54 protein-coding genes and 1 pseudogene (1 of these 55 only partly in view) are annotated in these 56592 nt (G+C 55.8%); 35 read left to right on the forward strand and 20 right to left on the reverse strand.

From position 1 onward, the window contains the following. Positions 1-101: 101 nt before the first annotated feature. Both AC3WJN_RS16165 and AC3WJN_RS16170 read right to left on the reverse strand, forming a co-directional pair. Positions 102-1553 (reverse strand): recombinase family protein, encoded by a 1452-nt coding sequence (locus AC3WJN_RS16165; protein ID WP_005828118.1) that lies wholly within the window; start codon positions 1551-1553, stop codon positions 102-104. Between the two features lie 138 nt (positions 1554-1691). Further along, complete coding sequence (locus AC3WJN_RS16170; protein ID WP_005828119.1) at positions 1692-2012, reverse strand: winged helix-turn-helix transcriptional regulator; 321 nt, start codon at positions 2010-2012, stop codon at positions 1692-1694. Positions 2013-2271: 259 nt separating this feature from the next. On the opposite strand from AC3WJN_RS16170, the gene AC3WJN_RS16175 reads away from it, so the two are divergent. Next, complete coding sequence (locus AC3WJN_RS16175) at positions 2272-3390, forward strand: YheC/YheD family endospore coat-associated protein (protein WP_007783182.1); 1119 nt, start codon at positions 2272-2274, stop codon at positions 3388-3390. 40 nt (positions 3391-3430) lie between these two features. Here the strand turns inward: AC3WJN_RS16175 and AC3WJN_RS16180 are convergent. Then, positions 3431-3892, reverse strand: a pseudogene (locus AC3WJN_RS16180) (S1C family serine protease); the annotation flags it as partial. Between the two features lie 288 nt (positions 3893-4180). Between AC3WJN_RS16180 and AC3WJN_RS16185 the strand changes: the two are divergent. Next, positions 4181-4723: a PadR family transcriptional regulator gene (locus tag AC3WJN_RS16185; RefSeq protein WP_005828125.1), complete on the forward strand. Its 543-nt coding sequence runs from the start codon at positions 4181-4183 to the stop codon at positions 4721-4723. Positions 4724-4911: 188 nt separating this feature from the next. On the opposite strand, the gene AC3WJN_RS16190 is transcribed toward AC3WJN_RS16185, so the two are convergent. Both AC3WJN_RS16190 and AC3WJN_RS16195 read right to left on the reverse strand, forming a co-directional pair. After that, positions 4912-6024 (reverse strand): aminopeptidase, encoded by a 1113-nt coding sequence (locus AC3WJN_RS16190; RefSeq protein WP_007783187.1) that lies wholly within the window; start codon positions 6022-6024, stop codon positions 4912-4914. 157 nt (positions 6025-6181) lie between these two features. Continuing rightward, positions 6182-6274, reverse strand: a complete 93-nt coding sequence (locus AC3WJN_RS16195) for a YjcZ family sporulation protein (RefSeq protein ID WP_007783189.1) — start codon at positions 6272-6274, stop codon at positions 6182-6184. A gap of 212 nt (positions 6275-6486) precedes the next feature. On the opposite strand from AC3WJN_RS16195, the gene AC3WJN_RS16200 reads away from it, so the two are divergent. The 3 genes from AC3WJN_RS16200 to ytxJ all read left to right on the forward strand — a co-directional run bounded on the left by AC3WJN_RS16200 (position 6487) and on the right by ytxJ (position 7841). Further along, positions 6487-6720, forward strand: a complete 234-nt coding sequence (locus AC3WJN_RS16200) for a hypothetical protein (RefSeq protein WP_007783191.1) — start codon at positions 6487-6489, stop codon at positions 6718-6720. A 251-nt stretch (positions 6721-6971) separates the two neighbouring features. Further along, positions 6972-7370 (forward strand): hypothetical protein, encoded by a 399-nt coding sequence (locus AC3WJN_RS16205; protein ID WP_005828130.1) that lies wholly within the window; start codon positions 6972-6974, stop codon positions 7368-7370. 144 nt (positions 7371-7514) lie between these two features. Continuing rightward, positions 7515-7841, forward strand: coding sequence for a bacillithiol system redox-active protein YtxJ (gene ytxJ / locus AC3WJN_RS16210; RefSeq protein ID WP_492329305.1), 327 nt, complete (start codon positions 7515-7517; stop codon positions 7839-7841). Positions 7842-7944: 103 nt separating this feature from the next. On the opposite strand, the gene AC3WJN_RS16215 is transcribed toward ytxJ, so the two are convergent. Further along, a complete protein-coding gene (locus AC3WJN_RS16215) occupies positions 7945-10122 on the reverse strand; it encodes a cell division protein FtsA (protein WP_051353942.1) in 2178 nt (725 codons plus the stop codon). 286 nt (positions 10123-10408) lie between these two features. Here AC3WJN_RS16215 and AC3WJN_RS16220 point away from each other — a divergent pair, with 286 nt between their 5' ends. The 4 genes from AC3WJN_RS16220 to AC3WJN_RS16235 all read left to right on the forward strand — a co-directional run bounded on the left by AC3WJN_RS16220 (position 10409) and on the right by AC3WJN_RS16235 (position 14041). Beyond that, positions 10409-11506 carry a bifunctional 3-deoxy-7-phosphoheptulonate synthase/chorismate mutase gene (locus tag AC3WJN_RS16220; RefSeq protein ID WP_005828135.1) on the forward strand — a complete coding sequence of 366 codons (1098 nt, stop codon included), beginning with the start codon at positions 10409-10411 and terminating at the stop codon, positions 11504-11506. A gap of 129 nt (positions 11507-11635) precedes the next feature. Continuing rightward, complete coding sequence (locus AC3WJN_RS16225) at positions 11636-11944, forward strand: metal-sensitive transcriptional regulator (RefSeq protein WP_005828137.1); 309 nt, start codon at positions 11636-11638, stop codon at positions 11942-11944. 115 nt (positions 11945-12059) lie between these two features. Further along, positions 12060-13070 carry a catabolite control protein A gene (ccpA, locus tag AC3WJN_RS16230; protein WP_007783203.1) on the forward strand — a complete coding sequence of 337 codons (1011 nt, stop codon included), beginning with the start codon at positions 12060-12062 and terminating at the stop codon, positions 13068-13070. Between the two features lie 35 nt (positions 13071-13105). Continuing rightward, on the forward strand, positions 13106-14041 hold the full coding sequence (locus tag AC3WJN_RS16235) for a 5'-methylthioadenosine/adenosylhomocysteine nucleosidase (protein WP_005828140.1): 936 nt from the start codon (positions 13106-13108) through the stop codon (positions 14039-14041). A 117-nt stretch (positions 14042-14158) separates the two neighbouring features. On the opposite strand, the gene AC3WJN_RS16240 is transcribed toward AC3WJN_RS16235, so the two are convergent. From AC3WJN_RS16240 to AC3WJN_RS16260, 5 genes are all read right to left on the reverse strand, one after another. Beyond that, entirely contained in the window at positions 14159-15316 is a 1158-nt protein-coding gene (locus tag AC3WJN_RS16240) for an acetoin utilization protein AcuC (protein WP_005828143.1), read from the reverse strand. Then, positions 15313-15957 carry a CBS and ACT domain-containing protein gene (locus AC3WJN_RS16245; RefSeq protein WP_221843546.1) on the reverse strand — a complete coding sequence of 215 codons (645 nt, stop codon included), beginning with the start codon at positions 15955-15957 and terminating at the stop codon, positions 15313-15315. The genes AC3WJN_RS16240 and AC3WJN_RS16245 overlap by 4 nt, the downstream gene beginning before the upstream one ends. Before the next feature lie 41 nt (positions 15958-15998). Beyond that, positions 15999-16631 (reverse strand): hypothetical protein, encoded by a 633-nt coding sequence (locus AC3WJN_RS16250; RefSeq protein ID WP_005828146.1) that lies wholly within the window; start codon positions 16629-16631, stop codon positions 15999-16001. Between the two features lie 78 nt (positions 16632-16709). Next, positions 16710-19850 carry a penicillin-binding protein 1A gene (locus tag AC3WJN_RS16255; protein WP_007783209.1) on the reverse strand — a complete coding sequence of 1047 codons (3141 nt, stop codon included), beginning with the start codon at positions 19848-19850 and terminating at the stop codon, positions 16710-16712. 130 nt (positions 19851-19980) lie between these two features. Next, positions 19981-20562 (reverse strand): LysE family transporter, encoded by a 582-nt coding sequence (locus tag AC3WJN_RS16260; RefSeq protein ID WP_007783211.1) that lies wholly within the window; start codon positions 20560-20562, stop codon positions 19981-19983. A 111-nt stretch (positions 20563-20673) separates the two neighbouring features. Between AC3WJN_RS16260 and AC3WJN_RS16265 the strand changes: the two genes are divergently transcribed. Continuing rightward, positions 20674-21234 (forward strand): helix-turn-helix domain-containing protein, encoded by a 561-nt coding sequence (locus tag AC3WJN_RS16265; RefSeq protein ID WP_005828152.1) that lies wholly within the window; start codon positions 20674-20676, stop codon positions 21232-21234. Positions 21235-21371: 137 nt separating this feature from the next. On the opposite strand, the gene rpsD is transcribed toward AC3WJN_RS16265, so the two are convergent. Continuing rightward, entirely contained in the window at positions 21372-21971 is a 600-nt protein-coding gene (gene rpsD / locus AC3WJN_RS16270; protein WP_005828154.1) for a 30S ribosomal protein S4, read from the reverse strand. Between the two features lie 291 nt (positions 21972-22262). Further along, positions 22263-24551: an S-layer homology domain-containing protein gene (locus tag AC3WJN_RS16275; protein WP_007783213.1), complete on the reverse strand. Its 2289-nt coding sequence runs from the start codon at positions 24549-24551 to the stop codon at positions 22263-22265. Positions 24552-24888: 337 nt separating this feature from the next. Between AC3WJN_RS16275 and AC3WJN_RS16280 the strand changes: the two genes are divergently transcribed. The 7 genes from AC3WJN_RS16280 (at position 24889) to AC3WJN_RS16310 (ending at position 33791) form a co-directional block, all read left to right on the forward strand. After that, entirely contained in the window at positions 24889-25470 is a 582-nt protein-coding gene (locus AC3WJN_RS16280; protein WP_005828158.1) for a histidine phosphatase family protein, read from the forward strand. A 38-nt stretch (positions 25471-25508) separates the two neighbouring features. Further along, positions 25509-27749 (forward strand): sensor domain-containing diguanylate cyclase, encoded by a 2241-nt coding sequence (locus AC3WJN_RS16285; RefSeq protein WP_035317231.1) that lies wholly within the window; start codon positions 25509-25511, stop codon positions 27747-27749. Between the two features lie 119 nt (positions 27750-27868). Then, positions 27869-28864: an MBL fold metallo-hydrolase gene (locus AC3WJN_RS16290; protein WP_007783218.1), complete on the forward strand. Its 996-nt coding sequence runs from the start codon at positions 27869-27871 to the stop codon at positions 28862-28864. 124 nt (positions 28865-28988) lie between these two features. Further along, positions 28989-29894, forward strand: a complete 906-nt coding sequence (locus AC3WJN_RS16295; RefSeq protein ID WP_007783220.1) for a hypothetical protein — start codon at positions 28989-28991, stop codon at positions 29892-29894. A gap of 508 nt (positions 29895-30402) precedes the next feature. Continuing rightward, on the forward strand, positions 30403-31005 hold the full coding sequence (gene refZ, locus AC3WJN_RS16300; RefSeq protein ID WP_007783223.1) for a forespore capture DNA-binding protein RefZ: 603 nt from the start codon (positions 30403-30405) through the stop codon (positions 31003-31005). A gap of 98 nt (positions 31006-31103) precedes the next feature. Then, positions 31104-33584 (forward strand): septation ring formation regulator EzrA, encoded by a 2481-nt coding sequence (locus AC3WJN_RS16305; RefSeq protein WP_007783225.1) that lies wholly within the window; start codon positions 31104-31106, stop codon positions 33582-33584. Between the two features lie 6 nt (positions 33585-33590). Then, positions 33591-33791 carry a hypothetical protein gene (locus AC3WJN_RS16310; RefSeq protein ID WP_005828171.1) on the forward strand — a complete coding sequence of 67 codons (201 nt, stop codon included), beginning with the start codon at positions 33591-33593 and terminating at the stop codon, positions 33789-33791. 242 nt (positions 33792-34033) lie between these two features. Here the strand turns inward: AC3WJN_RS16310 and AC3WJN_RS16315 are convergent, their stop codons facing one another. Together AC3WJN_RS16315 and AC3WJN_RS16320 are read right to left on the reverse strand one after the other, a co-directional pair. Next, positions 34034-35335, reverse strand: coding sequence for a BaiN/RdsA family NAD(P)/FAD-dependent oxidoreductase (locus tag AC3WJN_RS16315; protein ID WP_007783229.1), 1302 nt, complete (start codon positions 35333-35335; stop codon positions 34034-34036). A gap of 306 nt (positions 35336-35641) precedes the next feature. Continuing rightward, entirely contained in the window at positions 35642-36463 is an 822-nt protein-coding gene (locus AC3WJN_RS16320) for a GNAT family N-acetyltransferase (protein WP_005828175.1), read from the reverse strand. Between the two features lie 154 nt (positions 36464-36617). Here AC3WJN_RS16320 and AC3WJN_RS16325 point away from each other — a divergent pair, with 154 nt between their 5' ends. Further along, on the forward strand, positions 36618-37697 hold the full coding sequence (locus AC3WJN_RS16325; RefSeq protein ID WP_005828177.1) for a M42 family metallopeptidase: 1080 nt from the start codon (positions 36618-36620) through the stop codon (positions 37695-37697). Between the two features lie 18 nt (positions 37698-37715). Then, complete coding sequence (locus AC3WJN_RS16330; protein ID WP_005828179.1) at positions 37716-38225, forward strand: hypothetical protein; 510 nt, start codon at positions 37716-37718, stop codon at positions 38223-38225. Positions 38226-38331: 106 nt separating this feature from the next. Here the strand turns inward: AC3WJN_RS16330 and AC3WJN_RS16335 are convergent, their stop codons facing one another. Together AC3WJN_RS16335 and AC3WJN_RS16340 are read right to left on the reverse strand one after the other, a co-directional pair. Beyond that, the gene (locus AC3WJN_RS16335) at positions 38332-38469 is read right to left on the reverse strand and encodes a hypothetical protein (RefSeq protein ID WP_005828182.1); all 138 of its coding nucleotides are present in this window, start codon (positions 38467-38469) and stop codon (positions 38332-38334) included. Next, positions 38470-39717 carry an MFS transporter gene (locus tag AC3WJN_RS16340; RefSeq protein ID WP_005828184.1) on the reverse strand — a complete coding sequence of 416 codons (1248 nt, stop codon included), beginning with the start codon at positions 39715-39717 and terminating at the stop codon, positions 38470-38472. Positions 39718-39775: 58 nt separating this feature from the next. Between AC3WJN_RS16340 and AC3WJN_RS16345 the strand changes: the two genes are divergently transcribed. The 5 genes from AC3WJN_RS16345 to AC3WJN_RS16365 all read left to right on the forward strand — a co-directional run bounded on the left by AC3WJN_RS16345 (position 39776) and on the right by AC3WJN_RS16365 (position 42109). Beyond that, positions 39776-40033: a hypothetical protein gene (locus AC3WJN_RS16345; RefSeq protein ID WP_005828186.1), complete on the forward strand. Its 258-nt coding sequence runs from the start codon at positions 39776-39778 to the stop codon at positions 40031-40033. Position 40034: 1 nt separating this feature from the next. Beyond that, positions 40035-40259 carry a hypothetical protein gene (locus AC3WJN_RS16350; RefSeq protein WP_005828188.1) on the forward strand — a complete coding sequence of 75 codons (225 nt, stop codon included), beginning with the start codon at positions 40035-40037 and terminating at the stop codon, positions 40257-40259. A 161-nt stretch (positions 40260-40420) separates the two neighbouring features. After that, positions 40421-40732 carry a YtrH family sporulation protein gene (locus AC3WJN_RS16355; protein WP_007783237.1) on the forward strand — a complete coding sequence of 104 codons (312 nt, stop codon included), beginning with the start codon at positions 40421-40423 and terminating at the stop codon, positions 40730-40732. Beyond that, positions 40729-41274 carry a sporulation membrane protein YtrI gene (locus tag AC3WJN_RS16360; protein ID WP_005828194.1) on the forward strand — a complete coding sequence of 182 codons (546 nt, stop codon included), beginning with the start codon at positions 40729-40731 and terminating at the stop codon, positions 41272-41274. The genes AC3WJN_RS16355 and AC3WJN_RS16360 overlap by 4 nt, the downstream gene beginning before the upstream one ends. Positions 41275-41332: 58 nt before the next feature. Continuing rightward, complete coding sequence (locus AC3WJN_RS16365) at positions 41333-42109, forward strand: sporulation protein (RefSeq protein WP_005828196.1); 777 nt, start codon at positions 41333-41335, stop codon at positions 42107-42109. A gap of 78 nt (positions 42110-42187) precedes the next feature. Here AC3WJN_RS16365 and AC3WJN_RS16370 read toward each other — a convergent pair whose 3' ends face one another. Beyond that, entirely contained in the window at positions 42188-42289 is a 102-nt protein-coding gene (locus tag AC3WJN_RS16370) for a YjcZ family sporulation protein (protein ID WP_035317240.1), read from the reverse strand. Between the two features lie 191 nt (positions 42290-42480). On the opposite strand from AC3WJN_RS16370, the gene codY reads away from it, so the two are divergent. The 10 genes from codY to AC3WJN_RS16420 all read left to right on the forward strand — a co-directional run bounded on the left by codY (position 42481) and on the right by AC3WJN_RS16420 (position 53947). Next, positions 42481-43257 (forward strand): GTP-sensing pleiotropic transcriptional regulator CodY, encoded by a 777-nt coding sequence (gene codY, locus AC3WJN_RS16375; protein WP_005828198.1) that lies wholly within the window; start codon positions 42481-42483, stop codon positions 43255-43257. A 277-nt stretch (positions 43258-43534) separates the two neighbouring features. Further along, a complete protein-coding gene (locus AC3WJN_RS16380; RefSeq protein ID WP_007783243.1) occupies positions 43535-45028 on the forward strand; it encodes a M81 family metallopeptidase in 1494 nt (497 codons plus the stop codon). Between the two features lie 6 nt (positions 45029-45034). Further along, positions 45035-45907 (forward strand): MurR/RpiR family transcriptional regulator, encoded by an 873-nt coding sequence (locus AC3WJN_RS16385; RefSeq protein WP_007783244.1) that lies wholly within the window; start codon positions 45035-45037, stop codon positions 45905-45907. Positions 45908-45934: 27 nt separating this feature from the next. Then, positions 45935-47545, forward strand: coding sequence for an ABC transporter substrate-binding protein (locus tag AC3WJN_RS16390; protein ID WP_007783246.1), 1611 nt, complete (start codon positions 45935-45937; stop codon positions 47543-47545). Positions 47546-47566: 21 nt separating this feature from the next. Further along, complete coding sequence (locus tag AC3WJN_RS16395) at positions 47567-48487, forward strand: ABC transporter permease (protein WP_007783249.1); 921 nt, start codon at positions 47567-47569, stop codon at positions 48485-48487. Positions 48488-48506: 19 nt separating this feature from the next. After that, positions 48507-49361 carry an ABC transporter permease gene (locus tag AC3WJN_RS16400; RefSeq protein WP_005833611.1) on the forward strand — a complete coding sequence of 285 codons (855 nt, stop codon included), beginning with the start codon at positions 48507-48509 and terminating at the stop codon, positions 49359-49361. Positions 49362-49374: 13 nt separating this feature from the next. After that, positions 49375-50358 (forward strand): ABC transporter ATP-binding protein, encoded by a 984-nt coding sequence (locus tag AC3WJN_RS16405; protein WP_007783251.1) that lies wholly within the window; start codon positions 49375-49377, stop codon positions 50356-50358. Further along, a complete protein-coding gene (locus AC3WJN_RS16410) occupies positions 50355-51362 on the forward strand; it encodes an ABC transporter ATP-binding protein (protein WP_005833607.1) in 1008 nt (335 codons plus the stop codon). Before AC3WJN_RS16405 ends, AC3WJN_RS16410 begins: the two co-directional genes overlap by 4 nt. Then, positions 51343-52455 (forward strand): o-succinylbenzoate synthase, encoded by a 1113-nt coding sequence (gene menC / locus AC3WJN_RS16415; RefSeq protein WP_005833605.1) that lies wholly within the window; start codon positions 51343-51345, stop codon positions 52453-52455. The genes AC3WJN_RS16410 and menC overlap by 20 nt, the downstream gene beginning before the upstream one ends. Positions 52456-52507: 52 nt before the next feature. Beyond that, complete coding sequence (locus AC3WJN_RS16420) at positions 52508-53947, forward strand: serine hydrolase (protein ID WP_007783256.1); 1440 nt, start codon at positions 52508-52510, stop codon at positions 53945-53947. 80 nt (positions 53948-54027) lie between these two features. Here the strand turns inward: AC3WJN_RS16420 and AC3WJN_RS16425 are convergent, their stop codons facing one another. Together AC3WJN_RS16425 and AC3WJN_RS16430 are read right to left on the reverse strand one after the other, a co-directional pair. Continuing rightward, a complete protein-coding gene (locus tag AC3WJN_RS16425) occupies positions 54028-55368 on the reverse strand; it encodes an MFS transporter (RefSeq protein ID WP_007783257.1) in 1341 nt (446 codons plus the stop codon). After that, entirely contained in the window at positions 55340-56080 is a 741-nt protein-coding gene (locus AC3WJN_RS16430; RefSeq protein ID WP_007783260.1) for an ArsR/SmtB family transcription factor, read from the reverse strand. Before AC3WJN_RS16430 ends, AC3WJN_RS16425 begins: the two co-directional genes overlap by 29 nt. Positions 56081-56285: 205 nt before the next feature. On the opposite strand from AC3WJN_RS16430, the gene AC3WJN_RS16435 reads away from it, so the two are divergent. Next, on the forward strand, positions 56286-56592 hold the 5' portion of the coding sequence (locus AC3WJN_RS16435; RefSeq protein WP_007783262.1) for an MFS transporter. It continues 242 nt past the right edge of the window; 307 of the gene's 549 nt are visible here — the first part of the coding sequence; it begins with the start codon at positions 56286-56288; its stop codon lies beyond the right edge, outside the window.

Genomic DNA, 56592 nt, shown 5'->3' on the forward strand with positions numbered 1-56592 from the left:
GCTCCGGAGAAGGTGCGCCGCGCCGGAGTCTGAGCGATAGCCTGGTTTTTGTCGCTATGGCAGCAAGCGGGGAACCGCCTGTGTGCAAAGAGGCAGACTATTTAATGAAAGACAAGGTGCTGAAGGCAGATGGCGCGCTCTTGGCGCTGCCCCGCCGCGGTGGAAGATACGGTTGCCTCCACGCGCCGGATGAGAATGGAGACGAGCAGGCGGCGTTCTTCCTCGCTGGCATGGGACCAGATGAGGGGCCACTCGGTCAGCAGGCTGGGGTCGGGGAGAGGAGCAGCAGGGAGGAAGGCAGCTCGCGGAGGATTCGATTCGTCCGCTTCCGATTGCAATGCCGCCATTTTTTCGCGAAACGCTTCGAGGGAGAGCAGCCCTTCCTCGTAGGCTGCCTCCCAGCGCCGCCGTTTGCGCTCCCGCTTCCGCTCCAGCTCCTCTGCGCTCGCGCCAGCGACTGGGCGAAGCGATTCCCGTGCTTCCGCATAAGCGGCGAGCGCTTCTTTTGCATAGCGCATCAGCTCGGTGAGAATCGCCTGCTCCAGCCGATCTTCGCGGATGGCAGGGGCGTCGCAGCGACCAGCCTGCTTGTTTTTACATAAATAGTAGCGATGCACATACAGCCTCCCGCCGCTTTTGCTCTTCGCCGTTTTTCCGCGCATCGGCGCGTTGCAGCGCGAGCAGTAGAGCAAGCCGGAAAAAGAAAACGACGAGCCGAGGACGCGCGGATGGAGCGAACCGCGTGCCGCCATTTTTTTTTGCACGCGGGCAAAGCACGCTTTGTCGATGATCGCAGGATGCGTCGCTTCCTCGATAATCCACTCCTCGGGCGCGTTTTGGCGCTGGAGCGAATCGGTGTAGTTCCAGCGCAAAGCCCCGTGGTACACCGGGTTTTTCAACAGGCGCAGGACGGCGCTTGCACTCCAGCGTGCGCCATTTTTTCCGCGCAGACCTTCGCGGTTCGCCCACTCGGCGATCTGGCGGGGAGACTCGCCTTTTTCGTAGCGGGCAAACATCTCGCGCACGCCAGCGGCCTCCGCGGGCTGGACAGTCAATTCCCCGGCCAGAAGCTCGTAACCAAAAGGCGGCGGGCCGCCTGGCCGTTTGCGTTCCCGCGCCATTTGCTCCATGCCGAGCTTGACCCGCTCCGCCAAATTTTCCCGCTCCCACTGCGCGAGCGCCGCCACCAGCGTAATAAACAGCCGGCCGATCGCCGTCGTCGTATCGTACACCTCCGTGCAGCTTTTGAAGCGCACGTCGTACTTTTCAAACTCCTGCAGCAGCCGATACAAATCCAGCACGGAGCGGGTGAGGCGATCGAGCCGATAGACGAGCACGACGTCGATGTTCCCTTCCCGGATATCGCGCAGGAGCCGCTTGAGCGCGGGGCGGTTTGTGTCCTTGGCGCTGATCCCTTCGTCGGCGTAGATCGCCGCAACCTCCCACCCTTGAGAGTGAACGTAAGCCAACAGCTTTTCCCGCTGGGCCGGGATCGAAAAGCCTTCCCGCGCCTGGTCTTCGGTGCTGACGCGCATGTAGACAGCCGTTCGCATCGGATTCCCTCCCGTCGACTGAGATTGCTAGAGTCTACAGCAAAATGCCGGTTTGTATGCCTGGCCCGCAAAAGAAAACTCGGCGTTTCCAAGCACAAAAAAACCCCGCTCATCCTTTTTTGGACAAGTGGGGCGACGCTACATCCATTTTTGTCCCCATTCGTGAATGGATTCAATGACCGGACGCAGATCCCTTCCTTTTTCTGTCAATTCATACTCGATGCGAACAGGGATTTCCGGATATACCTTGCGCTCCAAAATTCCCAGCTCCTCCAGCTCTTTCAGCCGTTCCGAGAGCATTTTGTCGCTCATGTGCGGAACCATCTCGCGAATATCCTTGAAGCGAACAGCGCCGCGCAGCAACACGTGAATGATTAGACCTGTCCAGCGTTTGCCCAGGACATTAATGGCGCATTCGTACTTGGGACACATGTGTTCGCCAGCAAACTCTTGACTCATGTCGGCGTCACCTCTATATTGCATGGTTGTGTTATCGCTTATTGTACCAGATAAGCTTGAAAAAAGTAAGTAACGAAGTGTTTGGGGACCGCCCCTCTATGTTGTTGCCTATTGGGCCCGTATGTATGCGGACGAATTTGGCCGACCGCCTGCGGATGGGCCTGGAGGCGATCAAGCCCGATTCGCCAACGAAGCGTTTCGCATGCAGGCAAACGCACATAAACTGTGGCGAACGATTCGAGAAGAAGAGGGTGTTAAGATGCTTCCCAAACGGGTGATCGGGATTTTGACCTGGCGCCAGGGACAGCGCTTTGGCGAGCCGGACTATTTGCGCAAGCTCGTGCTGGCCGGGCAGAAGCTGGGGGCAGAAATCTACCTGTTTTCGCATCAGGACGTACACGGAAAAGAAAAAAAGATCAGAGGCTTTGTGCCGAAAGCAGGGGGCGGCTGGACCAGCCGATGGTTTCCCTGGCCGGAGGTGGTTATTGACCGTTATCGGCGGCGCGTGCCAGAGTACATCCGCATGCGCAACAGCGACCTGTTTTTCTTTGCGAACAGCCCGTTTTCCAAAAAGTGGCGTGTGACGCAACTGCTGGCCAAAGACGAACGGGTCAAACGCTGGATTCCCGAGACGCATTTGTACGAAAAAAAGAAAATGACAAGCATGCTGGCGCGTTACCCGCTGGTGTATGTCAAGCCGGGGAACGGTTCCGGCGGCAAAAGCATTTTGCGGGTAGCGGCTGTCGGCAAGGAATATGCCCTTTCCGGGCGCGACAAGCAGTATCAGGTGCATACGGCCAGGCTGGACAGCAAGGCGGCCGTGGAGAACTGGGTCGGCCGCTGGGTTGCGGAGCAGCGAATTGCCGATGGCAACTTTTTGGTGCAGCAAGGGCTTGATCTCGGGCTGATCCCCAATCATGTGGCGGATGTGCGGGTGTTAATCCAAAAAGACGCGGAAGGCGAATGGAGTGTGACAGGCAGCGGGGTTCGCATCGGGGAGCCAGGCAGCTCCACTTCCAATCTGCACGGCGGAGGACGGGCAGTTCCATTTGTGCCGCTGATCGAAAGCTGTTTCGGGAGAAGGCAGGCGCCGCACACCATCCGGGAATGCCACTTGCTTGCCCATGAGGTGGCGAGCACCTTGGAGGACTATTTCGGCCGGATGATGGAGTTTGGTCTGGACATCGGAGTGGATGTGAACGGGCAGGTGTGGCTGATCGAGGTCAATCCGAAGCCGGGACGCGAAGTTTTTCGCCAGATCGGGGAGCTGGACACGTATGCCAAAGCCATCGAGCGTCCGGTGCAGTTCGCGCTCTACCTTGCCCGCAGCAGGCAAAACCGGATGGCTCCGGAGAAGGTGCGCCGCGCCGGAGTCTGAGCGATAGCCTGGTTTTTGTCGCTATGGCAGCAAGCGGGGAACCGACACTGATGACCCATTCACCAACCTTGGTATGAGAAGAGTTGCCGAGCGGCAAAGGGTAAAGCTTGCAGTCCGCGTCAATTTTAATGACAGCATAATCTCTGACTCGATCAGCGATGATGCGCTTGGCTTCGAATACCTTGCCGTTGAACAGCTTGACAAAAATATTTTTCGATTTGCCGATGACATGCTGGCTGGTCAAGATATAACCTCTAGGATGGAAGATAAATCCGGAGCCGAAGCTGCGCTCGGTAGGCGTCGTCGATTTATATTCGTGGTCGATGAGGCTGCGGATCAGGGTATCGACGTCTTTAGCAAGGGGGGCGTCTTCTGTCACGATGGAGACGACTCCCTCCTGAACTCGCTCTACAATCGGAACAAAAAAATTGAACGGGTGCAGACTGCTGCTGCTCACAGGGTACTTTACTCGCGTATATTGGGACCATCTTTTACTTTTCACAAATATCTCCCCCTACAGCAGTAGTTAGGTATATATCATCTTATGGAGGGGCGAAAGGGAAGGGACGCCCAATTTGGTTCGGCCAGTGTGTTATATCATTATTTTTGATTGATATAATAAAGAAATAGCATTGGTATAATTATTAGAATCGAATTATAATACATGTAGTTAGAGAATATTTTGAACATAAAGGCTAAGCAGATGAATACCTGTACTTGTCTGAAAAGAGGGAATAATCTGCCTTGTCTGTAGAGAGAGAAAAAGAAAGATAATGGAGGATGCGAAGAGATGGATGTAAAAACGATCATACTTGGCTTTTTGAGCTACGGAGAGATGAGTGGGTACGATATCAAGCAGGCGTTTTCCAATAGCATTGGATTTTTCTACGACGCCAGCTTTGGAGCGATATACCCTGCGCTGCGCAAGCTGGAGGAAGAAGGACTGGTCACCAAGCAAGAAGTGATCCAGTCTGGAAAGCCCAATAAAATTTTGTACCAGATCACGGCACAAGGAAAAGAAGTGTTCCGTCAGGAAATCCAGACGCCGATTTTGCCTCCGGTGCTGCGCTCCGACATGCTGGTGAAAATTTTCTTCGGCAAGAGCCGCACGCCAGAGGAGCAAAGAGACATGCTGGAAAGCTGTCTGAATCTGCAACGGCAAATGCTTCAGCAAAGCCGGGCGTCTTTTAAAAAGCTGGAACTGCAATTTGACGAATATCAGCGCTTTTGCTGGGAATACACGATTCACCACCTGGAGTCGACGATTGCCTTTTTGGAGCAAAAGATGCCGACTCTCGTGAAGCAGCCAGCCTTGTCCGCTGCCTCCGGCTAAGCATAAGGCCGGCAGATGAGCTTTTCCAACCGATAACCGCATAAGCAAAAGAGGCTTCGCCAGAAACAGTCGGCGAAGCCTTTGTTTTTTGCGCTGCAGCAAGCTGGACACGCTTGGTCCTTCGCCTTTTGTGCAAGCAAAAGGCTTCGCCGGCCGAAAAAAGCATGGCGAAGCCAGGTCCAGACAGCTTACTTCAAGTTTTCCGGGTTGAGGCATTCGAGCTCAGGCACGACGAAGCGGCCGTCTTTGCGGATCAGGCGGTCGTCAAACCAGATTTCGCCGCCGCCCCACTCTGGGCGCTGGATCATCACCAGATCCCAGTGGATCGAGGACTTGTTGCCGTTGAAAGCGTCGTCGTAAGCTTGCCCTGGTGTAAAGTGGAAGCTGCCGTCGATTTTTTCATCGAACAAGATGTCTTTCATCGGGTTTTGGATGTAAGGGTTGACCCCGATCGCAAATTCGCCGACGTAGCGCGCGCCTTCATCGGTGTCGAACACTTCGTTGATTTTTTTCGTGTCGTTCGCGGTCGCTTCAATGATTTTTCCGTCCTTGAACGTCAGCTTGATGTTGTCGTATGTAAAGCCTTGGTACGGGGATGGCGTGTTGTAGGCGATCGTGCCGTTGACGGAGTCGCGCACAGGTGCCGTAAAGACTTCCCCGTCCGGAATGTTGGCTTCGCCCGCGCATTTGATCGCAGGGATGCCTTTGATCGAGAAGGTCAGGTCTGTGCCTGGTCCTACGATGCGCACCTTGTCGGTTTTTTCCATCAGCTCGACGAGGTTGTCCATCGCTTTGTCCATTTTGCCGTAGTCGAGCGTGCACACCTTGAAGTAAAAATCTTCGAAGGCAGCAGTGCTCATGTTGGCAAGCTGGGCCATGGAAGCGTTCGGGTAGCGGAGCACGACCCATCTCGTTTCCGGCACGCGCACGTCGAGCACAGGGCGCATCAGCAGCTTGGAGTACAGTTGCATTTTGTCGCCAGGCACGTCAGCCAGCTCGCTAATGTTGTCGCCGCCGCGAATGCCGATGTAGCAATCCATCTGCTTCATGAAGGAGACGTCTGCCTCGCGCATGACGCCAAGCTGGGTTTCGTTTACGCCGAGCAGCAGCTCGCGCTGGATGCTCTGGTCGATCAGTTGAACGTAAGGATTGCCTCCAGCTTCGTACACTTTGGCAATGACTGCTTTCGTCAAGTCCGTCACATTGCCGACGGCGTAGATTAAAACGTTTTCACCCTTTTGCACGCGGGTGGAGTAGTTGACCAGTACGTCTGCCAATTTTTCAATACGCGGATCTTTCATAGGAAGGGGATCCCTCGCTTTCCATATCATATCAGTATGTATTGTACACAAATCGCATAGAAAAAAGCTACCCATGCAAGGGTAGCGTGCGGAGGAAACGCGTTTACAGGATTCGGTTCTTCATGTATATGCAGCGTCCTGCGCCAATATGGCTATGTCAATCGCAGCCGCAGCCGATGATGACCAGCAGGATAAAAAGAATCAACACTAAGGTGAAATCATCGAGGTCTCCATTGAAAATGCTGCTCATAGGATGAACATCCTCCTTGTTGTGTGTTAAGCCTCTTGTGCTTACATCCATAACATATGGGTTTTTGCACAGTCCCGATACGGGCATTCGCCCATTTTTGGGAAGATTCTTTCAGTTTGGCCCACATCACTTTGCATGTTTATTATTCTGAAAAGCAGGAAAAGCTAGAGGATACGAAAAGACTTTGCAAAAAACGAAAGGATGTTATGGCGATGCAAAGATCATTATCGAGTCTTGCGCACGATCTTGTCCCAATTACCATCAATGTAGGCGAGGATTTCAAATCCATTGTGTGGAAAGCCCAGTACGATATGGATTTCAATACGGAATGCTTGTTTTGCTTTTCAGAGCGCATTACAGGATACCGGGTGGAAGACGAGGCAGGGCATTCCGGCAAGGTAGCTGTCTGCCCGCACTGTGAAAAGGTCAACGCGATTTACGCATAAGCACGGCAAAAGCCGGCAGCCAAAAACGATGCTCTCAAGCTGGAGGGCATCGTTTTTTCGTTTTTTCACGTGCGGGCGCTGGGCTTATATGCGGAGAAAAACGTTTGTTCCAGTGCCAAAAGGACCAGTCTGTGCCGTACTATATCTGCCACTGTATCCACCATGTACCACCTGGCGTTTAGCAGGATTGAAGAAGGCGGTCACGAATAGTATGAGAGGTATACATATGTAGATAGTTAGGGGTGAACTTTGTGCAAAAGAAATGCAGCCGCTGCGGGAATGACATGGAGATCGTCCTGCGCAATGTCGTGTATAAAAAACGGGTGAAAATCATGAATGTGCCCGTACACGTTTGCGTTGACGATTGCTGCGCTCATTCCCAGGTGGTAGATGTGATTAAGGATGATTTGAAATCACTCATGGAGGAACTGGGCCAACATCCGCAGCGCCAGGCGATCGAGTTTGAAGAGTTGTCAGAGTTATCCAACTTATTGGTACTTATTGCTAATGAGAAGGCAGACTCTTCGGTGCGAGAAGTGCTGGGCGAGAGGGTCAACGAGCTTCTGGATCTGTTTTTGTTGGCGCAGTCCCTAGGCGATCAAAAATGGATGCTGGAATTGCGTGAGCGATTGACAAAAATCATGGTATAAGAAAAAAGGAGGCGCTGTTGCAGGCGGCTCCTTTTTGGTATGTCCGCGCGGCCGCTTTTTGCTCCCTGCACCGCAAACGTAGACTTCGCTATCCAGATTTCGCTATACTGAAAACCAATAGCGACTCAAAAGGAGAGATACATGGTGGCACAAAAACAGCTTCATTCGCTCGAGGAACTGGACCAGTTCGTGGCCCAAAAAGGCAAAAAGCTTTTGTTCAAGCATAGCACCATCTGCCCGATCAGCACGTCTGCTTACGAGGAGTTCCAGGCGTACTTGCTGGAGCATCCGCTGGAAGCGGCTGTCATCCTGGTGCGGGAAGATCGCCCGGTGTCCAACGCGGTCGCCGAGCGTTTTGCGATCAAGCACGAATCCCCGCAAATTTTCCTGCTGGAAGACGGCGAAGTGAAATGGCACACGTCGCACTGGAAAATTACCAAGGATGCGATCAGCCAGGCGGTAGGGGCTTAAAAGACATCATCACGCAAAAAAGAGCTGTCGGTTCAATTCCGCAGCTCTTTTTTTGTGCAGATAAATCTTCCTCACGGCTTGGTGAGTCAAGCTTTTCAGATGGCTACTCCCAATACAGCTCCAGCTTGTCTCCGCTTTTCAGCTCGGTCTGGAAGCTGGCTTGCTCGCCGTTCACCAGCATGACAAAACCGGAGATGCTTTCGCTTTCCGGCTTCTCCAGCGAGAAGTTGACAAAGCGGAAGACGTCGCTGAATACAGGCGGAGCGGCTGGCGTAGATTTTACGGTAATCACCGCGCCGTCCGGCACCAGCTCGTCTGCCGCGGCCGCTTTTCCGTCCACGGTGATCGACACTTGCGCCACTGGCAGCACTACGCGTTCGCCGTTAAAGTACACAGTCATCGTCTCCTGGACCCACTCTTCCAGCGGAATCACATCGCGAATGGCCGGCGGCGGAACTTCCTCCAGGCGATAGTGCAGCTCATCGCCTTGCCGCACAGAATCGCTGTAAGCGGCGGGCTTGCCGTTTAACAAGAGGACCGGATTGTGGGAAGGCAGCGTATAAGACTGGCCGTTCACGCTGAAATGCAGCCCGGTTTGCGCAGGCTGTTTTTCTGACGGGAACAGCCCGGCTGACTCCAGCACCTCGGACACGGTGCGGGGGAGGCGAATCTCGACTTCTGCGCGATCGCTCAACTGGTCGTCAAGCTCGGCAGGGGTGCCGTTTACCCGGATCACTGGCCCGAGCGAGAGCGGACGGTCGTTGCAGAGGATGTCCAATGTGTCCAACTGGTCGAGCAGGTCGCGCACCATGACGCTGGCGTCCACGCCGTTAGTTCCGGCGACCACTGTAATGCTGTCCCCGTCGGCAATCGGCGAGTCGAGACTCGCCGCTTCGCCGTTTTTCAAGATGACCGGAGGGGTGCCGTGACCGCCGGGAATCATTTTCATCCTGCCGTTGACGGTGACGCTCATCGCCAGGCCCGGTCTGCCGTAGAGACGGCGAATGTCCAGCCCGGCGGCAATCAAGGAATCGCCCAAGGACATTTTCCGCAGGTCGAAAATACGCAGTGGCGTGTCGTTGACCGTGACGGTGACGTAGCGCAGAGGATGGCGGCGTGCGGCAACCGCGATTCCGACTGGCGTCACAAACTCCGGGCCGCTGAGCGCCGGATTGTCTCCCACGAACTGCTTGATGGCATCGCCGCCTCTGACCGCGACGCGCGCGGCAGGCATGTTCAAAAACTGGGCGACTTTTCCCGTCAAGCCAGGAGTGAGGCTGCCGCCGCCGATCAGCATGACAGCTTGCGGCGCTTTGCCGTTCAGCTCGATGATTTTCGTCGCGATCTTCTCTGCGAGCTGCGAGATGTCAGCCTCAATCGCGCTGGTTATTTCGGCTGCGCTCATCGTATGCTCCATGCCGAGAATGTCCGTGAAGGTGACGGACTCACGGGTGGACAGCAGGCGCTTGACCTCTTCTGCCATCGGAAAATCGAGCAAAAAGGCATTCATCAGCGCGTCTGTGATCTCGTCTCCGGCTACCGGGACCATGCCGTAAGCCGTAATCGCGCCTTCCTCGGTCAAGGCGACGTCAGAGGTGCCCGCGCCGATGTCGACGAGGGCAATGTTGAGCCTGCGCATGGTCACAGGGATGAGCACGTTGATGGCGGCAATCGGCTCCAGCGTGAGCGCCTGCATCTCCAGATCGCACCGCTTCAGGGCGGCGATCAGCGAGTCGACGACGACCCGCGGGAGGAACGTCGCGATCACGTCTGCGCTGGCCGTATCGCCGCGCTGGTCGATCAGGCTGCCGATCAGCTCTTCGTCCAGATAGTAGTTGACGACGCTGTAGCCGACACAGTAATAGCGCGTGACATCTTGCTCGCGCAGCTCCTTCGCCAGATCAGCCTGTGCTTCCTGCACCGCGGCAAACTCCAGCGCCACGACATCCTCGCGCGTAATAAACGCGTGTCTGGACAACGGCATGTCCACGCGCACGCGCCGGGTGCGTAGCGAGCGGCCGGCTGCCGCCACGGCTACTTGGTGCAGCGGGCCGTGTTTTTCTTCCAGTTCTTCTTTTATTTGCTTGATGACCTTCGCGACAGCGACGACGTCGTGAATCTGACCGTCCAGCATGGAGCGCTCGTCGTGCTCGCGAATCGCGCAATCCAGCACGCGAAACTGGTCTTTTGTCGATTCCACAATCAGTCCGACGACGCTGCGCGTTCCGATATCTAAGGAAAAAATCAGCTCAGGGGAGCCTGGTTCTGTATAGGCTGACAAAGGCAAGTCACTCCCTCGTTTTCGTGTAAATCTGCAGGAATAGATGAAGAAAGCAGTTAGAACATATATCCATTTGATTCGACCCAAGCGACAAAGAATCCTGTCGAAACAAGGAATCTTCCCGTTTTTGGCGAAGAATTTGCAAAGGTAAAAAAACATAAATAATTTACTTTCGCGCTTTTTGGCGCTAAACTGCTGACAAGGGAGTATGAATCGATTATAATAACCCTAATTTATCGCCAACCACCTAGTTGACCCATATAAAAAGAGGAGAGTGGAGAGACACATGGCACACGACCAAATTGAAACCATGCGCAAGCAGATAGACGAAATCAATCTGCAAATCTTGGATTTAATCAACCAGCGGGCGACATTGGTGCAAGAGCTAGGCAAAGAAAAGGAAAAGCAGGGCAGCAGCCGCTTCGATCCTGAGCGCGAGCGCCAAATGCTCAACCTGATCGTGGAAAACAACAAAGGTCCGTTCAACGACAGCACAGTCCGCCACCTGTTCAAGCAAATTTTCCAAGTATCTTTGGAACTGCAAAACGAAGACAAGAAAAAAGTACTGCTGGTCAGCCGCAAGAAAAAAGCGGAAGACACCGTGATTACGGTAAAAGGCGTCGAGTTCGGCGGAAAGAGTCCGATCCTGATCGCTGGCCCTTGCTCCGTAGAAAGCTACGAGCAAGTGAGAGCTGTCGCGGAGAACCACGCGAAGCGCGGTCTGAGAACATTGCGCGGCGGCGCATACAAGCCTCGTACGTCTCCATACGACTTCCAAGGTCTTGGCGTAGAAGGTTTGAAAATCTTGAAGCGCATCGGGGACGAGTTCAACCTCGTAACCATCAGCGAAATCGTGACGCCTGCCGATCTGGAAATGGCAGCCGAGTACATCGACGTCATCCAAATCGGTGCGCGCAACATGCAGAACTTCGAATTGCTGAAAGCAGCGGGCCGCGTGAACAAGCCTATCCTGCTCAAGCGCGGCTTGGCGGCAACGATCGAGGAATTCATCTACGCAGCCGAGTACATCGTCTCCGAAGGCAATGCGCAAGTGATGTTGTGTGAGCGCGGTATCCGCACTTACGAAAAAGCGACGCGCAACACGCTCGACATCTCGGCTGTGCCGCTGCTCAAGCAGGAAACGCACTTGCCAGTATTCGTCGATGTGACCCACTCCACTGGCCGCCGCGACCTGTTGCTGCCTTGCGCCAAAGCAGGATTTGCAATCGGCTCCGACGGCGTCATGGTCGAGGTTCACCCGGACCCGGACGTAGCGCTGTCCGATGCGAAGCAACAGCTCAACATTCCTCAATTCAACGAGTTCGTGGACGAATTGCTCGCTTCCGGCCTGTACAAAGGCGAAGTCGTAGCTGCAAGAGGATAACGAAACAGTTTGAAGTGAGTTTGCTGGCCCTTCCTGCGCGCGGGAAGGGCCTTTCTTATTTGACGAACCTTGGGCCGACCAAGTAAGCTAGGATTTAAGTGCTGATATCGGCAAAGGAGGCAATGCCAGATGAATGATCGTGACCACTGCTGCTCGTCTGATCGCGCCACCGTGCGGCCTGATAAAATCAAATCGAATCTCGTCTCCCGGCTCAACCGGGTCGAGGGGCAAATTCGCGGGATACGCGGGATGGTGGAAAAGGACGTCTACTGCGACGACATTCTCAACCAGATCGCGGCTGTGCAGTCCGCCTTGAATGCCGTGGGCAAAATGCTGCTGGAAGGACACATGAAAAGCTGTGTCATCGAGCGCATCCAGCAAGGCGATAGCGAAGTAATTGACGAGCTTTTGAAAACGATGAACAAACTAATGAAATAACGGCGGAAAAGGCCGCAAAAACGATTGCATCGATATACGGCTTGTCGTATCATAGGTGCATATATTTATGAAAATAACTATGAAAACCAATATATAGGGAAAGTGAGGGTGTGTGATGCCGGTTACAATCTACGACGTGGCAAGAGAAGCGGGGGTTTCGATGGCGACCGTCTCCCGTGTCGTCAACGGAAATCCGAACGTAAAGCCGTTGACCCGAAAAAAGGTACTGGCTGCAATTGAACGTCTGGGGTATCGACCCAATGCCGTTGCCCGCGGTCTCGCCAGCAAAAAAACAACAACCGTCGGTGTCATCATCCCGGATATCTCCAGTTTGTTTTTTTCCGAATTGGCGCGAGGGATTGAAGACATTGCTACCATGTACAAGTACAACATTATCCTCTGCAACTCTGACCAGCGGATGGAAAAGGAGCTGCAGCTCATCAATACGCTGCTCGAAAAGCAGGTGGACGGGCTGTTGTTCCTGGGAGCCGAGATCAAGGAGGACCATTTGCAGGCATTGACCAGCACGTCGGTGCCGACGGTTCTGGCTGCGACCCGCGATGCGGACAACGTGCTGCCGTCGGTGAGCATCGACCACTTCCAGGCTGCCTACGACGCGACAGAAGCGCTTGTTTCTCGCGGCCACAAGCGGATCGCGATGATCGCGGGTCCGCCTAACGACCCGCTCAACGGCCTGATGCGCTACGAAGGGTACAAAAAGGCGCTGAAGGACGGCGGCATCGAGCTGGACGAGGAACTGGTGGCGACAGGCAACTACTTCTACGAGTCAGGCTTGTCGACGACGAAGGCATTTCTTGCTCTGTCCGAGCCGCCAACGGCGATTTTCGCCGCCAACGACGAAATGGCGATTGGCGCAATCCACGCCATCCAGGACTCCGGCCTGAACGTGCCGGGCGATATTGAAGTCATCGGCCACGACAACATCCGCCTCGTGGAAATGGTGCGTCCGCGCCTGACTTCCGTGGTGCAGCCAATGTACGATATCGGGGCCGTGGCGATGCGCCTGTTGACGAAGTACATGAACAACGAAAACGTGGAAGAGCACGTGGTGCTGCTGCCGCACCGGATCGAGTATCGGGAGAGCACGAAGCCACAGCAGGCGTAATCGTTCTGCGGATGGACAGCATAGGAGGATGGATGATGCGGTACGGAATTATCGGCGCCATGGATGAAGAAATTGCGCTGTACCTGGAAGCGATGGAACAGACGGCTACGACCGTCAAAGCCGGAGTGACCTACTATACGGGCAAGATGGAAGGAAAAGAAGTCGTGCTGTGCAAATCGGGCGTCGGCAAGGTCAACGCTGCGGTCACGACGCAAATCTTGATCGACCAGTTTCAGGTGGAACGAGTCATTTTTACAGGGGTGGCCGGAGCGGTTCACCCGGAATTGAACATTGGTGATATCGTCGTCTCGACAGATTGCCTCCAGCACGATATCGACGTGACGCCGCTCGGCTTTGCCCCAGGGCAAATTCCTTTTACCGAGCAGTGGACGTGGCAAGCCGACCAAGAGCTGATGCAGCAGGCGATCGAAGCGGGCAAGGAGTTGGAAGCAGGCGTCCAGGTCGTGAGCGGCCGTATTTTGTCCGGCGACCAGTTCGTGGCGAGCCGGGAAAAAGTGCAATGGCTGTATGAGCAGTTCGGCGCTCACTGCACAGAGATGGAAGGGGCCGCGGTCGGACAAGTATGTGCGATGAACGGCGTGCCGTTTGTCGTGGTGCGCTCCATGTCCGACAAGGCAGACGGCTCTGCGCACGTCAATTTTGTCGAGTTTACGAAGCTCGCCTCGCAGCGCTCGTACGCGATTGTCCGCAACATGCTGACCGCCTCCACAGGCGCGGCGCAACCGGGAGTGATCGTCTACTCGACGAAAAACTGCGTCGATTGCGACATGGTCAAGCAATGGCTGACGGCAAAAGGCATTTCCTTCGAAGTGCGCGACGTCATGACCAGCCGCGCTTACCAGGAGGAAGTCGAGCGCTTTGGCTTCATGGGCGTTCCGGTGACAGTCGTCGGCGACAAAGCGGTCAAAGGCTTTGCACCGGCTGAGTTGGAAGCACTTGTGCAAAAATAGCGAAAAACGAAGAAGCGGGAAGAACGGCATCGCAAGGGGATGCGCGGTCTGCCCGCTTTTTTTTGTTCCCTCTTGCCTCTTGCCACGCACAGGAGAGCAAAAAAAGAGCAAGCAAACTCATTTGCCTGCTCCAGTCGGCGCGTACAGAATTGCCCGCTCCAGAGTAATCCGGTTTTTTTCGGTAATCTCCGCCCGGCGGGGAATCGCCGGAAACGGTTCGTCAAACAGGCGCAGCGGCAACTGCAAATCAGTCTGCGGCTGCCAGCGCTGAAGCCAGCCGGGCGGCAGGTCGCCGTCTTCCAGCGGCTGATCGCTCATTTCGCTCCAAAGCAGCGTCCACGCTCGCGGCACGACCCGCCAAATGTCGTAGCCCCCGCCGCCTACCGCGATCCAGCGGCCGTCGCAATACTCATGGGCGAGCCGATGGGCAAGCCGGGGAATCGACTGGTAAATTTTCATCGAGCAGGAGAGGTGCGTCAGCGGATCAAACGTATGCGCATCGCAGCCGTTTTGCGTCAAGATCACGTCCGGCTTGAAGCCGTGCGCCAGCTTGGCTACCAGCTCCTCGTACACCTCCAAAAACGAATCGTCTTCCGTGAAGGCGTCGAGCGGGACATTGACGGAAAATCCGTAACCGCTTCCATCCCCGCGTTCCGACAGATTGCCCGTTCCTGGAAACAGGTATTTTCCCGTCTCATGGATGGAAACGGTCAGGACATTAGGATCATCGTAAAACGCCCATTGGACGCCGTCGCCATGATGCGCATCCGTGTCGATGTACATGACGCGGGCATTCCAATGCTTGCGCAAATAGGCGATGGCGACGGAGCAGTCGTTGTAGATGCAAAAGCCGGAAGCGCGTCCGCGAAAAGCGTGGTGCAGCCCGCCCGCCGGATTGAAGGCGTGCGCTGCCTCTCCTTGCATGACAGCATCGACGGCATTCAGCGTCCCTCCGACAATGAGGGCAGCCGATTCGTGCATATTCCGAAAACAGGGGACGTCCTCGGTGCCAAGGCCGTAGCTCATCGCCTGCGGCAGCTCTGCTTCGCTGTGCCCCTGCTCGCGGACGAACTCGATGTAGCGCCTGTCGTGGACGAGGGCGAGCTCGTCGTCCGTTGCCATGCGCGGCGCCAGCAAGTCTGACTCTGTGAGCAGGCCGTAGCTGCTCATCAGATCGTGCATGAGCAGCAGACGGCGCTGATTAAACGGGTGGTCATCGTGAAAGTAATACTTCGTGTAGTCGGGGGAGTAGATCAGACGAGCGTTCCGGCTCACAGGAGTACCCCCCCGTCTGTCGGTCCGATGACGTCAAAGCCTCTTTGCAGCAGCAATTGGGTCACGACGCGCGGATCAATCGTCTGGACGCGGAAGACCAGGTTCTTTTTCCCGGGGTTTTTGCCTGGAAACACAATGACGCTGGTGACGTTGACCTGGGCTTCGCGAAACACCTGGCTGACCTCTGCCAGCATGCCGACGCGATCTTCTACTTCTACCTCGATATGGGAGCTGGGCTTGTTGACGCCGAACAGCTCAATCAGGCTGGAAAACAGGTCGGATTCTGTCACAATCCCGACCAGGCGGCTTCCTTCCACGATCGGCAGCGAACCGATTTTATGCTCGTAAATTTGCAGGGCGGCGTCTTCGATGAAGTCAAGCGGGTGGGCGGTGATGACCTGTTTTTGCATGATGTCAGCCACAGGCTTGTGCAGGACGGTGTCGTCGTCATCATGGGTAAGCAGGCGGGAGGGAAGGGCATCGCGCAGATCGCGGTCTGAGACGATGCCGACCAGCATGTCATTTTCAATGACGGGCAAATGCCTGATGCGATTGGCTCTGAGCAGCAGTAGGGATTCTCCGATGGTAGTCGCAGGCTGAATGGAAACGACGTTTTTTCGCATGATATCTTCTACGCGCATGAATGAGGGCCTCCTTGCATCTTATGGAAAAGATGTCCAGACTAATAAAGAAAGCGATTCTGAAAGCGCATGGCATCAAAAGCGACGATTGTTTCAGCAGGAACTCGTTTTCCGATTTTGGCCATCAGACAGTTGGCGGGGTGCGAGCATATTTCCGGATCGTCTGTCGCCATCCAGGTCAGTCCGACGCTGCCCATTACTTTTTCCATGACCTTTCTGTACTGCCACACATCGAGTCCCGTTCCTTTCAAATCCCAATGCCAGTAATACTCGGTCGTAATAATGACGTAGTCTTCCATGGCGTCATCCATAAAGGCGACTTCAAGCAGTTTCTTGGCTACGCCGCCAGCCCGTACCTTGTGGCTGATTTCGATGGCGCCAAGCTCCAGCAGATCGGGCAGTTTGGCCATGGACCAGCGTTCCAGCGGATCGGGGTGGAGGAAGGTGACGTAACCGAGCACAAGGTCCCCTTCCCGGGCGATGATGATGCGGCCTTCCGGGAGATCCGCTATTTCAATCAGGGCCTCATGCTGTTGCTCGGGGATGCGAAATGCCTTGAGTCCTTCATCGAAGCGCAAGTCAGCCAAATATCTCCCCGTAATCGGTCCTTCGATAAGCAGTTCTTTTCCGTTCACGACCATGCTCGCAGAGTGATAGCGTTTGACGTGTTCCATCGGTTCCCCCCCCTAATGCTTGTAGAAAAAGAGAGATGGCGATTGTAACCATCTCTGCTGATTCTTCCTTACCTTAGTCTATTCTGTGGTGGTTGCTGTTACGTTGTTCGAATGTGGCGATTCTCCGTAACTGTTGACGGCGGTGATGTAGTAGCTGCCGTTCGGCACAGATGCCGTGTGTGTATAGCTCGTGGCGGATACCGTGTCGAGCAGCAAATAGCCGCTTGCCGCATCGGGGCTGAAATACACGTTATAGGCGATGACCTGCTCCGCTTGGCTGTTGCCTTTCCAGGACAGCTTCACGCTGTTTCCGCTCGTCTTTATCGACAGCGATTTCGGAGCGGAAGGCGGCGCGGCAGACGGGCTGTTCGTATTCGAGCCCGCATTGGAGTTCGAATTGCCGTTTCCGCCGTCTCCCGACCCTGATGGGCCAGGAGTGGTTTGGCCGTTTCCGCTGTTGTCAGTCGGCGTCGTGCCCGGATTTGCGCCTGGAATCTCCCACGTCTGGGCGCCGACAGAAGCGATGGCAGACGGCGAAGATTCGTTTCCGGCGATGTCGACCGCTGTGACATAGTAGCCTACGTCGCTTTGGCTTGCGGTCGTATCGGTGAAAGTCAGCTCAGCCGGATCTTTGACCGTGGCGATTTTGACGAAGCCGTTTTGCGCATCGGCGCGGTAGATGCGGTATCCTACCAGGTCAGGCTCTTTTGCCGACTGCCAGGAAAGCGCGATCTGCTTGCCGGAGCCGCTTGCGACGACGCCGCTTGGAGCGGCTGGCGTTCCGCCGACCTCTGTGCGCGGGTCTTCCTTGTCCGGCAGACGTTGTTCCCAATCTGGCGGCTGGACGGCAACGCTTTTGTTTTTGGCCTGAATCTGCTCCTTGGAAGGGAGCGGATCAGGGGAGCGGTAGAAGATGCCTTCGGTTACGAAATCGTCCGGAGTGCCTTCCTTCGCCAGATAGCGCTCGCCGTTGTACGTAATCAGGCGCGCTTTTTGGTGCGAGTCGTCCACCTTCGTCGGAACGAAGCGGCGGTTGAACAGATCGGTAATCAAATGCCCCGCCTGCTTGGACAGCTCGCTTGGCAGCAGCCCGGATTTGGAGTCGACTGTCGCTGTGACGATCCCCGACGGCTTCTGGAACGTAGCGTCAGGAGGAGACAGGTGTGGGTGCTTTTCGATAATTTCCTTCATGACCTTGCCCCAGACGACCATCGGCACGTATTTGTCTGCGTCCGGCATCGGGTACGGTTCGTCAAAGCCGACCCAGACACCCATGGACAGCTCCGGCGTGTAGCCGACGAACCACAAATCGTTGCTGTTGTTCGTAGTCCCGGTTTTACCTGCCACGTCGACCTTGCGCGGAACGAATTTGCGGATGTGCGTACCTGTTCCGGCATTGACGACGGAACGCATCATGTCCGTAATCAAATAAGCGGTTTGTTCGCTGTACACTTGCACGGGTTGGGCTTCGTGACGGTAGATCACTTTGCCCTGGCTGTCCTCGATCCGGTCGATGAGGTAGGCGTCCACGAACGAGCCGTGGTTGGCAAACGTGGCGTAGGCATTGGTCATTTCCTCTGCCGTCGTTCCGTATGTAAGTCCGCCGATTACGCCTGTCGCAGCGTAGTTGTCTGCGTCGACCAGCGTGGTGATGCCCATTTTCTTGACGTACTCCAGCGCGGTAGGGATTCCGACCTTCAAATACGTCTTGATCGCCGGGATGTTCCAGGACATCCGCAGCGCTTCCCGCGCGCTCATGATCCCTTGCCATTTGTTGTTCCAGTTTTTCGGCAGGTGAGAGCCGTTCTGGCCGTCGGCGAGCAGCACAGGTGCGTCGTCGATTGGCGAGGCTGGCTGCAAAAGTCCCAGCTCAAAGGCCGGAGCGTACGCCGCCAGCGGCTTCATGGCCGAACCAGGCTGGCGAGGAACCGTTGCGTGGTTCGTCTGCTCGACCGAGAAGTCGCGTCCGCCAATCATCCCCAGGATCGCTCCCGTTTTGTTGTGGATCAGCATGGCGCCGACTTCTTCCAGCGCGTTCTCGATTTTTTCCGTCTTGCCGTTCGAGCGGCGGATCGTGTAGGTGCGGTTTTTCCCGAAGTTTTTCGGGTCGGCCGCGACGGCCTGCATGATGCTGTAGACGTTTTTGTCAATCGTCGTGTGCACTTTGTAGCCTTTGCGCAAAATGTCGCGGCGCTTGTCCTCGACCAGTTGGCGGTATTCGTTGCGCCCGATAGTCGACTTGTCGCGCCCTTTTTCCGCGAGATCGGCATCGACGAGCTGACGGGCGGCCCGCTCCTCGATCTCCATCATCAAAAACGGAACTTCGCGATACGCCTGCTGGGTAGGCTTGGCCAACTGCGCCTTCAGATCGGCTTTGAGCGCGTCGTCGTATTGCGCCTGCGTGATGTAGCCGTTTTCCAGCATGCGGTCGAGCACCATTTTCTGGCGTTCCTTGCCGCGCTGGTAGCTCTCGGCGCGGAATGGCGAGTAGGCGCCAGGGTTTTGAATCATGCCCGCGAGATAAGAGCCTTCGCTCAGGTTCAATTCCTTTACATCCTTGCCAAAAATCCCTTTGGCGGCCGCCTGAACGCCGTAAACGTTCGAGCCGTTGGCGTTTTTTCCGAAGTAGATTTCGTTCATATAGGCTTCCAAAATCTGGTCCTTGGAAAACATGCGCTCGATCCGGATGGCGCTGAAAATTTCCCGCGCTTTGCGGGTGTGGCTCACTTCAGCGGAGAGGATCGTATTTTTTACAAGCTGCTGCGTAATCGTACTACCGCCTGTCACGACAGGTTGGTTGGTAAATTCCTGAATCGCCCCGCGTAGCGTGGACTGGAAGGAAACGCCTGAATGGTGGTAGTAGTTTTTGTCTTCTGTTGCAATAATGGCGTTAATTAAATAAGGAGAAACGTCTGCTTTTTTCACCAAGCGCCGGTCGCCTTCCTCAGCCCGCAGTTGGCCGATGAGAGAGCCGTCGTTGTAGTAGGCGAATCCAGTCAGATAATTGGTGAAAATTTTGTCCTCCAGTTCCTCCTTGCTGCGCACTGGCTCGTCCTTCACGAGTGCGGCAACATAACCTGTCACGATTCCTCCGGCGACAGCAGCTCCCATGAGTCCAAGCAGAAACACCATCTGAACGATGACCCATATCAGTCTGCCACGGCTACGGCGTCGCTTTTTTTTCGACGGTTCAGAGGAAGATGTGTGGTTATTCGACATAGTCTACGACCCCCTAGCATACCTCCTGATTATACCATACGAGGAACCTTGAGGGTACAAGCGATGAAAGGGACAATCGAGAAGTTCCGCGCCGCGTCACAATGTGTCAAAAACTGTTGAAGCGTAGGGGCTACACGAGCAGCAAAACCGAGCTGAGCACCAGCAGCAGGGCCATCGCGACGTGAAAGGCGCGCTTGTGCCTGGACAAAACATTTTGAAAAAGGGAGCCAAACAAGCTCCAGCAAAACGAGCTGGCAAAGCCTGCGGCGCCGAGCAGCAGGGAGAAGCCGAGCAGGCTGGTCGCCGTGGAAAAGTAGGGCAGGATGAACGTGCCGACGACGCTCAGCCCGTACAGCACCCCTTTCGGATTGACGAACTGTAGCAGGACGCCTGTCGCAAACATGTTTTTGGCGTCCGCTTCGCTGTTTTCCTCCCCGCGGATGCTGGTGAGCATTTTGAACGCCAAATACCACATGTACAAGACGCCGAAAAAGGTCAAATAAGGCGTAACCGTAGGGATGTAGCTCGTGAGCAGCAGGTGAAAAAAGCTGCACAGCAAGATGAGGGCCAAAAATCCGCTGCTCACGCCGAGGCAAAAGCGGACAGTCTTTTTCAGGCCGTACTTGTTGGCGAACACCATTGCCATGATGTTGTTGGGACCAGGCGTGAAGTGGGACACAAATACAAAAAGCAAAAAGGACAAGACAGGCATCGTGAATCTCCCTCCTCTATCGTGTGCTATAATGACCGTATAGGTCGTTATGTTGTATGCGTTTTATTTTACAATACGGTCGTTATATTGTACACGGGAGGTTTTGGCGCCATGGAAGACATTCAGCGCGTGCTGGCCAAAAATGTAAGAGAGATACGGGAAAAGCAGAAGCTAAGTCTGGAAAAGGTGGCGGAGCTGAGCGGCGTGAGCAAGACGATGATCGGCCAGATCGAAAGGGGCGAATCGAGTCCGACGATCACGACGCTGTGGAAAATTGCCAACGGCTTGAAAATCTCCTTTACCTCGCTCATCCAAAAGCCGCAGCCGGACACGACGGTAGTGCGCAAGGCAGAGGTGCAGGCTTTGACGGACGAGCAGGCCGGGGCATACCGGATTTATCCCGCTTTTCCTTTTGAGGCGGACAAGCGCTTTGAGCTGTACACGGTCGAGATCGAGGAGGGTGGATTGTTAAGCTCCGGGGCGCACAGAGAGGGGACGGAAGAATTTTTGACTGTTTTTTCCGGGGAGTTGACGGTTGCGATCCAGGAAGAAACACATACGTTGCACGCTGGCGATTCGATCCGCTTCAAGGCCGACAGACCGCACAGCTATCGCAATCAGGGGAAGGGGCTGGCCCAGGTCAGCATGCTGATTTACTACCCGGTGTCATGAGGCGACCCGGGAGAGGGGAGCTAGAGTAGGCAAAATGTCCGAAAAGGAAAAGCTGCCCGCTTTCAGCGGCAAAGGAATCCGGACAAATAAAAAAGAGCAGGCCGACGGGCGGCACTGCTCTTTTTGTTTTCAGACGATTAACGGCTGTAGAACTCAACGATCAGAACTTCGTTGATTTCGGAAGGCATTTCTTCACGGTCTGGCAGACGAGTGTAAGTACCTTCAGCAGCAGCATCGTTGAAAGAGATGTAGTTTGGCAGGAAGTTACGGCTTTCCAGAGAGTCCTTAATCAGTTGCAGACCACGGGACTTTTCACGGATGGAAATCACATCGCCCGGTTGTACGCGGTAGGATGGGATGTTCACTTTTTTGCCGTTTACCAGGAAGTGACCATGGTTTACCAACTGACGAGCAGCAGGGCGAGTTGGAGCAAAGCCCATGCGGTACACCAGGTTGTCCAGGCGGGATTCCAGCAATTTCATGAAGTTTTCACCGACTACGCCAGCCATTTTGCTAGCTTGGTCGAAAGTGCGGCGGAATTGTTTTTCGTTAAGGCCGAACATGTGGCGCAGTTTTTGCTTTTCTTGCAGTTGGATTCCGTACTCGGACAGTTTACGACGGTTGTTGTGACCGTGTTGGCCCGGAGGGAAGTTGCGCTTGATGTCTTTTCCTGTACCGTCGAGGGAGATGCCCAGACGACGAGCCAGTTTGTGGCGAGGTCCTGTGTAACGTGACATGTATTCAGTCTCCTTTAAATTGGATTCGTAGGTGTTTACTTCCGGCAGGTTAGTTCCTACTTTATCTACACGAACTTCGGACGGTAGCGTTTCCGCATCGTGCTCCTCACAGATATTCAGCCGCAGTCTGTAAAGGGAGGGAACTAAGAGGGTACATCCTTCCGTTTTTACCTACAATCAATGCTACCCTGTACACATACAATCAATCATACTAGGCGAGGTATGGATAAGTCAAGAGAAAAGAAACGCGCCATTCATGGAAGAAATGGCGCTGTTCCTCGTTGCTCCCGTTTAATCCCGGATGAAGACCGACTCCGTACCTGCGTTGCCGCGTTTTTCCAGGAAGCGGGTAAACGTAACGGCTGCATCCGCCCGCGACACCGCGCCCTGCGGCTGGAACTTCGTCTTGTCGGTCGGCACGATGCCCAGTGTCGTAGCGATAATAATCGAAGCGCGATGCTTGGCGTTGCCGATGTCGGTGAGCGGCGACTGGAACATGCCAGGGTAGTCCGCCAGCTTGTTGTAGCCGAGCGCGCGCACGATCATGTCGGCCAGTTCTTCGCGGGTGATCGGCTCATCCGGGTTCAGCTTGGAAGCGTTTTTGTCCAAAAGGCCGCGGTCCACGGCGCCTTCGACGGCAGAGAAGAAGCGCGAGCCGTTTGCCACGTCGCTGTAGGTCGCCTTGCGCTCCAGGGAGTACATCGGGTAGTGGCGTCCCTGGTTCAGACTAATCATCAGCATTTCGATCATTTCGCCGCGTGTGATCGGCTTTTGCGGCAAGATTTTGCCATCCTCCAGCGAGAGCGCATCGTATTCGTACATCAAAAGCAGTTCCTTCTCGGCCGGATGGCCCTTGAGGTCGAGCGGTGCCTGGCGGTGCAGGTTGAGCACTTTTCCGGATGCAGTAGAGCGCCACTCGCCTGTAGCCGCATCGAGGTAGTAAGGCTGCTCAAACGGCGTGGACGTTACGCGGTAAACGAGCTTCGCCGTCCTTTTCGGAATGTAGGATGGCTGCTCCTGTACCTTTTTGTTGTCTTCCTCGCTGAGCGGCTCCAGGGCGTACACCGCTTCTGCCTCCGACTCCTTCCACCACGCCTGGACGGCTTCGTCGCCAGACAGATGTTTAGGTACTTTGGCAGGGTACGTTTCGCTGCCAAAGTCAGCGCTGTAGGACAAAAGTTCGCCTGTCTGCGCGTCGTAATTGAGGTAGGCCGAGCCGCTGGCAGCCGCGATTCCGTCGATGTACCGTTCCAGCGTGATCCGGTAACGGCTGGATTTTAACAGTTCTACGCCTTCCTCGTCGCGTTCGACCAGGTACAACTGGTGGGCCGAGGTCGGCGTCCATTTGCGGATCGTTTCCATTGCCGCTGCTTGCAGCTTTTTCGGGTCGACCGTCTTGGCGGGCTTTTCTTCCTCTTTGCGCAGCGGCCGGTCTTTGCTGTACGAGTAAACGTCGCCGGTGACAGCGTCAAAGGCGACAAAGACGTAGCCATCCTTTTCCTTGCCTTTTTCCGTGTATTCGAGATTCCAGACGGAACGGTTGCCCTGGTAGTCTCGCTCGCTGTAGTTGGCGGAGCGCAGCTCGTAATTGCCAAGGTCAAACGTCTTGGCCGCCCAGGCGATGGCTTCCTCCTGGCTGAGCGCTCCTCCCGAGCGGCGCGGGGAAAGCGGCTTGCTGCTGACCGCGACAGGCTCGTTGCTTTCGCTGCGGGGCGAGAGCGATTGGTTCAACGCTTTTCCGCTCTGGGCGTCGAGGTAGAACGTAAACGGATTGGTATAGCCGAGCGTGACGGTGTTTTTCTCAGCGCCGGTTCGCTTCCACGGAAGCAGGTACGAAAGCTTCGGGTCTGCCTGCTCCTGGAACAGCTTCTCCGCTTCCTCCAACGAAATTTGCTTGTCTGGCTTCTCGAACTTCACGTCGTTCCACGACAAGGAAAAATCGCTGACGACGCCTGCGCCATTGACGGTGATGTCCGCCCCGTTGTCCGGGAATAGCACGTCGTCTACGACCCGGACGAAGCGGAACGTGTAGGAGACGTCGGCAGAAAGCGGCGTTTTCGGCTCGGGCAGCTCGCGCAGGTAGAGACGGGTTTCTGCGGCTTTGCCCGGGTTGTGCTTTTGCAAAAACTGCTCTGCCGCTGTGCGGGCGTCGGCATAGGACACCCGTTTGGCGTAAGGCAGGTTGTTCCGGCTTTGGTCGTAGTGGGAATAGGAGGTCAGCTCCCCGGTGTTGGCGTTGATGCTGACGCTGTAGGACAGGAGTACTTTTTCGTTGTTCGGGTCCTTTTTGTTCCAGCCGAACGACCATTCCGGGAACGAGCGCCAGCCGTCAGCCGAACGGAACGACACGTTTGTCAGCGTAAGCCCGCTGGTGGGTACAAGCTTGGCTGCAAGGGTCAGCGCCGCTTCTTTCGACAGCTTTACCTTGCTCGTGGCAGCCAAGGTCGCCTTGTCCATTTGCGTGCTGTTGACCATTTTGCTCGTGGCAGTTTCCGGCGACTGGGCGTGTGCTTGTGCAAGCGGAAGCAGCAGGCTTGCTGTCAATACGAATGAGCTGGATCGGATCATCCAAGGCTTCATGAAAGATTCCCCCCGAGGTGTAGTAGCATTTGCTTACAACCTCTGACGAGGGGAAAAGCGAAATCGTTTCATTTCACCCTAAGAAAAAATAGAGAGCGATTTTGCGAACAGGCAAGAAAGATAGGAATTTTGTACCAAATGTTAACGGATCAAACTAGAATTGTGAACAACCATCTTATATAATTAAGTAGTACTTATCCATCTCAACTTGAAAAAGACAGCCTTGACTGTTTGATTGACCGCAAGCGGTCATCTCTATTCTTCGAATAAATCTCCGCTCGGCGTCAGACCTGCAGGCTGCGAAGGGCGGTTTTCACAGAAAAGGAGCTATTGCGTTTTGGAAACCATCATGTACCTCGTTCGCCACGGAGAGACACAGTGGAATCAGATTCGGCGCATTCAGGGACACAGCGATATCGCTTTGAACGAGCTCGGCATGCGACAGGCAGAGCTGGTAGCCGGACGCTTCCGGCGCGAGAAGATTCACGCTGTTTATTCCAGTGATTTAAGTCGCGCGCGTGAGACCGCTGCGAAAATTGCGGAAAATTTCTCCATTTCCGTAGGCACGCATCCTACCTTGCGCGAGCGTTGCTACGGGCAGTGGGAGGGGCTTACCTACGAGGAGATTCGCGCGCGCTTTGAAAATCAGGACGAGGCTTCCTGCGGCATCGAGACATTCGAGGACATGCAGCGGCGTGCGGTGGCCGCTCTGACCGAACTGGCAGCGAAGCATCAGAATGAGGCAATTGTGGTGGTATCGCACGGCGGTCTCATCAACAGCTTTTTGCACTACGTAACAGCGGGGGAGCAGGGAACTGGCATTACGCGCATCGACAACACGGGAATTTCCGTTTTCCGCTATGCCGATCGCAGGTGGGAAGTGCTCCAGGTAAATGATACTGACCATTTGGAAGCTTGAGAAAATGCTGAGAGAGGGAGTTTCTCGTGTCAAGTAAAATGTTGGGGAAGTTAGAGACGGTCTTTTCCTACACGGCCCATTTTATCATACAATCTTGGCCGGAAAAGCGCCCAGGCATCCTTTTCTTGACAGATTCCGGGGGCCGTGTAATCAACTTCATGGACATGCATGATAGTCAATCTGGAAACTCTCTGTCTATGGCGGCGCGCCAGTATGTCCAGACCGGGGAAGTCTGCGATTATGTTTTGGAAGCGCTCGGCACGAAGGAGATTGTCGTCAAGGCCAAAAACGAAAGCGAGCTCGTCTGCGGAGCGTTTCCGCTGAAGGAGCATGACGGCAGTGTCCGCGCCATCATTGGCATGCTCATCCCGCAAAAAGAGATTGATTTCGATTTGCGGGGCTACATGCGGGGATTAGAGCCGCTCATCCGCATGGGCTACGATGCGTACATCCAGCACGCAACCAGCCAGATCGTCACCGATTTGACCTTGCACGACACCGCGCGGGATTTGCTGACCAGCCTGACGAGACAAATCAGCAGCATTATTTCAAAAGGTTATTGCTCGGCGGTGAAGCTCTCCGAGGAGGGAGTGCTGATCCCCCAGGATTGCGTCACGACGCAAGAAGCGGAGCCAGGTCAGGCTCATATCGCCCAATTGGTCATGCGCATGGGGAATAAGCCAGTCACGCCGATGGCGCTGGACAACCACCGGGTCATCGTCGTTCCGGTAAGCCTGAACGCGGTTCCGCTGTACGCCCTGTTTTTGCACCTGCCGCCCGAGGAGCAGGACTGCTTCTACGATATCCGGGACGTCGCTTTCCTGCAGGAGATTGCGGAAAAGGCGAGCTGTGCGCTCTGGCGCGCGATCATGTCTGACGATTTGCGCCGCGAAGCGAGCAAAAAAGATTTGCTCTACCAGCTCATGTCAAAGATTCAGGCATCGATTGACGTCAATGACGTTCTCCACGAGATCGTCACCAGCATCCCGAGCCTGTATCCGTATTTCTCGGTCGAGCTGTTCCTGACGGTGGAGCCGAATGCTACTACGCCTGTCAAGCAGTTGTCGTTCCAGGAGGTGGAGCCGTCCACCAGCACGAAAGCGTACCTGGAAGGCCGCTTGATCGCGGAAGAAGTAGGGGAAGGCGAGCAGCGGGCGACCGTGATTGCCGCGCCGCTGTTGGGCAAGCAAGGCATCTACGGCGTTTTGCAGGTGACTTCGGAGCAGCCGATTTCGTTGAGCCAACACGAGAAGGACTACATTTCCATCTTGGCCGACACAGCAGGCACCGCTTTTGAAAATGCGCAACTGTACCAGCAATCGCGCAATCTGATCCGCGAGTTGCGCCTCATCAACGAAATGGCTAGACAGCTTAACAAAAGTCTTGATTTGAAGGAAATTCTCGATTTTGTGACGGAAATGATGCAGGCGACATTCGACGCGGAGTTTTGCGCCATTTTGCGAAAGCAGCCGGGAGAAGACAAGTTCGATATACTCTCGTCGTCGCTTTCCGACTTTAACGGCACCGTCGTCAATGCGCTCGAAAAGCCGTTCCAGCAGATCATGCAAAGCAAGCAGACGCTGCTTCTGGCTCAGCCTGGCGCGGGTCCGCTGCCGTTTTCACTCTATTCCTGCTGCTCGCTCATGGGGGTACCGCTTGTTGTCGAGGGCGAAATTAGCGGAGTGCTTCTAGTCGCAGATTCCCGCTATCATTTTTTTAGTTTTGACGACTACAAGCTGCTCGAAATTTTCGGCCAGCACGCAAGCCTCGCCATGACGAATGCCGTTTTGCACAACGAAATGGAGCGAATGGTCATTACGGACAACTTGACCGGACTGTTCACGAGACGCTACTTGAACGAACAGGTCAGGGCCTCGCTTGCCAAGGACAGCTACGGCTCGCTGATTTTGATCGACATCGACTTCTTCAAGACGGTAAACGATACATTCGGCCACCAGGTAGGAGACGAAGTGCTGATTCAGGTGGCCAACCTCATCCGCCGCAGTATCAGAGACAGCGATATTGCGGCGCGCTGGGGCGGGGAGGAGCTCGCCGTCTACCTGCCGAGCGTAGACAAGGCAACGGCTCGCGCTGTCGCCGAGCGAATCAGGGAGTGCGTGGAGCAGGAGACGTCCCCGCGGGTGACGATCTCGTGCGGTCTTGCGAAATGGAACAGGGAGATGGACGTCAATCTGAGCGTCGAAGCCTTGTTCCACCAGGCGGACATCGCGTTGTACGAAGCAAAAAATTCTGGCAGAAACCAGGTTGTACTCGCCTAGAGCCAAACCAATGGCTCTTTTCTCTTTTCGGTATGCCTTTTTGCAGCGTGATTTGTTTCTGTATAAGATATATCGGTAAAAGAGGGAACAAACTTGAAGGCAGATGGAGGAGTTGACCCATGGACACACGCGAACTGCGCACCAAGGCGACACAAATCACACCGGATATATACAGTCTGGAAATCCCCACCCCGTTCAGTGTCGGAGCGGTCAACGTCTATTTGGTAAAAGGCGACAAGCTGACGCTGGTGGATGTGGGGCCGAAGACAGACGAGGCCTGGCAGGCGCTGACGGAAGGATTGCAGTCTGCCGGAGTCCGCGTGGAGGAGATCGAGCAGATCGTGCTGACGCACCACCACGTTGACCATTGTGGTCAACTGGAAAAGGTGCGGCAGCTCTCCGGCGCCGTGACGCTGGCCCATCCGCAAGCAGCGCCGTACGTGGAGCTGGATGAGGACTTCATGCATTTTCACGACCAGTTTTTTCTGGAGCTGTACCAAAAAAGCGGCGTGCCGAGCGACATGCTGGTCATCATCGCCAAGTTTCACAAGCTGATGAAGACCTTCTCCGAGCCAAGCCGCATTGACGTGTTGCTCAAGCACAAGCAGCGGGTGCCGAACTTGGAGGAATGGCAGGTGCTCTACACGCCGGGGCACAGCCAAAGCCACTTGTCCCTGTACCGGGAGCGGGATCGAACGATGATCGGCGGCGACCACATCATCGGACATATTTCGTCCAATGCCTTTATCGAACCACCGCGGGATCGTTCGGGCGCACGGCCGCTCACGCTCGTCCAATACCGGACGGCGCTGCAGATGTGTGCAGACATGGAGGTGGAGCGGGTGCTGGCCGGCCATGGCGAGATCGTCACCGACCATCGGGAGCTGATTTTGGCCCGGCTGCAAAAAAACTGGAGCCGCACAGACACGCTGCGCAGCCTGCTTGCCGACGGCGAAAAAACCGCCTACGAGCTGACCACGCTGCTGTTCCCTACGCTGTACGAAAAAGAGCTGCCGTTGACGCTTTCCGAGACGATCGGGCACATTGATCTGCTGACGATTTTGCACCAGGTCGAAGTCAAGGAGAAAGACGGCGTTTTGTACTACCACCTGTAGCCAGACGAATCCCTGTCATTGGCTGTCCAAGCAGAATAAGCCTATTCCTCCCCGGAAACGATAAAAGGGACAATTACCCTGAACCACCTGGAAGTGGCCAAAGGGTAACCGAGGGAGGAAGCCTATGCGCAAGTATTGGACGATATGCCTTTTGTCTGTAGCCTGCACGGCTTTGGCCGGCTGCAATCAGATGGGCGTCAAGCAAAACCCCAGCTCCACCTTTGAACAGGTGCGCGACCAGTTTGCGGCCCAAAGCTCGTATGCGTTTTACGGCAGGACCAAGCTGTTGACAGCAAACAGCGCCAATGCCAACATGGTGAACTTTTCCGGGCGAAAAGACGGCGAAGCGGAGTATATGAATGTGAAAATTTCCGTCCCGGAGGAAAAGCGGGTGGAGACTTTGTCCCTTTTGCGCGAGGGCAGCGAGCTGTACGCCAAGCAAGGGCAAGGGGAAAAATGGAAGCCCGTACCGGGAGAAGGCGTTGCGCTGCGGCAGGAGATGGACAACTGGAGTCCCAGTTTTTGTTTCCAGCAAATGGATGAGATGAAAAAAGGCATCCGTCAACTGCCGGACGAAAACCCCGAGGACGATCTGGAAGCGATCGGCGTCACGCTGGATTCAGCCAAGCTGAAGGCGTGGCTGGCCGCGCAACTGCAGGAGCAGAGTGCCACCGGCTCGCGGATTCAGTCCGCCGCAGGGCCGTTTCCCGGGCACAAGCCGAAGCTGAAGCTGGCGATGCAGCTTTCTGATGGGGACTGGGCAGGTGCGAGCGTGCGGCAGGGAGGCACCTCGATTCAGGCGAAACCGTCCCAGGACGTGAAGGCGTTGGTCGATCAGATGGACGTCGAAGCGGAGTACACGATTTACTACAACAAAACGACGATGCTTCCGACCAACATGACGATGTCGATTCGCTCCGCATACGACTTGAACGACCAGCGGGTAAAAGAGCATTCCCAGGTGGAGACCTACCTGCAAAACTACGGGCGGGCAAAGCCGGTTCCGGCCCCGGCAGAGGGCGGCAAATAAGCAAGCAAAGAAAAAGACGCTTACCTTCCATGTCAGCGGACAGGGAGCGTCTTTTTTCCGTGAGGCGGACGGTTTGCGAAGCGGCGCGGACGATGGCAAAAGCGGCGGGAAGGCGGCTGCTGTGACGGATGGGCCGGAGGTGCGTGCCCGCCTGCTTTGGCTCGCAAGATTTTCAGGCAGGATGAGGTAACGCTTTGCGGACTTTGTCCGTCTTTACTCATTGTGAAGATGTGCACAACGGGCCGCTTTCCTTTGCGCTTTTTTGCGAGGGAGTCTTAATTCCTAGAAGGAATACTGGAAAACTTTGTCGAACTAACAACAGGTCTATCTTTTTGCGTCGAATAATCGGTACAATGGGAAAGATGCCTGATGAAACCAAGCGTCTGCGGCGACCGCATCAGGCATTTTGCAGACGAGACTTCTGCGATTTTCGCGGTCGCTTCTCTTTTGGGCAATCGTCGCTTCCGGTCTTGGTGAAGCCGGAGCGTAAAGGGGATGGGAACCAGCGATGGATCAGACGAAAATGCGCATTTTGTCCGCAGCCGCGAAGCTGTTTGACACGTACGGCTACAAAGGGACTTCCGTTAGACAAATCGCTGCTGAAGCAAAAGTGAACTCCGCGCTGATTTCTTATCACTTCCAGGGCAAGCAGGGAGTGTTGGAGACCTTGATCGCCTCTTATTTTGAGACGCTGTTTCGGCTGCTGGAAGAACAGGAAGCCGAGCAGGAGCATGTCTCTGCCATTCACCGACTTGAACAGGTGATCCAGTTGTATTTGCGCTTCCAGATGGAGCATGCGCCGATCACCCGGCTGGTTCACCGGGAGTTGAGCGTCGAGTCGATGCTTGCCCGTGAAGTGATGACGCTGTACATGAGCCGATGGAAGCACGGCCTTTCGCGCGTATTGGAGGGCGGCGTGGCATCGGGTGATTTTTTGCCTGTCTCTGTTGATCGTATAGTGCTGGCCGTAAGCAGCCAGATGATATATCCGTTTTTACAACCGCAAATGGTTCGCCAGGTTTACGACCTGGAGCCGTTTTCCGAGGAGTTCGCCAGATGGCTGCACGATTCCATCATGCGCTTTTTGCGCGGGATTTTGCTGCCCGGATAGGATGTGCCCTCTCCTGTGACTTTATTTTGCACAAGTGCAGCGAAGGCTCCGCCAATGGCTTTGGCGCAGCCAAGTTTTCTAAAGGGGATGTTTGACAAGTGAAACGAAGACTATTCCTGCTCTGTCTGGCAGGCATGTTGCTATACACGAATCCGGCGTACGCTACGCCTTTTCCGGACAAAACCGATGAGGTCGTGCAGGACGCCGACAACTATTTGAAAAAAGACGAAAAGGCGAAGTTTGAAAAATCGATGCAAAACTTGCCTGGCAGCTACAAGGTTGTCGTGGTGGAAAGCACGGCTCCGGAAGCAGAATCCCCTGACATGTACGCGCAGAAGCTGTTTGACAATTACAATTTGGCTGATGACGCGATGATGGTCGTGCTCGACTACAACACGGAGCAGATCGGGATGTACGCAGGGCCTGCGTTGCAGAACAAAGGCGTGACGATGGAGTTGTTGCACGACAAAATCGCGTCGTACTACGATCCTTTTCGCAACCAGAAGCAGTATTTGACCGGCATTCAGACTGTGATCGGGGAAGTGAACCGGGAGCTGAGCAGCCTTTCCGACAAGCAGGCTGCAACGACTGCGGGCGCGGCTGATGCGGCAGCGCAGGAGCAGCCGGAAGAAAAAGACGCGCTCGGCGGCATTCCGTGGTGGATATACGCGATCGGAGCTGTGTTCGCGGTGCTGTCCGTCATGCTGATCTACGCCATGATTCGCCGCCGCGGGATCTTCAAGCAAGTCGATGATGTAGAGGATTGGAAGGACGAGCTGGTCGAAAAAATCAACGTCATCGAGGTGGAAAAGCCGTTGCGCCGCTCCAGCGGAATGACAGAGGTGCGCTACCACCACCTGGCTGACAAAAAAGAAAACTTGCTGCGCATCCGCATTCCAGACGTGGAGATGATGATTCTGGATGCGGAGGAAGCGTGCGACCGTTTCCGGTTTTCCCTGGCTTTGGGCATGCTCGATGAAGCGCGGCAGACGCTGACGCAGATCGAGGATGAGCTGAACGACCTGAAGGAAGACACGACAAAGGTAGCGATTGCCAAACAGGAAAACAAGGTCGTCATCCCGGAGATCGGTAAGCAGGTGGAGCAGATGGAGCGCCGCCTGTCCGATTTGCGGCTGGAATACGGACTGGCTTTTCACGAACTGAAAGCGTCGCTGGACGAAGTAGAGACGATGCGCAACCTCGTGAAAACGTCGCGGGCGGCGGGCGACGATATTGGCGCCTACGATACGACGCTCAAGGCCCAACAGATTCTGGAGCGGGTCGGCCAAGCGATGGAGCAGATTCCGGCGCTGGTGCAGCGCGTGAAAAAGGAAATGCCGGAAGAGTTCAAGCAACTGGAGGACGGAATCAGCCAGGCGACGCGCGACGGCTTCGACTTGAAGCAGGATTCGCTGGACAAGGCGCTGCTGCAGGCCAAACAGTTGCTTTCCTCCGCAAAAACCGCGCTGGAAGAGGGCAATCTGGAGATGGTCATGACTCATTCCAAGGCGTTTGACGTGCTGCTTGACACGACGTACCAGAGCATTGAAGAAGGCGTGCTCGCTCAGCACGAGGCAGCAGCCGCTGCGGCGCCAGCCCTGGAAAAGCCGCCTGTGCTTGCAGAGGAGCCGCTCGCAGACGAGGCAGAGCCGGAAAGAACGAACAGTGCATTGGCAGAAAAAGAACGGGAAGTCAGCGAAGCGGAGGTCGCAGCGATCATCGAGCAGGCTGCGGAGGCGTGGAACCTGGCTGGCAAGGAGACAGCGCAGCCACTTGTCATCGACAGAGAGCCGCAAGCGTTCGGGCGCGAGGCGCAAGGATTGTCCGCGCCCAAGCAGGAGGAAGCGGTGGATCTGTCCGCACACGCAGAGACTGAGGCAGGGACGAGCGACCAGTTGAGCGAGGCAGAACGGGCTGTGCTGTTGCAGGCAGTCAAGCGGCCTGCGAAGCCGGAGAAAACCTCGGTGCCCCATGCGCCCGCCCAGCAGGCAAGCCGTGAGCACGAAGAGGAAACCGAATACGAGCTGGTCATTCCGAAGAGTCAGGCGGAGCCGGAGTTGGAGGAGCCTCATCTGGAGGAAGAGCCGGATTATTTGCTGATCGAAACCGAGGACGATGCCCTCGACGAGCTGGAGCGCATCTCCAGCACGCTCGTTCGCGTGCGCCAGCAGATCAAGCGAAGCTATTTGCCGGGCATTCCGGATCAGCTCAAATATATGTTTGAAGAAGTCGTCCAGACTTTGGGGCGGATCAAGATGGTGATGGAGCAATACCGCTACGATCTGGAGGAAGTGGCGATTTTGATTCAGGATGCGCGCGAACTGGTCGTAGAAACCGAGCGGATGGCCGAGCAGACGATTTCCTCCTGCCAGTTGGCGGAGGGAGCCATCCAGTACACCAACCGCTACCGCCGGCAAAACCGGCACGTCAATGAGCTGTTGACCAAAGCGGAGCAGGCGTTCAGGCAGTTGGCCTTCACGGAAGCTTACCAGTTGGCGGAGGAGGCGCGTCTCGTCGTGGAAGGTGCGCCAGCCGAGGCGGATAACCGCTGGCTTTTGCGCAGAAAGAAAAAGGGGTGAGCATCCATGCAACTCCTTCCCGTTTTTCTGATCGCGGCGGGCGTTCTCGTCATGCTCCAGCCGCGCACCAAAAGATGGCAGGCGCGGATGAACGCGTATTTCCGGGGCAATGAACAGCGGGTCAAGCAGCGGGCCAACACGTTTTTTTTGCTCGGCCTGGCCTTTATGCTGGCTGGCTTCGCTTATTTGTTCCGGTTGGCCGGATAGGGATAAGAGCACAAGCAAAAACACCTGTCGCACGAGCAACGAGGACGCGATTCTCGCGGGCGGCAGGTGTTTTTTGCGCAACAAAAAAAGAAGCACCGCTCACGAGGCGATGCTCCATATAGGGAAGATAAAGGGAGTAAAGGTCTGATAACCAGCACCTTACAACTAGGGGGGAGTAAGGTGCTGATTACTCTTTCGCAAAAAAGAGTACCTGCCTCCTAGTTTCCCCGATTCGTGTTTTCCTAAACGTTATTCTCGCAAAAAAATTCCAAAGCTTCTTCGGCGCTGTGCGTGCCCGCCGCATGTCCCGAGGAAAAGGCGATAGTAATGTTGTAGCCTCCGGTATGGGCGTGCACGTCCATGACTTCGCCGGCAAAATACAGGCCGTCCATCAGCTTCGAGCGCATCGTGCGCGGGTCGATTTCCTTGACGCTGACGCCGCCGCCTGTAATAAAAGCTTCCTCCAGGGACAGCGTTCCCGTGATCGTCAGCGGAAATGCTTTGATGATGCCCGCAAGACTTGCCCACTCCTGCTTTTTCATATGGCTCAACGTCGTGTCCTCGGCAATCTGGGCGAGCGACAGGATGAGCGGAATCATTCGCTCCGGCAAGTAGCCTTTGAGCACGTTTTTGACCGCTTTTTTTGGCTGTTCCTCCAGTAGTTTCCAGCTTTCTGCGCTGACTTCCTCCTTGCTTTTGGCAGGCATCAGATCAAGCGTGAGCGCCAGCGGGACGGCGCCGTATTTGCGCTGGCTGATGGAGACGTAGTGCCCCATTCGCAGCGAGGCTGGCCCGGACAGGCCGAAATGGGTGAAAATCATATCGCCTTCCTGGGTGTTGATCTTTTTCCCGTTCGGCGCGTACAAGGTCATTGTAATGTCGCGCAGGGACAGTCCTTGCAGCGTTTTGTCGCGGATGAAGGAGTCGTTTGCGGTGAGCGGCACTTCTGTCGGATACAGGTCCGTGATCGTATGGCCTGCCGCCTTGGCCCAGGCGTAGCCGTCTCCCGTCGAGCCTGTCTGCGGCACCGAGCAGCCGCCGACGGCGATAATGACGCAGCAGGCTGTCAGCTTTTCGCCGGATTGCAGCAAAATGCCTGCGGCTCGGCCGTTTTCGTAGACAACTTCCTTCACGGTAGCGTTCAGCCGGATGTCGACATGCTGCTGCTTCAACCGGTCGATCAACGCTTGGGCGACCGTCACTGCTTTATCGGTGACGGGAAACATCCGCCCGCGGTCCTCTTCCTTCAGGGCGACGCCCAGTTCCTCAAAAAACTGAATGATGTCGCGGTTGCCGAATTGCGCAAGCGCACTATACATAAAACGGCCGTTGCCGGGCATTTGCTTGATAAGCTCGTCCTGCTCCTTGGCGTTGGTCACGTTGCAGCGGCCGCCGCCGGAAATGATGAGCTTGCGTCCCAGCTTGCCGCCTTTTTCCACCAAGCAGACGCGCGCTCCCCGGCTCGACGCCGCCACAGCGGCCATCAGCCCGGACGGCCCGCCGCCGATAATGATAACGTCATAGTCGTACTGTGATCGATTCATGTATTCTCGTCCTTTTATGTTGTAGGGTAGGGCATCCTTCATTTTACCACAAGAGGCTATGTTAGCGCTCAGATAGAGGGGGAGGGTGGGAACACAAGCGTGTATGTCGCGCTAAAAAAGGGGGCAGGTGGGGAACACAAGCCCGAATGCTGCGCCAAAAAGGTGGGAACGTTGGAAGCACAAGCCAGCATACCGCGCCAAAAAGGCAGGGAGCCTTAACCGCCACCCCGCCTGCCACGCGCCAAAAAGACAGGGTGCTTTTACCCAAAAAGAGCGAGACTGTTTGAACCCCACCCCAACGCCAACTCACCCAAGTACCGCAGACAGCGGCTTTTTCTCCAGCACGTATCTGACAACCGCTTCATCGCGGACGATGTCTGTGACGATGTAGCCTTTGGCGAAGTAGCTGGTGAACAGCTCGCCGGTTTGCTCGCGCCAGGCCGAGGCGATGTTCATGTCCGCCTGCTTCACCTGCTGGAAAAAGGCCGGGACTGGAAGCAGCAAGACAGGCTCTTCATGCGCGGTGTCGAAAGCGACCGGAGCCGGAAGGCCGTCGACTATTTCATAGCGCAAAATGTCAGGGGCAGCGTCGTAGGCACGGCGCGGTGCGCCTTCTGCCTGGCGGGCTTCCACGCGTCCGCTGTCGATGAACCACTCGACGAGAAAACGATCAGTCGGCAGGCCGCGGTTGAAGTCGTCGTCGAGGTCGCCGTAGCAGTTGGGCAAATACGTGCGGACGATTCCGCCAAGCTTGACGATATTCAGGACGCCGTTCACCGTTTCCAGGGGGTCGTACGTCCAGGTGATTTTGGAATGGCCCAGCGCTTTGGCTTCTTCCTTTTGCAGCCACTTCATCTTCACTCCGAGTCCTTGCTTGCGATACGCGGGCAAAAAGCCGAGCATGTGGGAACAGAGATGCGTCTCGCCGTTGGTATAGCCGGGAAAGCTGTACAAAAAGCCGATCATCTCGTCCCCGTCAAACGCCCCGAGGAACAGTCCGCCAAATTTGTGCATCGTCAGCGTCATGTGGTACGGAATGGCCGACGAAGGGTCCCATATTTTTCCTTCCATCGTTTCCAGTTGCTCGATTTCGCTCGCCTCGGTCAGTTTTCGCAAGGTGATTGCCATTTGCTTTTTCCTCCTATCCAGGTTTTCGTTTTTACTTCATTCGAACAAAGGGAGGCACATTCCTGCTTGGGAACGGTTGCATCCCCCGGCAGCCTTGCGGATAATAGGAGAGACAGACAAACATCTGCTAGGGATGACAGGAGGCTTGACCACGATGGAAAACGACTTTCAATGGGAGCTGTGGAATCGGCTGACACAAGCGCCGGGAGCGCCAGGCTTCGAAGGTTCGGTCCGCGCTATCATGCGGGAATACATAGGTGCCTATACAAACGAATTTGTCTACGACAACCTTGGCAGCATGCTCGGGGTAATGCGCGGCGATGAAAACGGTCCGAAAATCATGGTGGCCGGACATATGGATGAAGTCGGCTTCATGGTGACGCGCATTTCCGACCAAGGCTTTATTTCGTTTCAGACGCTCGGAGGCTGGTGGGGACAAGTTTTGCTTGCCCAGCGCGTCCAGATCATCACGGAAAAAGGCGCGATCGAGGGCGTCATCAGCTCGATTCCGCCGCATGTGCTGAGTGAAGACCAGCGGAATCGCCCGATGGACATTCGCAACATGTTTATCGACATCGGCGTCGACTCGCGCGCGGAAGCCGAGCAGGCAGGCGTGCGTCCGGGACAGCAGATCGTTCCGGTATGCCCGCTGCAGGTCATGGCCAATCCGAACCGCCTCATGGCAAAAGCGTGGGACAACCGCTACGGCTGCAGCCTGGCAGTCGAACTGGCAAAAGAGCTGCACGAGCGCCCGGGCCATCCGAACGTCGTCTACGTCGGGGCTACGGTCCAGGAAGAGCTGTCTGGCATGCGCGGGGCGAAAACAGCCGCGGCTGCGATCGAGCCTGATTTGTTCCTCGCTTTGGACGCCAGCCCGGCCACGGACATTCCCGGCGTGAGAGACGAAGGCGGCAAACTGGGCGGCGGCCTTTTGATGCGCATATACGATCCGCTGTACATGATGCCGCTGGGACTGCGCGAACTGCTTATTTCGACCTGCGAGCAGGAGAACATCCCGTACCAGTACTACGTGGCCAAAGGATCTACGGACGCCAATGTCGTGCAAAACCACGGAAAAGGCGTGCCGTCGGCTGTCATCGGCATCCCTTCCCGCTACATTCACAGCCATGCGTCCATCATTGACCGCAACGATTACGAAGCGGCCAAGCGGCTGTTGTTCTCCATCGTGCGCAAGCTGGATCGGGCGACCTTTGCGTCGATTTTGCCGAGATAATGAGGGGAGGTGGCGCTTTTGAACGCGATTGTTTTGTACACGAAGCGCCAGGGCCAGGCGACGTCTTACGAATTTAACGTCTTCGACAACCAGTTCGCCACGGAAAATCTGGCTGTCCGCAAAGTGCTGATGTCCATGCTGGAGTCTGTACGCGAGCGGCTGACCGATGTGGAAGTGGAGTACAACGACAGCATGCTGGCGGAAAAATTGGGGGCGAGACGCGCTGCGGAGACGTTGCGTTTTCTCGGGGCGACGAAAGACAACAGCAAGGAAAACCGCAGCAACGGCATCGTCGTCAGCCGCTCGTTTCAGGCGCCGCTCACCCCTGAGCGCTATGCGTTTTTTTACGGGCTCACAGACATTGCCACGCTCTCGCACTACCGCTTGAAGGAGGGCAGCGAGGACCGGATTGTGTTTTACTTCACGCGCTATTTGCAGTTGATAGCTCCTGACGAGAGCGCAAGCCAGGCCTTTTTGCAAAAGCTCGACGAGTTTTCGCTACCGTACAGGCTCGTGTCGATCAACTGAACAGGCCAAAACAGGCGAGCAAGAAAAAAAGCCATTTCCACCGATCCAGGGGAAATGGCTTTTTCGTCTGCGCATCGGCTTGCGGCGATGCAGCACAGGCAATCCGTCAAGTAGCAGGGCGATCCGGCCCTTCCAGCTTTTTGTCCCCGTAGCCGGGGGCGTCGTTTTGCACGGATTTCGGCTGGGGGCTGCGGTCTGCCTCCCGCATTTTCCCCGCTTGATCCTGGTTGTTTTGCTTGCTCATTTACGTGGCACCTTCCTTTCTTCCCGATTTCGGTTCGGGAGCCTGCTCCGGGTTTTTGTGGCGCGGCATCGCATAAATCGCGAATAAGCCGAGCAGCGCCGCGAGCAAAAGCGTGATGATCCCGTAGCCGATCCATGGGCTTCGGCTGCCGACTCCCCCGAGCTTTTCCACCATCGCGCCGCCGATGCTCGTCCCGAGAGCCGTGCCGACGCCGGATACGAAGTTGGAGAAGCCGAAGTACGCTCCGAGCCATTCTTCCTTGGCAAAATGAGTGACGAGCGAATCCTGGACAGGCATGAACAGCATTTCGCCGACAATAAATACGACGGCTGCGGCGCTGAGCGTGACGAATTGATTGGCCCAGCCCATCAAGGTCAGGCCCGCGCCGAGCAAGGTCGTTCCGGCGGCAAGCGCCACATACGGGTTGATTCGCGAAAGGACAAAGCGCGAGACGAAGCCTTGCAGCAGGACGACAGCGAGCGAGTTGATCGTCCAGACGAGGCCGATGAGCGTCGCGGAATGCAGGACGTGCTCGCCGCGCAAAGGCAAGATCATCGTAAATTGCGCATACAACGCCCAAATCAGCAAAGTAATCGCGGAAAACAACAGGAAGCTGCGGTGCTTCAAAATATGCCGGTATTCCGAGATCGGCGTGTGGCGGCAGGCAGGCCCGACACAGCGATCATCTGGCAAGGAAAAAAACGTCAGCACGGCGAGCAGGCCAAATACCGCGGCTGCGATCATAAACGGCTGCTGGCCGACGGACGTCATCCAGGTAATGACCAGACCCGCTACGATAATGCCGCTGTGGGCGAGAATCCCCCGCCACGAAAAAGCGGCTGTACGCTGTGCTTCCGCCACCTCATCGGCAATCATCGCCTTGATCGTGGGGGCCAACAGGCCAAGCCCCAGACCGTTCACGGAGGAAAACAGCAGAAAAAGCCCGTACGACGCGCTGTAGTGATATCCGAGCATGGCCCCTCCTTGAAGCAGTGCGCCAAGCGTGATGATCGCGCGGCGGCCCCAGCGATCCGACATCGGCCCGCCGATCAGGCTGCCAATCTGGTACGCAATGCTGCCCGCGCCCAAAATGAAGCCGACCTGGGCGAGATGCAACTGCCGCACCTTCTGCAAAAAGATCGGAAAGACCGGAATGACCAGATACGAGGCCAGGTGCATGAAAAAAACGAGCAATAGCAGGATCAAATAAGGCTTGTTGCGCCAGAGAGCTCCACTCGAGGCTGTCATAATCGCCTCCTTTTGTTGGTATCGTCTCTTCTAGTATGAGTGAAAGAGGTTTGTCTCTATGCAACAAAATTGGGCGAGCGTACAAATGTGCGCGACAGGCAGGCATATGTCCAATCCAAACTTTTCCCCGATACATATACCTATAGAGAAAGGTACCATGGGCGGTATGCCAGGTGCGACGGTTCGAGCCAGCGTGAAGGGGGGATCTGTCATGAAAGGTTTCGGCTTTTTCAACCAGGATGGCTTTGAAACGGTGATCTGGATTATCGTTATCATCTTTCTCCTCTCCATATTCTTTGACGAAGGGATAGATTGAGATGAGCGCATATCGGCCGGTTCGCCGCTTGAACAATCACTATCGCTCGAATCAGGGCTTCAAAGCCTGGATCAAGGCCAACGAGCAATGGTTTAAGGAAAATCCGGAAGTGTTCAAACAGGTGCTGAGCAACCCGAATATGGTCAACCTGTTTATGGATCTCATGGTGATGAACTCGCCGCGCATTCAGAGGCGTCTGCGCAGGTGGGGCAAGAACAAGCCGTGAGCGCATGTGGCATGCTGCCGACAAAAGCATGCCATCTTTTTTTCCTGTCCAAGCAGCCGATCCTTTCGCGCGGGCCTGGCAGCGGCTTTTCAATCATAAAAGCCAGACAAGCTGCGTAGGGATAAGCATAGGCAGCGCAGTCGAGAGGGTGGGAAAACAGCATGGCACAAGTCATTTTGACCTTTTTTGTGGCCTATGGCATCGTCGTGGGCGGATCTTTGTGCGGCGGCTTGGGCGCCTTTTTGACGGAAAAGCCTCCGCTTTTTTCGATGGTCCAGCTTGCGGACCAGTTGAAAATCTGGGGCTTGGTCGGTGCTCTGGGCGGCACCTTTGACTCGTTTTTGCAGATTGAGAAAATATTGATGGGCAACTTTTCGCCTGTGTTCAAACAGCTCGTCATGATCGTCGTCGCGTTTTTGGGCGCGCACATCGGGACGATTTGCGTGCAGTGGCTCGTGCAGGTGCGCTCATGATGATCGTCCTGTGGAAACGCTATCTCGCTCTCCTGCTCATCGGCTGCCTGTTGGGCGGAACGGCGGTTTTGTTTGTGTACGGACGCGAGATGGAGCAGATGATGCTTGTCCGCAAAAGCCTGGAGCTGCAAAATAAAAAGCTGTACGAGGAAAATCAGGAGCTGAAGCAAAACCAGCGGGTCTATCGCAAAAAGCAGGATCAGGTCATCGAGGAAGTCCGCGCCTTTGTCTTGACGGCGGACCAGAAGCAGCCGCTGCACGGGACGATCGTCGTGCAGGTGGTCGATTTGATCGAAAAAGACTTCGCCTCGCTCAAAGGCAAAAAAGCAGAGCAGGTCGCGGAGGTTCACCAGGTGCTGCACGAGATGCTGCGCCGCCGGGAGTATGTCTTGTCCGACCAGACGATGGTGGAGGTGCGGATCAAGACCGTGTTTATCGCGCGGACGCTGCAAGTGTTTGTGACGGCAGAGGTCATATCCGACGATGTCTGGCAAAAGATAGCGCGAAACTTTCTTTTTCTTCCCCCGTATATTTCTACATAGAAACCTGAAGGCAGATCTGTCGCAAGATCTGGGGTGAACGCAAAGGAGAGGCGAGTACATGTCCATGTTCAAAAAGTTGCTGGCCAGTGTCGGAATCGGAGCGGCCAAAGTCGATGCCCGTTTGGAGCAGGAGTCCCTCGTTCCTGGAGACCTCGTAAAAGGCGAAGTGCACATCTCCGGTGGAGACGTAGCGCAGGAAATCGACGAAATCTACATGTACGTTATCACACACTACGAACGCGAAGTGAATGACAACAAGGTGAAGGAAGAGTGCACGCTGGTCAAGTACCGTCTGACTGAGCGCGTCTATTTGCAGCCGAAGGAGGACAAGGTACTGCCTTTTGCGTTCCAGCTTCCTTATGAGACACCGCTGACTATGGGACGTCAACCCGTTTATTTGCGGACGGGATTGGATATTAAAAACGCGATTGATCCGGGCGACTCCGACTTTATCGAAGTGCGTCCGCATCCTTTGATGGCAAAAGTACTGGAGGCGGTCCAGTCGATTGGCTTCCAGTTGTACAAGGTCGACTGCGAGTACAACCGCCACCTGGGCCGCACGTATCCGTTTGTGCAGGAATTTGAGTTCCGTCCGACAGGGGCATACCGTAGCCGTCTGGAGGAGCTGGAAGTCGTCTTTTACTTGCGCGAAGGCGAGCTGGAAGTGCTGCTGGAGCTCGACAAGCGCGCGCGTGGCTTCCTGGGCGCCTGGGAAGAAGCGTTTAACCTCGACGAACGCTATGTCCGCTTCCGGCTTTACGAGGCCGATCTGCAAAAGCCGACTCGCGTGATTGCCGATGCCATCGAGCAGAAGATCAAGCAACAACTGCGTTAAACAAGGGAAAGCAAAAAAGAAGGCTGTCTGGGATGCGAACCAGACAGCCATTTTTTCGTGGATTGACAAGGCGGACGATTAGTCGTCTACGCCAACGATGGTCAACAGGACGAACAAGACGAGAATCAGTGCAAATCCGTTAAAGCCTCCGTTAAACAGCCCCATTTGAAATCCTCCCATAATTCGTGACGTGATGTTTGTTCCCTCTATAACATAGTCGAAGGCCAGGGCAAACGTGTGCAGGCATACACCTATTTTTGGGGCAAAAGCCGGTTCCATGAGGTGTCTTTCTAATTTTTTGATTTGGATGTATAGGGCTGGATTTTTCTGACAATACTGTGAGCATGAAGAAATCCAAGGAGGATATTATTATGAATTTGTTGGAAAAAACCAGGAAAATTAATGTGATGCTGCAAAAAACAATGGGAGGCAGCGGCGTAGGCTTCCAGGATCTCGCCAAGTTGCTGTCAGAGGTCATCTCGGCAAATGTGTACATCATTACGGCGGACGGCACGATTCTCGGCAGCGGCTTGAACCAGGAAATTTCGCTGAATGAAGAAGGCCAGTCTTCCACTCAACTGCGAAGCGGCATACATCAAAAACTGCTGGAAGTGACACAGACGCTCGCAAACGAGTCGATCGAAAGTCCGTACAGCTTCGTGCCAAAAGAACTGGCAGGGCTGTTCCCGCAAATGATGACGACCATCGTGCCGATCAATGCAGGCGGCAGCCGCCTGGGTACACTCGTGCTGCTGCGGGCGTATGGCGAGTTTGAAACCGAGGATTTGATTTTGGGCGAAATCGGCGCGACCGTCATCGGGATGAAGATCGTTCGCCAGCGCACAGAGCAGATTGAAAATGAAGTGCGCGACAAAACGTTCGCCAAAATTGCCCTGTCTTCGCTGTCCTACAGCGAACAGATCGCCATTGAAAAAATTATGGAGCAGCTCGACGCGCGCGAAGGCTTGCTCGTCGCCAGTCAACTGGCAGACCAGGCGGGTCTGACTCGTTCCGTCATCGTCAACGCGCTGCGCAAGCTGGCCAGCGCAGGCGTGCTGGAGTCCCGCTCGCTCGGCATGAAAGGTACATATATCAAAGTGCTCAACGACAAGTTCCCATCCGAACTGGCGAAGTGGAAAACATCGTAATTCGCAGCGCTTAGACAGAAGGCTCTCCCGGAAAACGGGAGGGCCTTTGTTTGCGTGCGCGGGCAGAGGCGCGAACAGGCGGGAACACGTTTTGCCAAAAGGAAGGGGCAAGTCCTTTGCCGCTCAACGAGTACATTCCAACTGGAAAAAAGTTCATGAATTAATCATTGATTCGTGATTTTTTTGCCGATATAATTTGCCAAAAGGAATAACTTCAAAAAATTCAAAATTTAAAGTCTAAACTTCAAAATGCAAAGCGATTGAGGAGGAGATCGGATTGAAAGTGGCAATCGGCGGCGTCGTGCACGAAACGAACACGTTTTCCAACGTTCCTTCCACGTTAGACCTGTTCCAGAGCTGGGAGTGGGATCATCAGCAAGTCATCCTGGATCGCAACCGCAAAGTGAGAAACTTTTTAGGGGGAATGATCGACCGGGCGGAGGAACTGGGCATTGAGCTTTTGCCGACCTTTTCCACGTTTGCCTATCCGGCAGGCACGATCACGCGCGACACGTACGAGCGGATGAAGGCCGAACTGCTGGAAGGGCTGCGTCTGGCACAGGGCGCCGACGCCATCTGTCTTGCCCTGCACGGGGCTGGCGTCGCCGAAGGAATTGACGATCTGGAAGGCGACCTGCTTGCGGCCGTGCGCGGCGTAGTCGGCTACGAGATTCCGCTGGTCGTCACGCTCGACCTGCATGCGAACATGACGCCGCAGATGGTGGAAGAAGCAGACGCGCTGCTCGGCGTCCATCTGTACCCGCACGTCGACTGCTATGAGCGTGGACAGGAGGCGATTGATGTCGCGCGCAAAATGGTCGCCGGCGAGTGGAAGCCGACGATGCATTTGACCAGATTGCCCTTGTTGATCCCGACCTCTGCTACCCACCACTTTCCGGCAAGCGAAATCAACGAAGCGTGCTGGGCTTGGGAGAAGGAAGAAAACGTCATCGACTGCGCGTTTTTTCACGGCTTTCCGTACACGGACATTCCCGAGCTGGGAGTGGCGGTTTTGGCGGTCACGAACAACGACAGCGAGCTGGCGCGAAAAGTGAGCGAGGATGTGGCGCGGCTCGTGTGGGAACGGCGGGACGACTTCGAGCTTATCATGCCGACGCCTGCCGAGGGAATCGCGCAAGCGCTGGCGACAGAAGGCAGGCCGATCGTCATCAACGAGACATCGGACAACCCGGGCGGCGGAACCCCCGGCGACGGAACTCATCTGCTGCGGGCCATGCTCGAAGCGCAGTTGACCGATGCCTGCTTCGGCTACATGTACGATCCCGAGGTGGTGCAGCAAGCGTTCGCGGCGGGAGTCGGAGCCTCGCTCGAGCTGAGCCTGGGCGGGAAAACAGACGACCTGCACGGCGAGCCGCTTGAAGTCACGGCGTATGTCAAAGCGCTGACCGACGGCAAGTTCGTGGCGACGACGCCGATGGGGCGGGGCACCCGGGCCGACTACGGCAAGTCGGTTCGCCTGCAAATCGGGGGCGTGGACGTGATCGTCTGCTCCGTCAAGTCGCAGGTGCTCGATGAGCAAATTTTTCAACTGCACGGGATTGATGTCACGCGCTACAAGATCGTCGCGCTCAAATCGAGCACGCACTTCCGCGCCGCCTTCGAGCCGATCAGCGCCAAAGTCATCACGGTCGATTCGCCTGGCCTGACGACATTGAACTTCCGCTTTTTCGAGTACAAACGGGCGAACCGGCCGCTTTACCCGCTCGATCCGATTACCGATCCGAACCTACCACAACTGACAAGGAAGTAGAAAACGATGGAACACGTACAGGAGCGCATTCGCAAGCACTATCCGGAATTGACCAACCAGCAGAAGCTGGCCGCCAAATACATTCTCGCCGAACCACAAATCGTAGCCCAAAAGCCCGCCAAAGTGGTCGGAGCGCTGAATGGGACGAGCGAAACGACAGTCATTCGCCTCTCCTACGCGCTCGGTTACTCCGGGTACAGCGAATTGCAAAATGAAATTCGCAGCTCCTTGCTCGAACGAGTGCAAAAAGAAGACGCCATCAGCAGCCTGCGGGCGGCGGCGGAAAATTTGCGCGGACAGGACGATCTGCTCTCCTTCAACCTGGAACAAGATGTCGCCTACATCCGGCAAACGCTGGGCGGGCTGCAAAAGGAGCAGCTTCAGCATGCGATCACGCGCATTATGTCCGCCAAGCACATTCTCGTCGTCGGCTTCCGCAGCTCTTACGCTCCGGCTCACTGGCTCGCTTTTGCGCTCAATGTCGTAAAAGGAAACGCGCACCTGTACAACGGCCCTGTCGATGATGCGAACTATTTGCTGACCCAGATCAATGCGGACTGGCTGGTGATTGCGCTCTCTTTTCCCCGCTACGTCAACGAAACGATTTTGTTCACCAAGGCGGCGAAGGAGCGGGGCGCTGTCGTGCTCGGGATTACCGACGACGAGCTGTCCCCGGTCGGTCCGATTGCCGATCAAGTCTTGAAGGTGTACGCCCCTGCGCCAACCGCCCTGAAAGGGATGACCGCGATTTTTTCCATGCTGAACATTCTCGTCAGCGGCGTGGTCCAGGCCGACGGCGAGCAGGTGCAGGAGCGGCTGCGCCATTACGAGAACACGAGTCGCCAAATTTATCCCTTCGTGGGAGAAACCGATATGTGACGGTGAGAGAAAAAAGGGGATGAAGGCATGAAAAAAAGCTGGTGGAAAAACGGGCCGCTTGGCGTCTTGCTGGCAACAGCAATGATCGCAGGCTGCTCCGCGCAGACGGCAACCCAGACGACTCAGCCGGATAGCGACGGGACGAGCAAGAGCAATAACACGCTCGTCATCTCCTCGCTGATTGAACCGGATACGCTCGATCTGCACAAGACAAGCTGGTTGGGCAATGAGAACGGCCTTTTGTACGAACCGCTTCTGACCCGCGATACAACAGGGAAAATCGTCCCGCGCCTCGCGGAAAAGTACGAAATCTCGCAGGACGGCAAGACGTGGACGTTTACTTTGCGCAAAAATACGCGCTTTCACTCCGGCGAGCCTGTGACAGCGGCGGCTGTGAAGGAATCGTTCGACCGGATGCTGGAAATCTCCCCGGTCAAAGGAATTGCGGGACCGATCGAAAAAGTGGAGGCAGCGGACGAGCAGACGCTGAAAATTCATTTCTCCAAGCCGTTCGCCCCGTTTATCAACGTCGTCATTAGCGGGCTGGTGTCTCCGATCGACGCCAAGACGGCAAAAGAGCTTGGCGACGGCTTTGGCGACAAACCATCGGGCACAGGAGCGATCCAGTTCGAAAAGCGCGAACGCGGCGCCTCGCTTTTGTACAAGAAAAATCCGGATTTCAACTGGGGGCCGGAGTACGCGACAAACAAAGGGCCGTTGCACGTAGACAACGTATTGTTCCGCTTTTTGAAAGACGACGATACCCGCCTGATGGAATTTAAAAAAGGGACGATCCACGTGCTGCACGACGTTCCAGCAAACGCTGTCGCCGAGCTGCAAGCACTGCCTGACGTCGAGATTCAGAAAATGATGGACATCGGCATCAAGTACATCGCGTTCAACAACCAGCATCCGCTGTTTGGCGACGTGCGCCTGCGCAAAGCCGTAGCGCTCTCCGTCGACCGCGACCCGCTCGTTGCCGTGGCGTTGAACGGCTTCGGCAAGCCGATTTACGGCCCGTTGGCACCGACGATTTTCGGCTACAGCGAGGCGATTGAGAACAAGGCCAAGCAAATGTACACCCGCGATCTCGGACAGTCCAAGCAACTGCTTGCCGACGCCGGATGGACGGACAGCAACAACGACGGCATCGTCGACAAGGATGGCAAGCCGTTGTCTGTGGAGCTGCTCGTGTCGCAGGAGCCAGCGTTTTCGCGCGCCGCGCAAATTCTCCAGAGCCAGTTGCGGGAAGCGGGCATCGACCTGAAAATTACCGTGCAGGAAATGACGACGATCAAAGACCGCATCAGCAAAAAGTCGTACGACATGGCTTTGATGTACTACGGCTGGTTCGATGCCGACATCCTCTACCTCATCTTTGAAAAGAGCAATGCCACAAGCCGCATGCACTTCACGAAGCCGGAGCTGGACGAGTTGCTCAACAAAGGCCGGGAAGCGGCAAGCGAAGAGGAGCGAATCCGCATTTACGAACAAGCGCAGGAAATTTTGCTGAACGAGTCGCCATGGGTGCCGCTCTGGGTGAACGAGCTGGTGACGGCGACACGGGGCATTAAAGGCTTTTCGCTTAATCCGTACACGCAATATTTCATTTTGAATGATGTCACGCTCGACAAATAGGCAAAAAGCAGGGGTGAAGACATGCGCCGCTATGTCGCAAAAAGGCTGCTTTCTCTATTGGGCACGCTGCTTGGCGTCTCTGTCCTGATTTTTCTCATGGTCCATCTGATCCCCGGCGACCCCGCAACGCAAATATTGGGACAGTTTGCCACGCCGGAAGCGATCAGCCAGATGCGCGCTTCGCTCGGGCTGGATCAGCCGCTTTGGCAGCAGTACGCGAGCTTTTTGGGGAGACTGTTGACGGGCGATCTCGGAACCTCGCTCTTTACCGGGGAGAGCGTGTGGGAGCAAATTGTCGCGCGCTTCCCGATCACGATGCAGCTCGCTGTGCTCAGTGTCGTCATTGCCGCGATCTTCGGCATTTTGCTCGGGACGATTGCCGCCGTCAAACAAAACACGTTTGTCGACAGGTTGGTCGTCCTGACCTCCTTGGTCGGCATTTCCGCGCCGGGCTTTTGGATCGCGCTGTTTTTGATCTGGATTTTCGCTTACAAGCTCGCCTTGTTCCCGATCTCCGGCTACGAGGGCATTCATTCCTTGCTCTTGCCCGCGATCACGCTGGGGATGGCCGAAGCGGGCATGATCGCCCGGATGACGCGCGCCAGCATGCTCGAAGTCATCAAGCAAGACTACATGCGGACGGCGGAGGCAAAAGGAGCGTCTCTCGTTTCTCTCGTGTTCAGCCACGGCTTGCCCAACGCGATCATCCCGGTTGTGACGATGATCGGCCTGCAATTCGGCTCGCTCATGGCTGGAGCGGTAGTGGTCGAAACGGTGTTTTCTTTGCAAGGCATCGGCAGTCTGGCCATCGAGGCGATCAGCAAGCGGGACATGCCGACGGTGCAGGGGATGGTGTTTTTCATGGCGCTGATTTTTGCCCTGACCAACTTGATTGTGGACCTCATCTACAGCCGGATTGATCCGCGCATCCACTTCGACTAAGGAAAGGAGCAGGATAACCGTGAACAACAGCCATCACACATCCTCTTACTGGTCGGTGATCGGAAAACGATTGCGGCGCAACAAAACCGCCATGGCCGGAGCGATCATCCTGCTCATTTTTACGCTGGCCTCTTTGTTTGCGCCGGTCATTGCGCCGCACTCCGTCGAGCAGATGAACTTTGAGCAACGCCTGGCTGCGCCCAGCCTTACGCATTTGTTGGGGACGGATGATTTTGGCCGCGACATTTTTTCCCGGCTCTTGCACGGCGGGCGGATCTCGCTTTTGATGGGGCTGATTACGGTCGTGCTCTCTACGGCAATTGGCGTCACGCTCGGCATTATCGCCGGTTACTACCGCAAGCTCGACCTGTTCATCATGCAAGGGATGGACATTCTCATGTCGCTTCCCGCCCTGCTGTTGGCGATCGCGGTAATTGCCGTGCTCGGGCCGGGGTTAACCAATGCGATGATTGCCGTCGTGATTGCGGTCATTCCGTCGTACGTGCGGGTCGTGCGCTCTGCCGTCCTGTCCATCCGGGAAAAGGAGTACATCGAGGCCGTCCGCGCCCTGGGGATTCGCGACTGGCAAATTCTTTTGAAGCACATTTTGCCGAACATCCTGTCGCCGATCATCGTGCTGTCGACGATTCAGTTTGGCGTCAGCATTTTGGCCGCTGCCGCCCTGAGCTTTCTCGGGCTCGGTGCCCAACCGCCGATGCCGGAATGGGGGGCGATGGTTTTTGTCGGCAAGTCGTTTTTGAGTCAGGCCTGGTGGATGTCCATTTTCCCTGGCATGGCGATCATGCTGGTGGTCCTTGGCTTCAACTTGCTTGGCGATGGCTTGCGTGACGCCCTGGACCCGAAAACGAGGTAAGGGAGGATGGAAAATGAAAGACGCGTTGCTTGCGGTCAATGACCTGCGGGTGAAGTTCAGGACGGAAAATGGCGTGCTGCCCGCGTTGCAAGGCATTTCTTTTCAGCTCAAAAAAGGCGAGACGGTCGCCTTGGTAGGAGAGTCCGGTTGCGGCAAAAGCGTGACCTCGCTTGCGATCATGGGGTTGTTGTCCCGTTCCTCCACGCAGATGGAGGGCAGCATCCGCTTTCAAGGCAGGGAGCTTGGCAAGCTGGGGCCAAAGGAGATGCGCGAGATTCGCGGCAAAGAGATCGCGATGATTTTTCAGGAGCCGATGACCTCCTTAAATCCGGTGCACACCATCGGCAAGCAACTAGAGGAGGTTTACCGCCTGCATACCGATTTGTCCAAAAAAGAACGGCGGGAACAGGCCATTGCCATGCTGAAAAAGGTCGGGGTTCCGCGCGCCGAGGAAATCATGCGCGAATATCCGCACCAGTTGTCGGGAGGGATGAAGCAGCGGGTCATGATCGCGATGGCGATGGCCTGCAACCCGCATTTGCTGATCGCCGACGAGCCGACGACGGCGCTGGACGTGACGATTCAGGCGCAAATACTGGAGCTGATGAACGATTTGAAGGAAAAGGCCAACACCTCGCTCTTGCTGATTACGCACGACCTTGGAGTCGTCGCGGAAATGGCGAATCGGGTGCTGGTCATGTACTACGGGGAGATCGTGGAGGAGGCAGATGTCGCCAGCCTGTTTACGCAGCCGTTGCACCCATACACGGCCGGGCTGCTGCGCTGCATCCCCGACCTGGATGAGGAAGAGAAAAAACGACTGGCCCCGATCGAAGGCAGCGTCCCGTTGCTCGGCGAAGTGACAGAGGGCTGTGCCTTTCGCTTTCGCTGTCCGCTGGCGATGGAACGCTGCTACCTGGAAAAGCCGCCGCTCTCCGGCCAAGGCACACAAGCCGTACGCTGCTGGCTGTACGCGAAAGAGGAGATGGCGGTATGAGCGAGATTTTGTTATCCGTAAACGATCTGAAGACGTATTTTCCCGTGAAGAAAGGACTGCTCGGCAAGAGTGGCGAAGTCATCAAGGCAGTCGATGGAGTTTCCTTTCAGCTTAAAAAAGGGGAGACGCTGGGGCTTGTCGGAGAAAGCGGCTGCGGCAAATCGACCACGGGGCGAAGCATCATGCGCCTGATCGAGCCGACAGGCGGGACGATTCACTTTGAAGGCCAAGAAATAACGGCGATGCCGGAGCGTCGTTTTCGCTCTTTTCGCAAAAAAATGCAAATTGTCTTTCAGGACCCGTACGCCTCGCTCAATCCGCGGATGACGGTGCAGGGAGCTTTGGAGGAAGCGCTGAGCGTGAGAGAGCCGAAGCTGTCGTCCGCCAATCGGCGGGAGCAGGTGCAGGAGCTGTTGCAACTGGTCGGGCTGAATCCGCAGTTCGCGGCCCGGTATCCGCACGAGTTCAGCGGCGGTCAGCGACAGCGGATCGGGATTGCGCGCGCTTTGGCGGTTCAGCCAGCGCTGGTTGTGGCAGACGAGCCGGTTTCTGCCCTGGATGTCTCCATTCAGGCGCAGATTGTCAACCTGCTGCAAGATTTGCAGGAGCAACTCGGACTGAGCTACCTGTTTATTTCCCACGATCTAGGCGTCGTTCGCCATATTAGCGACAGAATCGCCGTCATGTACCTCGGGCGCATCGTGGAAATCGCGGACAAAAAAGATTTGTTTACGGGGCCGCTGCATCCATATACACAGGCGCTGATGTCTGCCGTGCCAAAAGCCAATCCTTTTCGCCGAAAGGAAAGGATCGTGCTTGGCGGCGACGTTCCCAGTCCTTCGCGGGTGCCAGCAGGCTGCTCCTTTCATACGCGCTGTCCGCACAGCACGGAGATTTGCCGCACGGTTCGTCCCGTTCCCAGCCAGATCCAGCCCCGCCATTTTGTCGCATGCCATCTATATGAAACAGAAGGGATGAAGATCATTGAAAATCGAGCGCATTGAGCTGCAGCAACTGCACATACCACTTCGCTTCCGTTTTGAAACAAGCTTTGGCTACACGGTGGTCAAGGAGCTGATTCTGGTTAGCGTCTACGGAGAAGGGGAAGTCGGCTACGCCGAGAGCGTGGCGATGCCGGACCCTTATTATAATGAAGAAACGACCGAAACTGTTTGGCACATGATGGAGCGTTTTCTCATTCCGAAGCTGTTTGCCAGTCCAATCGAGACGCCGGAGGACGTGGATCGGCTGTTTGCTCCCGTCCGCCGCAACAACATGGCGAAGGCGGCGTTGGAAGGGGCCATTTGGGATTTGTACAGCAAGCAAAAAGGGGTGTCGCTTGCCAAGGCGCTTGGGGGAAACAAATCGGTAATCGACGTTGGCATCAGCATCGGGATTGAACCGACAGTCGATCAGGTGCTGGCAAAAGTGGAGCGTCACCTCGCGGAAGGCTACAAAAAAATCAAGGTGAAGATCAAACCGGGGTTTGACGTGGAGCTGATTCGCGCAATCCGCAAGCAGTTTGGCGACGATGTGCCACTGATGGCCGACGCGAACTCCGCCTACACGATGGAGCATATCGACGTGATGAAGGAGCTGGATCAATACGGGCTGATGATGATCGAGCAGCCGCTGGCCCATGACGACATCATCGACCATGCGAAGCTGCAGCGCGAGCTTTCCACGCCGATTTGCCTCGACGAGAGCATTCACAGCGTGGAGGACGCCAGAAAAGCGATCGAGCTGGGCAGTTGCGGCATCATCAATATCAAAGTCGGTCGCGTCGGCGGTTTGACTGAGTCCAAGCGGATTCACGATTTTTGCCAGGCGCATGACATTCCGGTCTGGTGCGGGGGCATGATCGAATCAGGGGTCGGCCGCGCGCACAATATCGCCATTACCAGCCTGCCAAACTTCACGATTCCGGGCGATACAGCGGCCTCCAGCCGTTATTGGGAGGAAGACATCGTGGAGGGCGGTGTCGAGCTGATCGCTCCAGGGCAGTTGGCCGTGCCGGATGGTCCGGGAATCGGCTACGCGCTGAATGCGCGGGCGATTGGCAACTACGTGCTCCGCTCGGCGAATTTCCGGCCGTAACAGCCGCGCTTCACGATTTTTCTAAAAGAAAGGGAAAAAGGGGAGAAGAACGATGGCGGTGTGGGTTGAATCGTTTGAAGAGTATGCGCAAAACCTGCTTTCCAAGGCGAAAATCACAGGGGCGGCAGTCGGACTGGCGGAACAGGGACAGCTCGAATATTTCCACGGCTTCGGGCTTGCCGACGATACGGCGGACGCGCAGGAGCTGACCGCAGATACGGTGTTCGGCATTGGCTCGGTGACCAAATCGTTTACGTGCGTGGCGATCATGCAGCTCCAGGAAGCAGGCAAGCTGAATGTCCACGACCCGGTGCGCACCTATATTCCCGAGTTGCGCACGCCGAATGAAGCTTTTACCCGCGAGATGACCATCCATCATCTGATGACCCACACCGCAGGTTTCCCTCCGTTGGATACACTCGTCGGCGCGATGAAAAACAGCATGGCGGAAGAAGCAGCCGACCGCAGCTTCAGCTCCGGCTTGCAATGGGATGTAGAAAAAGCCGAAGCTATCGAGACAAAAGAAGAGATGCTCGCTTATTTGGCAAAGCTCGACTACGAACTGCTCGGCGCGCCGGGCGAGCAGTTCAGCTACTCAAACGACAGCTACGCCTTGCTCGGGGTCATTATCGAGCGGGTGAGCGGCAGCACGTACGAGCAGTTTGTCCACGAGAACATCCTGGCGCCTGCTGGCATGACGCACAGCGCCTTTTTGATCGAGGAGCTGCCAGCCGATGCGCAGGTCGCGACGCTGTTCACCCGCAAAAGCCCGGAAGACGGCGGCGACGTGTATCGCTCGCCTTCGTGGTGGGACGCTCCGGCGATGCGCTCGGCAGGCTTTTTGAAGTCGACGATACGCGATTTGCTGCGCTATACGGAGCTGTTCCGCACAGGGGGACTGGTGGGCGACAAGCGGCTGCTTTCCGAGGCCAGTGTCAAGGCGATGACGACGCCCCACGCCCCGCTCAGCCCCTTCCAAGGCTACGGCTACGGGCTGATGATCGGCACGGATTGCCACGGAGGGACGCTCGTCGAGCACGGCGGAGCGATCAAAGGGGTCAGCGCGCAAATTTTCGCCATTCCCGAACGCAACCTGACCGGGGCGATTCTCATGAATGTCGATGGTGCCCCCGTGACCGATCTGATGCACGGCTTGTTGAATGCAAACAATGGAAAGCCTGCGGCGACCCCTCCGTTCCCGTATGCGGACTACGAGCTGCCGCCTGAGCGATTTGCGGCTTACGCCGGAGAATACCGTTCCTCGGAAGGCGCCAATGTCACCGTTGCCATCGAAGAAAACGCGCTCGTGCTGAAGGCGATGGGCGCTACAGTCCCGCTGCGTCCTGTAGGGGAAGACGGCTTCGTCTGGAAGCGGGGAGAGACAGATTCGTACATCCACTTCTACCGCGACGAGGCAGGGACGATCAGCCGGATGGGCTTCGGCTTCCGGCAGTTGCCGAAGATACTGGTAGGAACAGAGCAAAAAGTATAATGGAAGAAACGCGCACCTGCAAGCATGGCACTCGCTTGTGAGGGGCGCGTTTTTTTGAATCGGGGACGCAACCGCATGCGTTATGGAGCTGCCGATGTGGAAGACACGGAGCTGTTGAGAGTCGTCTCGCCAGCCGCAGAGCGCCGCCAGTCCGGATGCTGCTCGATGTTGCGGAAGGTGCGGAACAAGAGCAGGCTAAGCCCGGAGCAGGTGAAAATGATGCCGCCTGCGAGCAAGAGGACGCCGGATGTGGCCGCCTTCGTAGCCAAAAGAAACGAGCAAAGCGCGTAGCTGACAGGGCCAAAGCCGATCGACATCAGCGCGAGCAGCGACATGACCCGGCCGAGCATCGTCGAAGGAACGATGGTCTGGATGTACGTAATCAGCGGAATGTTCGTCATGCTGAGCATCATTCCGATGAGAAACATGCCGATCAGGCCAAACAGCAACTGCTGCATGAAAAAGAGCGAGCTCATCCCGATGCCCATGACGCCGAGAAACAGCGGGAGCAGCATGAATTTTCCCCGGAAACCTTTGCACAGCCCGGTCAAAATTCCCCCGGCAATCGTGCCGACTCCAAGCGCGGTGCTAAGGGAGCTGTAGGCGCTTCCGTCCCAGCCCAGGTCTTTGACGTGGAGCGGAATGGCCATGTTGATCGGCCCGGAAAACATCATGTTGATGACGAGCGAGGTCGTCAAAATCATCGTCAAGATCGGGATGCTGTACGTAAAGCGGATGCCGCTCCAAATGTCCTGGAAGTAAGAGCTTTTGCCGGAAGCCGGAGCGTCCTGCTGCGGGGCAGGCGATGCGGTTTGCGCTGGAGCCAGGCGCAAAGCGGACAAAAAGATCGCCCCAACGAAAAAGGCCACCGCCAAAATGAGAAACATGAGCGGGTAATCGCCCGTGCGAATCAGCACAGCGGAGACGACAGGCCCGCCGACCATGCTGATCTGCTGGGAAATTTCCATCAGGCTGTTGGCGAAAGCGAGCTGCTCGCGCGACACCAGCGAGGGCAAAATCGAACTGCGCGCCGGCCAGAAAAAAGCGTCGACCGTCCCGAACAAGGCGGCGATCCCGTAGATGAACACGTACAGCCACGTACCGGGCTCGTTTTGCAAAGCAAGGCTGAAGCCGAGCAAAATGAGACTGCGCGCGAGAATAGAGGCGAGCATGATCCATTTCCGATTCCAGCGGTCGGCGGCGACACCTCCGGCGAGCATGAACAGCAGGCGGGGAATCGACATGCAGATGAGGGCGGTTCCGAGCATCGCTTCCGACCCGGTCCGGTCGACGATAAACCACGACAGCAGCAAAAAGAACGCGCCGTCGGCCACGGCGGACAGAATCGTGCCGCTCCAGAGCGATAGAAACGAGCGATTTTTCCACAAGGCGCTAGTTGTTGTCGAGGTCGCCATTGCCATCGCTGGTCGCCTCCTTTTTCTTTTTGACGACAATTTTGTTGGTCACATGTTTGTGATCGCTAGGCAGATGTTCGTAATTTTCCGGCAAAGATTCATCGTCGGCCACGTAATAGCGTTCGTTGGTCATGAAGCCGACGGATACGAGGTAGAAGTTTTCTTCGCTGTCTTTTACTTCTCCGGCAGCGATCCGCGCGAGATGGCGTTCTTCCATTTCCCCCAGCTCGTTGATGAGGGCGTGGTATTTTTTCAGCCAGGCGTGGAGTTCCTCCCGCGGAGCTTTTACCTCGGCATTGAAGGCAACCGCCGGGGCGCGCTTGCTTTCGTCCACGAATTGCATGAACGATTCGTCAGGGGCGTTGTACAGGCGGGTAATGCTCGTGCGTAGATGGTTGACCATCGCTTCCTGCAGCAGCATGCTGTTTTCGCGAAGCGACGGGAGCAGCTCCTCGCTCACTTTGAAGTCGTAGGCGACCGCGCGGAAAAATTTTTGCACAATCCCGTTTTTTTCTTCTGTGCGGACGACTTTGATAAAGCCGTGGTTCTCCAACTCCTTGAGATGGTAATGGACTTTGGAGGCAGAGAGGGAGAGCAGGGTAGCGAGCTGCTTTCCCGTGTACGCTTCCTTGACGAGCAACATGATGATGTCCATTCGCAACGAGTCGCTAATCGCCTTCAGTTGATCCAATGTTTCGATGACCAGAAACCGTTTCATATCGTGTCAGCTCCATTTCGGGAAAAGTGAACGTGTTGTTATTTTGAAACGTTCAATTTTATTTGAACGTATGATAGCTTACAACGGAGGGCGCTGACAAGAACAATTTGCCGATATTTTCAGGCAAGTGCTACAATGTGAGAAAGTTGACTGGGTAAGCTTTTGAAAGTCTCGACTTACCTTAACGGGGAAAGGATGCGCGATCATGACCTTGCTTCAACACCCGGTCTTTCGCCGTCTGTATGCGGCTCATATTGTTCATATCATCGGGAACGAGTTTACCTTTATTGCCGTCGTCGGCCTGCTTGACATTCCGCTCGGGCTTGGAGGCGTGCTGGCGGGTTTGGCAGCGGGCAGGCTGGCGGAGCGCCTGAGCGAACGGGGAATTGCACGGTTCCAGGGATGGGCGCTGATTGCCATGGGGCTGTCGATTGTAGCGGTATTTCATATCAAGCCGCTGCTCGGTCTTGCGGTAGCGATTCTGTTTTGTTCCTTCGCGTCGTTTGGTTCTT

The organism is Brevibacillus sp. FW306-2-1A-C05A, from assembly GCF_058781555.1.

Excerpts from the sequence above, each read along its gene's own strand:
- AC3WJN_RS16165 (WP_005828118.1), bottom strand. The coding sequence starts at position 1,553 with ATGCGAACGGCTGTCTACATGCGCGTCAGCACCGAAGACCAGGCGCGG.
- AC3WJN_RS16170 (WP_005828119.1), bottom strand. The coding sequence starts at position 2,012 with ATGAGTCAAGAGTTTGCTGGCGAACACATGTGTCCCAAGTACGAATGC.
- AC3WJN_RS16175 (WP_007783182.1), top strand. The coding sequence starts at position 2,272 with ATGCTTCCCAAACGGGTGATCGGGATTTTGACCTGGCGCCAGGGACAG.
- AC3WJN_RS16185 (WP_005828125.1), top strand. The coding sequence starts at position 4,181 with ATGGATGTAAAAACGATCATACTTGGCTTTTTGAGCTACGGAGAGATG.
- AC3WJN_RS16190 (WP_007783187.1), bottom strand. The coding sequence starts at position 6,024 with ATGAAAGATCCGCGTATTGAAAAATTGGCAGACGTACTGGTCAACTAC.
- AC3WJN_RS16195 (WP_007783189.1), bottom strand. The coding sequence starts at position 6,274 with ATGAGCAGCATTTTCAATGGAGACCTCGATGATTTCACCTTAGTGTTG.
- AC3WJN_RS16200 (WP_007783191.1), top strand. The coding sequence starts at position 6,487 with ATGCAAAGATCATTATCGAGTCTTGCGCACGATCTTGTCCCAATTACC.
- AC3WJN_RS16220 (WP_005828135.1), top strand. The coding sequence starts at position 10,409 with ATGGCACACGACCAAATTGAAACCATGCGCAAGCAGATAGACGAAATC.
- AC3WJN_RS16225 (WP_005828137.1), top strand. The coding sequence starts at position 11,636 with ATGAATGATCGTGACCACTGCTGCTCGTCTGATCGCGCCACCGTGCGG.
- ccpA (WP_007783203.1), top strand. The coding sequence starts at position 12,060 with ATGCCGGTTACAATCTACGACGTGGCAAGAGAAGCGGGGGTTTCGATG.
- AC3WJN_RS16235 (WP_005828140.1), top strand. The coding sequence starts at position 13,106 with ATGCGGTACGGAATTATCGGCGCCATGGATGAAGAAATTGCGCTGTAC.
- AC3WJN_RS16245 (WP_221843546.1), bottom strand. The coding sequence starts at position 15,957 with ATGCGCGTAGAAGATATCATGCGAAAAAACGTCGTTTCCATTCAGCCT.
- AC3WJN_RS16250 (WP_005828146.1), bottom strand. The coding sequence starts at position 16,631 with ATGGAACACGTCAAACGCTATCACTCTGCGAGCATGGTCGTGAACGGA.
- AC3WJN_RS16255 (WP_007783209.1), bottom strand. The coding sequence starts at position 19,850 with ATGTCGAATAACCACACATCTTCCTCTGAACCGTCGAAAAAAAAGCGA.
- AC3WJN_RS16260 (WP_007783211.1), bottom strand. The coding sequence starts at position 20,562 with ATGCCTGTCTTGTCCTTTTTGCTTTTTGTATTTGTGTCCCACTTCACG.
- AC3WJN_RS16265 (WP_005828152.1), top strand. The coding sequence starts at position 20,674 with ATGGAAGACATTCAGCGCGTGCTGGCCAAAAATGTAAGAGAGATACGG.
- rpsD (WP_005828154.1), bottom strand. The coding sequence starts at position 21,971 with ATGTCACGTTACACAGGACCTCGCCACAAACTGGCTCGTCGTCTGGGC.
- AC3WJN_RS16275 (WP_007783213.1), bottom strand. The coding sequence starts at position 24,551 with ATGAAGCCTTGGATGATCCGATCCAGCTCATTCGTATTGACAGCAAGC.
- AC3WJN_RS16285 (WP_035317231.1), top strand. The coding sequence starts at position 25,509 with ATGTTGGGGAAGTTAGAGACGGTCTTTTCCTACACGGCCCATTTTATC.
- AC3WJN_RS16290 (WP_007783218.1), top strand. The coding sequence starts at position 27,869 with ATGGACACACGCGAACTGCGCACCAAGGCGACACAAATCACACCGGAT.
- AC3WJN_RS16295 (WP_007783220.1), top strand. The coding sequence starts at position 28,989 with ATGCGCAAGTATTGGACGATATGCCTTTTGTCTGTAGCCTGCACGGCT.
- refZ (WP_007783223.1), top strand. The coding sequence starts at position 30,403 with ATGGATCAGACGAAAATGCGCATTTTGTCCGCAGCCGCGAAGCTGTTT.
- AC3WJN_RS16310 (WP_005828171.1), top strand. The coding sequence starts at position 33,591 with ATGCAACTCCTTCCCGTTTTTCTGATCGCGGCGGGCGTTCTCGTCATG.
- AC3WJN_RS16315 (WP_007783229.1), bottom strand. The coding sequence starts at position 35,335 with ATGAATCGATCACAGTACGACTATGACGTTATCATTATCGGCGGCGGG.
- AC3WJN_RS16320 (WP_005828175.1), bottom strand. The coding sequence starts at position 36,463 with ATGGCAATCACCTTGCGAAAACTGACCGAGGCGAGCGAAATCGAGCAA.
- AC3WJN_RS16325 (WP_005828177.1), top strand. The coding sequence starts at position 36,618 with ATGGAAAACGACTTTCAATGGGAGCTGTGGAATCGGCTGACACAAGCG.
- AC3WJN_RS16335 (WP_005828182.1), bottom strand. The coding sequence starts at position 38,469 with ATGAGCAAGCAAAACAACCAGGATCAAGCGGGGAAAATGCGGGAGGCA.
- AC3WJN_RS16340 (WP_005828184.1), bottom strand. The coding sequence starts at position 39,717 with ATGACAGCCTCGAGTGGAGCTCTCTGGCGCAACAAGCCTTATTTGATC.
- AC3WJN_RS16345 (WP_005828186.1), top strand. The coding sequence starts at position 39,776 with ATGCAACAAAATTGGGCGAGCGTACAAATGTGCGCGACAGGCAGGCAT.
- AC3WJN_RS16350 (WP_005828188.1), top strand. The coding sequence starts at position 40,035 with ATGAGCGCATATCGGCCGGTTCGCCGCTTGAACAATCACTATCGCTCG.
- AC3WJN_RS16355 (WP_007783237.1), top strand. The coding sequence starts at position 40,421 with ATGGCACAAGTCATTTTGACCTTTTTTGTGGCCTATGGCATCGTCGTG.
- AC3WJN_RS16360 (WP_005828194.1), top strand. The coding sequence starts at position 40,729 with ATGATGATCGTCCTGTGGAAACGCTATCTCGCTCTCCTGCTCATCGGC.
- AC3WJN_RS16365 (WP_005828196.1), top strand. The coding sequence starts at position 41,333 with ATGTCCATGTTCAAAAAGTTGCTGGCCAGTGTCGGAATCGGAGCGGCC.
- AC3WJN_RS16370 (WP_035317240.1), bottom strand. The coding sequence starts at position 42,289 with ATGGGAGGATTTCAAATGGGGCTGTTTAACGGAGGCTTTAACGGATTT.
- codY (WP_005828198.1), top strand. The coding sequence starts at position 42,481 with ATGAATTTGTTGGAAAAAACCAGGAAAATTAATGTGATGCTGCAAAAA.
- AC3WJN_RS16385 (WP_007783244.1), top strand. The coding sequence starts at position 45,035 with ATGGAACACGTACAGGAGCGCATTCGCAAGCACTATCCGGAATTGACC.
- AC3WJN_RS16390 (WP_007783246.1), top strand. The coding sequence starts at position 45,935 with ATGAAAAAAAGCTGGTGGAAAAACGGGCCGCTTGGCGTCTTGCTGGCA.
- AC3WJN_RS16395 (WP_007783249.1), top strand. The coding sequence starts at position 47,567 with ATGCGCCGCTATGTCGCAAAAAGGCTGCTTTCTCTATTGGGCACGCTG.
- AC3WJN_RS16405 (WP_007783251.1), top strand. The coding sequence starts at position 49,375 with ATGAAAGACGCGTTGCTTGCGGTCAATGACCTGCGGGTGAAGTTCAGG.
- AC3WJN_RS16410 (WP_005833607.1), top strand. The coding sequence starts at position 50,355 with ATGAGCGAGATTTTGTTATCCGTAAACGATCTGAAGACGTATTTTCCC.
- AC3WJN_RS16420 (WP_007783256.1), top strand. The coding sequence starts at position 52,508 with ATGGCGGTGTGGGTTGAATCGTTTGAAGAGTATGCGCAAAACCTGCTT.
- AC3WJN_RS16425 (WP_007783257.1), bottom strand. The coding sequence starts at position 55,368 with ATGGCAATGGCGACCTCGACAACAACTAGCGCCTTGTGGAAAAATCGC.
- AC3WJN_RS16430 (WP_007783260.1), bottom strand. The coding sequence starts at position 56,080 with ATGAAACGGTTTCTGGTCATCGAAACATTGGATCAACTGAAGGCGATT.